The sequence below is a fragment of the Methylobacterium sp. 275MFSha3.1 genome (assembly GCF_900108435.1).
GTDB lineage: Bacteria > Pseudomonadota > Alphaproteobacteria > Rhizobiales > Beijerinckiaceae > Methylobacterium.
The window spans coordinates 169,300-225,976 of record NZ_FNWP01000011.1 but is presented as its reverse complement, the minus strand read 5'-3'; the positions used below and the strand labels follow the sequence as shown (position 1 = coordinate 225,976).

At 72.1% G+C, this 56,677-nt stretch carries 49 protein-coding genes (2 of these 49 running past the window's edge); 26 read left to right on the top strand and 23 right to left on the bottom strand.

Going from position 1 to position 56,677, the window contains the following annotated elements:
- The 8 genes from BLW78_RS15570 to BLW78_RS15535 form a co-directional block, all read right to left on the bottom strand.
- A protein-coding gene (locus tag BLW78_RS15570; protein ID WP_091680632.1) for an MFS transporter crosses the window boundary here: on the bottom strand, positions 1–386 show its beginning. The gene continues 991 nt to the left of window position 1, outside the view; 386 of the gene's 1,377 nt are visible here — the first part of the coding sequence; it begins with the start codon at positions 384–386; its stop codon lies off the left edge, out of view.
- 90 nt (positions 387–476) lie between these two features.
- Positions 477–878: a carboxymuconolactone decarboxylase family protein gene (locus BLW78_RS15565; RefSeq protein WP_042672632.1), complete on the bottom strand. Its 402-nt coding sequence runs from the start codon at positions 876–878 to the stop codon at positions 477–479.
- Positions 879–936: 58 nt separating this feature from the next.
- Positions 937–2,373, bottom strand: a complete 1,437-nt coding sequence (locus tag BLW78_RS15560; protein ID WP_091680631.1) for an aldehyde dehydrogenase family protein — start codon at positions 2,371–2,373, stop codon at positions 937–939.
- Positions 2,374–2,377: 4 nt separating this feature from the next.
- Positions 2,378–3,250 carry an NAD(P)-dependent oxidoreductase gene (locus tag BLW78_RS15555; RefSeq protein WP_091680629.1) on the bottom strand — a complete coding sequence of 291 codons (873 nt, stop codon included), beginning with the start codon at positions 3,248–3,250 and terminating at the stop codon, positions 2,378–2,380.
- A gap of 55 nt (positions 3,251–3,305) precedes the next feature.
- Entirely contained in the window at positions 3,306–3,632 is a 327-nt protein-coding gene (locus tag BLW78_RS15550) for an NIPSNAP family protein (protein WP_020093160.1), read from the bottom strand.
- A gap of 12 nt (positions 3,633–3,644) precedes the next feature.
- Entirely contained in the window at positions 3,645–4,454 is an 810-nt protein-coding gene (locus tag BLW78_RS15545; RefSeq protein ID WP_091680628.1) for an N-acyl homoserine lactonase family protein, read from the bottom strand.
- Positions 4,455–4,581: 127 nt separating this feature from the next.
- Complete coding sequence (locus BLW78_RS15540; protein WP_091680657.1) at positions 4,582–5,820, bottom strand: MFS transporter; 1,239 nt, start codon at positions 5,818–5,820, stop codon at positions 4,582–4,584.
- A 146-nt stretch (positions 5,821–5,966) separates the two neighbouring features.
- On the bottom strand, positions 5,967–6,719 hold the full coding sequence (locus BLW78_RS15535) for an IclR family transcriptional regulator (RefSeq protein WP_244526952.1): 753 nt from the start codon (positions 6,717–6,719) through the stop codon (positions 5,967–5,969).
- 408 nt (positions 6,720–7,127) lie between these two features.
- Here BLW78_RS15535 and BLW78_RS15530 point away from each other — a divergent pair, with 408 nt between their 5' ends.
- From BLW78_RS15530 to BLW78_RS15495, 8 genes are all read left to right on the top strand, one after another.
- On the top strand, positions 7,128–8,138 hold the full coding sequence (locus BLW78_RS15530; protein ID WP_244526951.1) for an ABC transporter substrate-binding protein: 1,011 nt from the start codon (positions 7,128–7,130) through the stop codon (positions 8,136–8,138).
- 50 nt (positions 8,139–8,188) lie between these two features.
- Positions 8,189–9,340, top strand: coding sequence for an acyl-CoA dehydrogenase family protein (locus BLW78_RS15525; protein ID WP_091680625.1), 1,152 nt, complete (start codon positions 8,189–8,191; stop codon positions 9,338–9,340).
- Positions 9,341–9,345: 5 nt separating this feature from the next.
- Positions 9,346–10,476, top strand: coding sequence for an acyl-CoA dehydrogenase family protein (locus tag BLW78_RS15520; RefSeq protein ID WP_244526950.1), 1,131 nt, complete (start codon positions 9,346–9,348; stop codon positions 10,474–10,476).
- A gap of 16 nt (positions 10,477–10,492) precedes the next feature.
- Positions 10,493–11,734: a CaiB/BaiF CoA transferase family protein gene (locus tag BLW78_RS15515; RefSeq protein WP_244526949.1), complete on the top strand. Its 1,242-nt coding sequence runs from the start codon at positions 10,493–10,495 to the stop codon at positions 11,732–11,734.
- A complete protein-coding gene (locus BLW78_RS15510; RefSeq protein ID WP_091680621.1) occupies positions 11,731–12,534 on the top strand; it encodes an enoyl-CoA hydratase/isomerase family protein in 804 nt (267 codons plus the stop codon). Before BLW78_RS15515 ends, BLW78_RS15510 begins: the two co-directional genes overlap by 4 nt.
- Positions 12,535–12,703: 169 nt before the next feature.
- Complete coding sequence (locus BLW78_RS15505) at positions 12,704–13,705, top strand: TRAP transporter substrate-binding protein (protein WP_091680620.1); 1,002 nt, start codon at positions 12,704–12,706, stop codon at positions 13,703–13,705.
- A gap of 25 nt (positions 13,706–13,730) precedes the next feature.
- Entirely contained in the window at positions 13,731–14,318 is a 588-nt protein-coding gene (locus tag BLW78_RS15500; protein ID WP_020093150.1) for a TRAP transporter small permease, read from the top strand.
- Positions 14,315–15,598 carry a TRAP transporter large permease gene (locus BLW78_RS15495; protein ID WP_056533341.1) on the top strand — a complete coding sequence of 428 codons (1,284 nt, stop codon included), beginning with the start codon at positions 14,315–14,317 and terminating at the stop codon, positions 15,596–15,598. The genes BLW78_RS15500 and BLW78_RS15495 overlap by 4 nt, the downstream gene beginning before the upstream one ends.
- A 134-nt stretch (positions 15,599–15,732) precedes the next feature.
- Here BLW78_RS15495 and glpT read toward each other — a convergent pair whose 3' ends face one another.
- From glpT to BLW78_RS15480, 3 genes are all read right to left on the bottom strand, one after another.
- The gene (glpT, locus tag BLW78_RS15490) at positions 15,733–17,073 is read right to left on the bottom strand and encodes a glycerol-3-phosphate transporter (RefSeq protein ID WP_020093148.1); all 1,341 of its coding nucleotides are present in this window, start codon (positions 17,071–17,073) and stop codon (positions 15,733–15,735) included.
- A gap of 256 nt (positions 17,074–17,329) precedes the next feature.
- On the bottom strand, positions 17,330–18,835 hold the full coding sequence (gene glpD, locus BLW78_RS15485; protein WP_020093147.1) for a glycerol-3-phosphate dehydrogenase: 1,506 nt from the start codon (positions 18,833–18,835) through the stop codon (positions 17,330–17,332).
- Positions 18,836–18,932: 97 nt separating this feature from the next.
- Complete coding sequence (locus BLW78_RS15480; RefSeq protein WP_020093146.1) at positions 18,933–19,694, bottom strand: DeoR/GlpR family DNA-binding transcription regulator; 762 nt, start codon at positions 19,692–19,694, stop codon at positions 18,933–18,935.
- A gap of 217 nt (positions 19,695–19,911) precedes the next feature.
- Between BLW78_RS15480 and BLW78_RS15475 the strand changes: the two genes are divergently transcribed.
- From BLW78_RS15475 to fixJ, 3 genes are all read left to right on the top strand, one after another.
- Complete coding sequence (locus BLW78_RS15475; protein WP_091680618.1) at positions 19,912–23,250, top strand: PAS domain S-box protein; 3,339 nt, start codon at positions 19,912–19,914, stop codon at positions 23,248–23,250.
- Positions 23,251–23,364: 114 nt separating this feature from the next.
- Positions 23,365–24,918, top strand: coding sequence for a PAS domain S-box protein (locus tag BLW78_RS15470; protein WP_042669577.1), 1,554 nt, complete (start codon positions 23,365–23,367; stop codon positions 24,916–24,918).
- Positions 24,908–25,525, top strand: coding sequence for a response regulator FixJ (fixJ, locus tag BLW78_RS15465; RefSeq protein WP_020093143.1), 618 nt, complete (start codon positions 24,908–24,910; stop codon positions 25,523–25,525). Before BLW78_RS15470 ends, fixJ begins: the two co-directional genes overlap by 11 nt.
- A gap of 94 nt (positions 25,526–25,619) precedes the next feature.
- Here fixJ and efeB read toward each other — a convergent pair whose 3' ends face one another.
- The 3 genes from efeB to BLW78_RS15450 form a co-directional block, all read right to left on the bottom strand.
- Positions 25,620–26,861, bottom strand: coding sequence for an iron uptake transporter deferrochelatase/peroxidase subunit (gene efeB, locus BLW78_RS15460; RefSeq protein ID WP_091680652.1), 1,242 nt, complete (start codon positions 26,859–26,861; stop codon positions 25,620–25,622).
- A 78-nt stretch (positions 26,862–26,939) separates the two neighbouring features.
- Positions 26,940–27,827 carry an iron uptake system protein EfeO gene (gene efeO / locus BLW78_RS15455; RefSeq protein WP_020093141.1) on the bottom strand — a complete coding sequence of 296 codons (888 nt, stop codon included), beginning with the start codon at positions 27,825–27,827 and terminating at the stop codon, positions 26,940–26,942.
- Positions 27,828–28,065: 238 nt separating this feature from the next.
- Entirely contained in the window at positions 28,066–28,251 is a 186-nt protein-coding gene (locus tag BLW78_RS15450; RefSeq protein ID WP_056533322.1) for a hypothetical protein, read from the bottom strand.
- A gap of 209 nt (positions 28,252–28,460) precedes the next feature.
- Here BLW78_RS15450 and BLW78_RS15445 point away from each other — a divergent pair, with 209 nt between their 5' ends.
- Complete coding sequence (locus tag BLW78_RS15445; RefSeq protein WP_091680650.1) at positions 28,461–30,806, top strand: sensor histidine kinase; 2,346 nt, start codon at positions 28,461–28,463, stop codon at positions 30,804–30,806.
- Entirely contained in the window at positions 30,803–32,188 is a 1,386-nt protein-coding gene (gene ugpB / locus BLW78_RS15440) for a sn-glycerol-3-phosphate ABC transporter substrate-binding protein UgpB (protein WP_091680616.1), read from the top strand. Before BLW78_RS15445 ends, ugpB begins: the two co-directional genes overlap by 4 nt.
- 130 nt (positions 32,189–32,318) lie before the next feature.
- Here ugpB and BLW78_RS15435 read toward each other — a convergent pair whose 3' ends face one another.
- From BLW78_RS15435 to BLW78_RS15415, 5 genes are all read right to left on the bottom strand, one after another.
- Positions 32,319–33,956, bottom strand: coding sequence for an ABC transporter substrate-binding protein (locus tag BLW78_RS15435; RefSeq protein WP_091680615.1), 1,638 nt, complete (start codon positions 33,954–33,956; stop codon positions 32,319–32,321).
- A complete protein-coding gene (locus tag BLW78_RS15430) occupies positions 33,953–36,280 on the bottom strand; it encodes a sensor histidine kinase (protein ID WP_091680613.1) in 2,328 nt (775 codons plus the stop codon). The genes BLW78_RS15435 and BLW78_RS15430 overlap by 4 nt, the downstream gene beginning before the upstream one ends.
- 244 nt (positions 36,281–36,524) lie before the next feature.
- Complete coding sequence (locus BLW78_RS15425) at positions 36,525–36,740, bottom strand: hypothetical protein (RefSeq protein ID WP_091680612.1); 216 nt, start codon at positions 36,738–36,740, stop codon at positions 36,525–36,527.
- A gap of 15 nt (positions 36,741–36,755) precedes the next feature.
- Positions 36,756–37,025, bottom strand: coding sequence for a hypothetical protein (locus BLW78_RS15420; protein ID WP_091680610.1), 270 nt, complete (start codon positions 37,023–37,025; stop codon positions 36,756–36,758).
- Positions 37,026–37,166: 141 nt separating this feature from the next.
- Positions 37,167–37,928, bottom strand: a complete 762-nt coding sequence (locus BLW78_RS15415) for a response regulator (protein ID WP_091680609.1) — start codon at positions 37,926–37,928, stop codon at positions 37,167–37,169.
- Positions 37,929–38,062: 134 nt separating this feature from the next.
- On the opposite strand from BLW78_RS15415, the gene BLW78_RS15410 reads away from it, so the two are divergent.
- A complete protein-coding gene (locus tag BLW78_RS15410; RefSeq protein WP_091680607.1) occupies positions 38,063–39,817 on the top strand; it encodes an ATP-binding response regulator in 1,755 nt (584 codons plus the stop codon).
- A 19-nt stretch (positions 39,818–39,836) separates the two neighbouring features.
- Positions 39,837–40,070: a hypothetical protein gene (locus BLW78_RS31390; protein ID WP_091680605.1), complete on the top strand. Its 234-nt coding sequence runs from the start codon at positions 39,837–39,839 to the stop codon at positions 40,068–40,070.
- Positions 40,071–40,130: 60 nt separating this feature from the next.
- Here BLW78_RS31390 and BLW78_RS15400 read toward each other — a convergent pair whose 3' ends face one another.
- The gene (locus BLW78_RS15400; protein WP_091680604.1) at positions 40,131–40,640 is read right to left on the bottom strand and encodes a c-type cytochrome; all 510 of its coding nucleotides are present in this window, start codon (positions 40,638–40,640) and stop codon (positions 40,131–40,133) included.
- A 158-nt stretch (positions 40,641–40,798) separates the two neighbouring features.
- Positions 40,799–42,190, bottom strand: a complete 1,392-nt coding sequence (locus tag BLW78_RS15395) for an aminotransferase-like domain-containing protein (RefSeq protein WP_091680602.1) — start codon at positions 42,188–42,190, stop codon at positions 40,799–40,801.
- Between the two features lie 205 nt (positions 42,191–42,395).
- Between BLW78_RS15395 and BLW78_RS15390 the strand changes: the two genes are divergently transcribed.
- From BLW78_RS15390 to BLW78_RS15355, 8 genes are all read left to right on the top strand, one after another.
- Positions 42,396–42,800 carry a DUF983 domain-containing protein gene (locus BLW78_RS15390; RefSeq protein WP_085986796.1) on the top strand — a complete coding sequence of 135 codons (405 nt, stop codon included), beginning with the start codon at positions 42,396–42,398 and terminating at the stop codon, positions 42,798–42,800.
- Between the two features lie 378 nt (positions 42,801–43,178).
- Entirely contained in the window at positions 43,179–44,336 is a 1,158-nt protein-coding gene (locus BLW78_RS15385; protein ID WP_348272450.1) for an AAA family ATPase, read from the top strand.
- Positions 44,333–44,785, top strand: a complete 453-nt coding sequence (locus BLW78_RS15380) for a hypothetical protein (RefSeq protein ID WP_139307694.1) — start codon at positions 44,333–44,335, stop codon at positions 44,783–44,785. Before BLW78_RS15385 ends, BLW78_RS15380 begins: the two co-directional genes overlap by 4 nt.
- A complete protein-coding gene (locus BLW78_RS15375; RefSeq protein ID WP_091680600.1) occupies positions 44,782–46,695 on the top strand; it encodes a hypothetical protein in 1,914 nt (637 codons plus the stop codon). Before BLW78_RS15380 ends, BLW78_RS15375 begins: the two co-directional genes overlap by 4 nt.
- The gene (locus BLW78_RS15370; RefSeq protein WP_091680599.1) at positions 46,680–49,655 is read left to right on the top strand and encodes a hypothetical protein; all 2,976 of its coding nucleotides are present in this window, start codon (positions 46,680–46,682) and stop codon (positions 49,653–49,655) included. The genes BLW78_RS15375 and BLW78_RS15370 overlap by 16 nt, the downstream gene beginning before the upstream one ends.
- A 110-nt stretch (positions 49,656–49,765) precedes the next feature.
- Positions 49,766–50,692 carry a LysR substrate-binding domain-containing protein gene (locus BLW78_RS15365; RefSeq protein ID WP_091680597.1) on the top strand — a complete coding sequence of 309 codons (927 nt, stop codon included), beginning with the start codon at positions 49,766–49,768 and terminating at the stop codon, positions 50,690–50,692.
- Positions 50,693–50,821: 129 nt separating this feature from the next.
- Positions 50,822–52,066 carry an MFS transporter gene (locus BLW78_RS15360; protein ID WP_091680596.1) on the top strand — a complete coding sequence of 415 codons (1,245 nt, stop codon included), beginning with the start codon at positions 50,822–50,824 and terminating at the stop codon, positions 52,064–52,066.
- Complete coding sequence (locus BLW78_RS15355; protein WP_091680594.1) at positions 52,063–53,016, top strand: alpha/beta hydrolase family protein; 954 nt, start codon at positions 52,063–52,065, stop codon at positions 53,014–53,016. Before BLW78_RS15360 ends, BLW78_RS15355 begins: the two co-directional genes overlap by 4 nt.
- A gap of 44 nt (positions 53,017–53,060) precedes the next feature.
- On the opposite strand, the gene BLW78_RS15350 is transcribed toward BLW78_RS15355, so the two are convergent.
- Positions 53,061–53,486 (bottom strand): Ros/MucR family transcriptional regulator, encoded by a 426-nt coding sequence (locus BLW78_RS15350; RefSeq protein ID WP_091680592.1) that lies wholly within the window; start codon positions 53,484–53,486, stop codon positions 53,061–53,063.
- Positions 53,487–53,959: 473 nt separating this feature from the next.
- Here BLW78_RS15350 and BLW78_RS15345 point away from each other — a divergent pair, with 473 nt between their 5' ends.
- Positions 53,960–54,661, top strand: coding sequence for a GntR family transcriptional regulator (locus tag BLW78_RS15345; protein WP_091680591.1), 702 nt, complete (start codon positions 53,960–53,962; stop codon positions 54,659–54,661).
- Positions 54,662–54,671: 10 nt separating this feature from the next.
- Here the strand turns inward: BLW78_RS15345 and BLW78_RS15340 are convergent, their stop codons facing one another.
- Positions 54,672–55,088: a nuclear transport factor 2 family protein gene (locus BLW78_RS15340; protein ID WP_020093118.1), complete on the bottom strand. Its 417-nt coding sequence runs from the start codon at positions 55,086–55,088 to the stop codon at positions 54,672–54,674.
- 197 nt (positions 55,089–55,285) lie between these two features.
- Between BLW78_RS15340 and BLW78_RS15335 the strand changes: the two genes are divergently transcribed.
- Entirely contained in the window at positions 55,286–56,467 is a 1,182-nt protein-coding gene (locus BLW78_RS15335; RefSeq protein ID WP_091680589.1) for an ABC transporter substrate-binding protein, read from the top strand.
- An 8-nt stretch (positions 56,468–56,475) separates the two neighbouring features.
- Positions 56,476–56,677 carry the beginning of a branched-chain amino acid ABC transporter permease gene (locus BLW78_RS15330; protein ID WP_091680587.1) on the top strand. It continues 668 nt past the right edge of the window, so the window shows 202 of its 870 coding nt (coding positions 1–202); the start codon lies at positions 56,476–56,478; its stop codon lies beyond the right edge, outside the window.

Genomic DNA, 56,677 nt, shown 5'->3' with positions numbered 1-56,677 from the left:
AGGCCGAGCGTCTCGTAGCCGGGCAGCAGGCCAATCAGCAGCGTGATCACCCCGAAGCCCGCCACCGAGTAGATCGAGGCGGCCCGGCGGCCGACCTTGTCGGCGATCAGGCCGAAGATGAGCGCGCCGATCGGGCGGCCGAGCAGGGTTGTGATGAACACCAGCGAGGCCAGCACCGTCTCCATCTGGGGAGACAGGTTCTTCGGCTGGAACATGAACATCACTGGCGCCAGCGCGACCACCGGCAGGTAGATGTCGAACATGTCGATGTATTCGGAGAAGAACGCGCCGCGAATGGCGCTCTTCCGCTTCTCCTCGATCGACTGGGACGCGGACGAGCGCGCGCCCGCCGCGTCCGTTGCCAAGGTTGCCGACGTGACCGTCATGGCGTTTCCCTCCCTGTGATCGTGCCGCGCATGTTTTTGACTGCGTCGGTTCTTGAGGCGCGGGCTCGCGCCCGCGCATCGGTTCGCGGGTCAGCGCCCGCCGGCGTGTTCCTCGTCCCACGCGGCGATCGCCGCGGAGGCGGTCCGGAAGGCGGCCAGGGCCGCCGGGGCGCCGCAATAGACCAGCGCCTGCATCAGCACGGCCTGGATCTCGTCCTTCGTCACGCCGTTGTTGAGCGCGCCTTTGACGTGGACGCCGAGCTCGTGGTGCTGGTTCATCGCGGTCAGCATCGCGATGTTGAGCATGCTGCGGGTCTTGAACGGCAGCGTCTCGTCGCCCCAGACCGCGCCCCAGCAATACTCCGTCACGAGCCGCTGGACCGGACGGTTGAACGCGTCGGCATTGGCCCAGGACTTCTCGACATGGGCGGCGCCGAGGACGGTCTTGCGGTTCTCGAAACCCTGGCCGAACAGCTCGCTCTCGTCGGACATCTGGTTCTCCTGGTCGGGGCCGAGGCGCGCGGGCGCCGGCCGCATCGCGCGGGACGGTTCAGTCGAGGCCGAAGCCGATCATCGCCTTGGTCTCGAGGTATTCCTGGAGACCGGCCTCGCCCCATTCCCGGCCGTTGCCGGACTGGCGGTAGCCGCCGAACGGCGCGTGGACGTCCGGGGGCGGGTAGTTGATGTGGACCTGCCCGCCGATGAGCCGCCGCGCCACGGCGCGCGCCCGGTCGCGGTCCCGTCCCTGCACGTAGGCGGCGAGCCCGTAGCGCGAGCCGTTGGCGATCGCGACCGCCTCGTCCTCGCTGTCGTAGGCGAGGATCGACAGGACCGGGCCGAAGATCTCCTCCCGCGCGACGGTCATGTCGGGGGTCACGTCGGCGAAGATTGTCGGGCGGACGTAGAAGCCGCGGTCGAGGTGGTCCGGCCGCTCCGGGCCGCCGGCGACGAGCCGCGCGCCCTCCGCGATGCCGGTGCGGATCAGCCCGACGACGCGCTCGTACTGGGTGCGGTTGACCACCGGGCCGAGATCCGTCTCGGGGTCCGCGGTCGGGCCGAGCCGGAAGCCCGCCGCCGCCTCGGCCGCGATGGCGGCCGCCTCGTCCATCCGGGCCCGGGGCACGAGCATCCGCGTCGGGATCGAGCAGGACTGGCCCGAGTTCGTGCAGCAGGCCGCGACACCGCGCCGGACCGCCTGATCGAAGTCGACGTCCTCCAGCAGGATGTTGGCGGACTTGCCGCCGAGTTCCTGCGCGACGCGCTTGATGGTCGGGGCCGCCGCCCGGGCGATCTCGATCCCGGCGCGGGTCGACCCGGTGAACGAGACCATGTCGATCCCCGGATGCGCGGCGATCGCGGCGCCGACACCGGAGCCGTCCCCGTTCACGAGGTTGAACACGCCCGGCGGCACGCCCGCGTCGTGCAGGACCTGCGCGAACAGCATCGCGCTGACGGCCGAGTACTCGCTGGGCTTGAGCACCATCGTGCAGCCGGCCGCGAGCGCCGGGGCGATCTTCACGACGATCTGGTTGATCGGCCAGTTCCAGGGGGTGATCAGGCCGCAGACGCCGATCGGCTCGCGCCGGATCCGGGTGGTGCCGCGATCCTCCTCGAACGCGAAGCGCTCCATCACCGCGATGAGCGCGTTGAGGTGCGCCGGGCCCCGCGCCGCCTGCCCCTTGCGCGCGAAGCCGATGGGCGAGCCCATCTCCTGCCGGATCGTCTCCGCGAAGATCTCGAACCGCTCCTCGAAGAGCGCGAGGATCCGGCGGAGGAGCGCGACGCGTTCGGCGGGCGCCGTCTCCGAGAAGGCCGGGAAGGCGGCGCGGGCCGCGCGCACGGCCCGGTCGACATCCGCGGCATCGCCGAGCGCGAGGGTGCCGAACGCCGTCTCTGTGGCGGGGTCGATCAGCGGGAACGGCCGGGCCGAAACCGGCTCGACCCAGGCGCCGTCGATGTAGAAGCGGCTGAGATCCGGGAGCGCCATCGTCTCAGGCTCCTTCGGCCAGCAGGCGGTACATCTCGGTGTGGTCGGCCGCGGGCCCGACCTCGGCGGCGATGGCGTGCCAGGTCTCGATGCAGTGCCGGCCGAACCCGAGCGGGTAATCGACCGATCGGGCCAAGTCCCCGGCGATACCGAGATCCTTGTCCATCAGCTTCAGCGAGAAGCCAGAGGCGAAGCTGCCGCTGAGCATGAACTGCTTGACCTTGTTCTCGGAGGTGTTGCTGCGCCCGGACGAGGCGTTGAGCACGTCGGTCATGGCCTCCGGCGCGATGCCGAAGCGCTGCGCCACGTGGAGCGCCTCGACGGTGGCGAGCAGGCCCGCGGCGGAGACGAAGTTGTTCAGCGCCTTGGCGGCGTGGCCCGATCCCGCTTGGCCGATATGCAGGACGGATGAGCCCATCGCCTCCAGCACCGGCCGCCAGCGGACGAGGAGATCCGCCTCGCCGCCGACGAGGATCGCGAGCGTGCCGTCCACGGCCCGCCGCACGCCGCCCGAGACCGGCGCGTCGAGATAGCCGAGCCCCTTCCCGGCGAGCGTCTCGCCGAGCGCGCGGGAGCGCACCGGCTCCGACGAGCTCATGTCGATCACGGTGGCGCCGGCCGGGAGCGCGTCGGCCCAGCCCTCGTCAAGCAGCACCGCCTCGACGATGGCCGAGTTCGGCAGCATCGTGATCAGCAGGTCGAGTTCGGACGCGTTCTCCCGCGTGAGCGTCGCCGCGCCGAGATCCCGGGCGAGCGCGTCGGTCCGGCCTGCATCCGCGTCCAGCAGGCGGAGCGCGTGCCCCGCTCGGGCCAGGCACCGGCTCATGGGATCGCCCATCATGCCGAGGCCGATGACGCCGATGGTTCTCTGTTCCATGCCGTGAATATCCCTCTGAGCGACGGCCGGACTGGCCCGGCGCCGCGTGTCCCCGTCAGCGCAGGGCGGAGAAGTCCGTGGGGGCGAGGAAGGTGTTCTCGATCCGGGCGACGATCGGCCGGTCCTTCTCGGTCTCGGCGCGGGCGGCGATCCAGTCCGGATCGGCCTGGAAGGCGTTCCAGCGCGCCTCGCGCTGGGCCATGTCCTCCCACTTGAGCAGGTAGGTGAGCGCGTGGTTGTCGGGACCGACGAGCGTGGTCCAGAAGCCGACCTGCTCGATGCCGTATTTCTGGAAGAAGCCGAGCGTGGTGGAGCGGAACCGCTCCAGCAGGGCCGGCAATCGGGTCGGGGCGCAGTAGTAAACGCGCATCTCGACGATCATGGAATCCTCCGGTCAGTAGGTCGGTGAAGCGGTCGGAGGCAGGTCGACGCGCGCGATCCAGCCGGCGACATCCGCGGACGCCGGCGGGTAGATCGCGAGAACCTGCGGATCGTGGCCCGGGACGATGTGATCCTCGGACTCGGCCAGATGCCGGACCGTCCGGTAGCCCTCGAACATGTCGCCGACATTGTAGACGATGGGATAGGCGAGCCGGCGACCGATATTGGCGTAGAAGTGCGCGGCGTCGGAGGCCAGTACGACCCAGCCGCGCGCGGTCCGGACTCGGACGATCTGCAGGCCGTCCGAATGGCCGCCGACCCGGTGGAGGGTGATCCCCGGATACAGCGTGTCGGTCGTCTCGCGGAAGCGGACGCGGTCCTCGAACAGGCGGTCCACCATCGCTTTCACGTCCTCGGCGGCGAAGGGGTGGCGGACCTCCGGATGGCACATACACCGGCCGGTGCAGAACGCCATCTCGCGTTCCTGGACGTGGAAGCGGGCCGTCGGGAACAGGTCGTGGTTGCCGGCGTGGTCGTAATGCAGGTGGGTCAGGACGACGTCCTCAACCCGCAGCGGGTCGACGCCGATCCCTGCCAGGCCCTCCTCGACCGGCCGCACGATGCTGCGGCCCCGCTTCGTCGCCATCGCGCGGTCGAAGCCGGTATCGACGACGATCGTCCTGCCACCGCCGACGACGACCCAGACGAAGTAGTCGATCGGCATCGGGCCGTCGTGGATGTCCCCGCCAATGAAGTTCTCGCGGGCCATACGGTGATGATGCGCGTACTTGATCGCGTAGATCTCGTAGATCTCTGCGTCCATGCGGGCGTTTCCTTCGGGCGGCCGGTTGACCCGGCTCATCCTCGCGGATGCCTCTCATCCGCGGGCCGAATGGAGCACATCGTCCGACAATCTGTCAATCTGGCAAAATCTGGTCCGCAACCGCCGGTCAGGCCGGCGCCCTCGGGCGACGCATCGCGAAGCCGAACACCCACAGGGACAGGCCGAGATTGATCGCCGCCACGGCCAGCATCACCTCCAGCAAGGGCAGCAGGCCGAGCCGTTCGGCGACGTAGCCGCAGGCCAGGGGCGTGATCGCCTGGCCGAGGAGCGGGAGGCGGGCGAGCCGGCCCATCGCCGCCGCGTACTGGCCCTGTCCGTAGAGCGCCAGCGGCAGCGTGCCCCGCACGACGGTGCGCATGCCGTTGCCGGCGCCGTAGAGCACCATCGCGAGCCACGCCAGGGACGGGATCGTCGCCAGCAGCAGGAGCCCCAGCCCGACGCTGGCGCTCGACAGGAGCAGGGACCAGGCCGGGTGGGCGCGGCGGCCGAGGGCCAGTTCGACGACGCGCACGCCGACCTGGGCGGGACCGATCAGGCCGGTCAGGGCCACCGCGGCGGTCGCGCCGACGCCCAGCGTCTGCAGCAGGTTGAGCAGTTGCACCGAAGTGGCGGTCATGATCATCGCCGCCATCGTGAAGGTCACGGCGAGCAGGCGCTCCGCCGGCAGGCGCGCCGCTTCGGTCGAGCCGGTCGGCTCGTAGGGCCGGGGCGCCGCGGCGGGCTCGACCGCGCCCCGGCTCCGGGCCGGCAGCGCCCAGGCGAAGAGTGGGACCACGAGGGCGACGGACAGGATCGCGTAGGTGAGGCAGGCCCCGCGCCAGCCGACATGATCGACCAGGAACCGCGTGGCGGGCCAGCAGAGCGAGACCGCGAAGCCCGATGAGATCGCGACCTGGGTCATCGCCCCGCGCGCGGCGGCGCCGTAGGCTTGGCCGATCGCCGCGAAGAGCGGGTCGTAGAGCGCGGCCGACATGCCGAGGCCGGCGACCATCCAGGCGAGCAGGAAGACCGGGAGGGACTGCGCGACCGCCATCAGCACGAGGCCCGCCGCGATGATCGTGGCGCCGGCTACGAGGACCGGCCGCCCGCCGTGACGCCGGATCATGCGGCCGACGAACGGCGCGGGCAGGCCCGACACGAAGATCGCGAGCGAGAGCGCGCCCACCACCATCGCCTGCGGCCAGCCGGTCTCGGCGACGATCGGGTCCGAGACGACGGCGGTGAGGAAGAACGTGCCGCCCCACAGGACGATCTGCGTGACGCCGAGGGCGACGTTGCCGGCGATGGTCGGACGCGGCAGCGTATCGGGCGGCTCTGAGCCGCGCGCGGTTGGGGCGCCGGGCACGATGATGCTGTCTCCATTCGGTCGCGGTCGGGGCTGCAGGGCCTCGACCTTCACTAGCCCGCTGCCGCGCCCCGCAGCCCCGCAATCCTCGATCTGCAGCCGTGCACGGGGTTCGGAGGTGACGGCGGGGTCGACGGCGACCGGCCTCAGGGCCGCGACGGATCCTCCGGCAGGAACCGCGTCACCGCGTCGTGGATCGTCGCGGCGATCTCCGCTTCCCGACGCTCGAACTCGTCGAGCAGGCCGGACACGGCGACCGCCAGCGGGCGGCCCTTGCTGTCGATGCGCCGGGGCAGCGGGACCGCGATCGAGCCGGCGCCCGGCGTGACGAGCCCGCGGGAGAGGAAGTGCCCGTCCCGCCGCAGCCGCGCCAGGTTGGCCAGGACGGCCGCGACCGCGATCGGCGGCTGCTCGGCCGGCGCCTCCGCGTTCGTGCGGCGGACCAGCGGACCGATCTCGGCCTCCGGGCTGTCGGCGAGGAGCGCGGTGCCGGTCGCCGACCAGACGACGAGGCGGCGCGTCCCGGGCGGAACGTGGAAGCGCATGGCGGTGCGCGCCTGCAGGACGTGGACGTACTGCGAGAAGATCGCGTTGCGCGCGGCGAGGATCACCGTCCCGCCCGTGCGCTCCGACAGGTGCTCGAGCATGCGCACGAGGCTGCCGTCGCGCACCGGTCCCTTGTCGAGCCACGCGCCGAGGAGCGCCACCCGGGGCGACGGCAGGAAGCTGCGGCTCGCCGGGTCGTAGTCGAGATAGCCGAGCCGGACGAGGCTCTTCAGGAGCACCGACGTCGAGGATTGCGGGACGCTCAGCCGCTCGGCGATCTCGGAGACCCTGGCTTCCCGCTGGATCTCGTCGAACAGCTCCAGGATCTGAAGCACCCGTCCGGCGGACTTCACCAGGGCCACATCCGAACCGGCGGGATCGGCCCCCACCGTCAGGTCGGTAGACGCGGTGCCCCGCGGAGCGATGCGCTCAACCATGACGCGACGCGCGAAACGACAGTCCCGGAGGCCGCACAGCTCGAAACGGCCCTGGTCGCCCACGCGCGGATCCGTGGTGATCGCGGCGCATCGCAGGCACGTTCCCTCCTCCGCCGCGCCAACAGCCCGCGCCGCTCGCCGGCACTATAGATCCGGCATGCCCAGCGGCCCCCATCATATATGTGATATTCCTCAGCATATGGGCGATGGCGGTTGATGCCGGGTGCGGGCTCTGGCCCTACTCGTGCGCGGTGTCGGACTCGTCTGAATGACCGGCACCGGGAGACCGCGCGGCAAGCGCGGCCCTGCTCGGGAGGAATGCCGATGTCGCTCCGCCACGCGGCCGTCGCCGCGCGCCTCCTCGCCGCCGCGCTGATGCTCCCGGCCCTCGGCGGGGCGGCGCGGGCCGAGACGGCCTCCGTCCGCATCGGCCTGCAATACGGCCTCGTCTACCTGCCGGTGATGATCGCGCAGAGCGAGGGGCTGTTCGACAAACGCGCCAAGGCCGCGGGGCTCGACGGATTGTCGGTCACGCTGACGCGTTTCAGCGGCTCGACGGCGATGAACGACGCGCTGCTCTCCGACAGCGTCGAACTCGGCACCCTCGGCTCAGCCGGTGCCCTGATCGCCTGGGACAAGACCCGCGGGAGCCAGCAGATCAAGAGCCTCACCGCCCTGAGCTCGGTCGTCTACACGCTGTTCACCGGCAAGCCCGGCGTGACCGCACTGAAGGACTTCACCTTTGGCGACAAGATCGCGGTCCCGGCCTTCAACTCGCCTCAGGCGATCCTGCTGCGGGTCGCGGCGGCCCAGCAGCTCGGCGGATCGGCCAAGGCCGACGCGCTGATGGTAAGCCTGCCCCATCCGGACGCCACCGCGGCGATGCGCGCCGGACAGGGCATCGCCGGCTACTTCGCGACGCCGCCCTTCACCCAGGTGCTGCAGGCGGATCCGAAGATCCGGACGGTCATGACCTCGACCGGCCTGATCGGCAGCGGCGACATCACCGCCGCGACCCTGAACGCGAAGCAGGGGTTCGTCGACGCGAACCCGAAGGTCGCGCAGGCGATCCGCGCCGGGATGGAGGATGCGGTGGCGCTGATCCGCAGCGACCCCAAGCGCGCGGCGTCGATCTATCTCGCCTCGGAGCAGGTTCAGATCGACCGCGCGCAAGTTGAGGCGATCCTGACCGACGGTTCCATCGTCTACGACGTGGCCCCGAAGGGCATGGTCGCCCTCGCCAAGGCCATGGCGACGCAGGGCTTCCTGCGGAAGGTGCCGGGCGACTGGCAGGAGATCTTCTTCCCCGGCCTTGAGGGCCGCGACGGCAGCTGAGCGCTGCGGATTCGGCACCGCCAGCCCGTTCCGCCGCTCAGGGAGCCCCGATGCACAGTTTCCGCTTCAGCGCCGAGCCGCTCCCGCCCGAGGCCGAGGCCGCCCGCGCGTCCGTCCGCGCCTTCCTCGACGCGGAACGGGCGGCCGGGCATTTCGTCCCGCACCGGACCTCGTGGACGACCTTCGACGCCGCCTTCAGCCGGCGCGCGGGGGCCGCGGGCCTCATCGGCCTGACCCTGCCGGAGGCCTATGGCGGCCACGGCCGCTCCGGCCTCGTCCGCTTCGTCGTCACCGAGGAGATGCTGGCGGCCGGCGCGCCCTGCGGCGCGCACTGGATCGCCGACCGCCAGTCGGGGCCGCAGATCCACCGGCACGGCACCGAGGCGGCCAAGCGAGCGATCCTGCCGCGGATCTGCCGGGGCGAATGCGCCTTCGGCATCGGCATGAGCGAGCCGAATTCCGGCTCGGACCTCGCCGCCGTCCGGACCCGCGCGGTCCGCGACGGCGACGATTGGGTGATCAACGGCTCCAAGATCTGGACGACGAACGCCCATCAGGTCGACTACCTGCTGGCCCTGGTCCGGACCGGCGAGCCGGGGCCGGACCGGCACGGCGGGCTGACCCAGTTCATCGTCGACATGGCGGCCCCCGGGGTGACGGTGCGGCCGATCCTCGACCTATCGGGCCATCACGAGTTCAACGAGGTGTTCTTCACCGATTACCGCGTCCCCGACGCGATGCGGGTCGGCGCCGAGGGCGCGGGCTGGGGTCTCGTCACCGAAGAGCTCGCCTTCGAGCGCTCGGGGCCCGACCGGTTCCTGTCGGATTTCCGGCTGCTCGTCGAACTCGTCGACCGGATCGGGCCGGAACCGGACCGGTTCCAGGCGGTCGAGACCGGGCGGATGGTGGCGCAGCTCACCGCGCTCCTCGGGATGTCGGCCTCGGTGGCGCGCCTCCTCGACCAGGGCGTCGTGCCGGGCGTCGAGGCGGCGCTCGTCAAGGATGTCGGCAACAGCTTCGAGCGCGCGGTGCCGGAGATCGCCCGGCGGCTGGTGCCGGTCGAGCCGAGCCTCACCGCGCAGGGCGACGCCTTCCGCGAGGCTCTGGGCGGCGTGACCCTGCGGGCACCGTCCTTCACGCTGCGCGGCGGCACCCGCGAGGTCCTGCGCGGCGTCATCGCCCGGGGGCTGGGGCTGCGATGAGCCGGATGGAGCACGCCGAGGCAGGCGACGCGGTCGACGGGATCGTCCTCGATCAGGTCGAGCGGCTGCTCGCCCAGCACCTCACGCCGGCGCTGCAGGCCGCCTGCGACGGGGCCGCGGGCGCGGCCGCAAGGGCGGCGGATCTCTGGCCGGCGGATCTCTGGACGGCGCTCGCCGAGAACGGCCTGCCGCTGGCGCTGGTGCCCGAGGCGGTGGGCGGGATCGGCCTCGCCGCCACCACCGCCGCCCGGCTGATCCGGCGCTGCGGCCGGGCCGCCCTCCCCCTGCCCCTGCCGGAGACCGTCGCGGGCGCGGCGCTCTGGGTCGCCGCGGGGGGACAGGCGGGCGACGGCGCCCTGTCGCTCGCCCCGGGTGGTCGCCCCGTGCGGATCGCGCCGCACGCGGAGGGCTTCGTCCTGGACGGACGGGTCGCGCAGGTGCCCTGGGGCGGTTCGGTCGCGGCCCTGCTCCTCGACGCCGTCGACGCGGCCGGCGTCCCGCACCTCGTGCGGATCGTCGCCCCCGAGACGATCCGTGACACGCACCACAATCTCGCGGGCGAGCCGCGCGACACGCTCGATCTGACCGGCCACACCGTCCCGGCCGAGGATGTCCGCGCCGCGCCGGGCTGGGCGACCGGCGCGGGCGTGCCCTCCGTCGAGGCCGTCGGCGCCTGGGTCCGGGCGCAGCAGATGGTGGGCGCCCTGGAGACCTGCCTCGGCTCGGCCCTCGCTCACGCCCAGGAGCGGCAGCAGTTCGGCCGGCCGCTCGCCAAGTTCCAGGCGATCCAGCACATGCTGGCCGAGGCCGCGGGCCACGTCGCGGCCGCGAGCGCGGCCGCCGATCTCGCGGCCGCCTGCTGGGGCGACCCGCACTTCGTCCTCGCCACCGCCATCGCCAAGGCGCGCTGCGGCGAGGCGGCGGGCCACGTCGCGGCGATCGGCCACCAGATTCACGGGGCCATGGGCTTCACCCAGGAGCACCCGCTCCACCGCGCGACGCGGCGGCTGTGGTCCTGGCGCGACGAGTTCGGATCCGACGCCCTCTGGCAGGAGCGGATCGGGCGCGCGGTCTGCGCGGGCGGCGGCGCGGCCCTCTGGCCGATGCTGGTCCGGCTCCGTGGCGGCGCCGGCTGAGATGGGAGAGCTGTGCGTGCCGGATCACTCCACCGAGACGAACACGGCCGGCCCGCTCGCGGGCGTGCGGGTGGTCGACCTGACCAGCGTGATCATGGGCCCGTCGGCGACGCATATCCTGGCCGATCTCGGCGCCGACGTGATCAAGATCGAGACGCCGGAGGGCGATTCCTTCCGGCATTACCGGCCGGCCCGGGGCGCCGGGATGGGCGGCAACTTCCTGCACCTCAACCGCAACAAGCGCAGCGTTCGCCTCGACCTGAAGCGGCCGGCGGCGCGGGCCGCCCTCGACCGGCTGATCGCCACGGCCGACGTCTTCGTCCACTCCATGCGGCCCGACGCGATCCTGCGACTGGGCTACGGCTACGAGCGGGTGCGCGCGCTCAAGGCCGACATCGTCTTCTGCGGAGCCTACGGGTTCGGGGCCGACGGCCCCTACGCCCACAAGGCGGCCTACGACGACCTGATCCAGGCGGGCTCGGGCCTCGCGGCGCTCCAGACCGCCGCCTATGGCCAGCCCGGGTACCTGCCCACGGTGCTGTGCGACAAGATCGCCGGGCAGGCCATCGCCTGCGCGATCCTCGCCGCCCTCTACGAGCGCCGGGCCGGCGGCGGCGGGCAGGCGGTCGAGGTGCCGATGTTCGAGACCATGGTGGAGTTCAACTTCGTCGAGCACATGGTCGGCTACGCCTTCGAGCCGCCACTCGGTCCGCCGGGCTTCAACCGGGTCTTGAGCCCGCGGCGCAAGCCCTACCGGACCCGGGACGGCCACGCCTGCATCCTGCCCTACTCGGACCGGAACTGGCGCGACTTCTTCATCCACACCGGCCGGCTCGAGTTCGTGGACGACCCGCGCTTCGCGCCGCTCGCCGTGCGGGTCGAGAACATCGAGATCCTCTACGCGCTGGTCGAGGAGGAGGCGCCGCGCCGGACCACCGCCGAGTGGGTGGCGTTCTGCGACTCGGTGAGCATCCCGTGCATGCCGGTCCTCGGCCTGGAGGACCTGCCGGAGGACGCGCACCTGAAGGCGGTCGGCTTCTTCGGCAGCGCCGAGCACCCGAGCGAGGGGCGCTACCGCACCATGCGCCGGCCGGTCTCGTTCAGCGGCAGCCGCTTCGCGATCCGCCGCCACGCCCCGCGGCTCGGCGAGCACACCGCCGAGGTCCTGGCCGAGGCCGGGCTCGACCCGGCGGAGATCGCCGCCCTGATCGACGCGCCGGACAGTTCCGATGCTGCGCCCCTGGAGGCCGCCCGATGAGTGCTGAATCCGAGACACAGGACGCCGGCGAGGACCTGCTGTTCTCCGTCGCCGACGGGGTGGCGACCATCACGCTGAACCGGCCCGAGCGGAAGAACGCCTTCACCTTCCCGATGATCGAGGCCTGGACGGAGGCCCTGCAGCGCTGCCGCACCGACGCGGCGATCCGCGTCGTGGTGGTGACCGGCGCGGGCTCGGCCTTCTGCAGCGGCGGCGACATCGTCGAGATGGGCGAGCGCCTCGACCAGCCGCCGGCACGACGCAAGGAGGAGCTTTACGGGCGGATCCAGCGCATCCCGCTGACTATGGAGGATCTCGACAAGCCGGTGATCGCCGCCCTGAACGGCGTGGCCACCGGCGCCGGCCTCGACCTCGCCCTGATGTGCGACCTGCGCTTCGCCGCCAGGAGCGCCCGCTTCGCCGAGACCTACGTGAGGGTCGGCCTCGTCCCCGGCGCGGGCGGCGCCCATTTCCTGCCCCGCCTTGTCGGGACCGCGAAGGCGCTGGAGCTGTTCTTCACCGGCGATTTCGTCGATGCCGACGAGGCCCTGCGGATCGGCCTCGTCAATGGCGTCCACGCCGACGCGGACCTGATGCCGGCCGTGGCAGCGCTGGCGCGGAAAATCGCCAAGGCGCCGCCGCTGACGCTGAGCCTGATCAAGCGCGCGGTCTACCAGGGCATGCGCAACGACCTGCGCACCAACCTCGACCTGATCTCCTCGCACTACGCCGTCGTCACCGCGACGCCCGAGCATCGAGAGGCCGTGCAGGCTTTCATCGGGGGGCGCGACAGGACATGACGCGGCGGGCCCCGGTCCCATTGCCGCCCGCATCAAGACTGAAACGTTTGTGCGGGCGACATCTTCCCCCCGGCGTCGCACTTTCGCGCTTGTCGCCACCGCGCTCACCTGCAAGTCTATACAAAATTCAATCCGCGCAACGACGCGGGCTCAGGTCTGGGAGGACGCGATGACGGCTCGGATACTCGGTGCGCTCGTGTGTGCGCTCGCCTTCGTCACGCCGGCCGCGGCGCAGAGCCCCATCGTCATCAAGTTCAGCCACGTCACCACCACCGACACGCCCAAGGGCCAGGGCGCCGAGCGGTTCAAGCAGCTCGCCGAGGAGCGCACCAAGGGCGCGGTCAAGGTCGAGATCTACCCCAACAGCACGCTCTACAAGGACAAGGAGGAGGTGGAGATGCTCCAGCTCGGCGCCGTGCAGATGCTGGCGCCGTCCACGAGCAAGTTCGGGCCCCTCGGCGTGAAGGAGTTCGAGGCCTTCGACCTGCCCTACATCTTCCCCAACGAGCAGGTGCTGCGGCGCGTCCAGGACGGACCGATCGGCCAGGGCCTGTTCAAGAAGCTCGAGACCAAGGGGATCAAGGGGCTCGGCTACTGGGACAACGGCTTCAAGATCCTCACCGCCAACAAGCCGATGCACGCCCCCGAGGACGTGAAGGGCCTGAAGTTCCGGATCCAGTCCTCGAAGGTTCTGGAGGCGCAGTTCAAGCAGCTCGGGGCGCTGCCGCAGGTGCTCGCCTTCTCCGAACTCTACCAGGCGCTGCAGACCGGCGTGGTCGACGGCCAGGAAAACCCGCCGTCGAACGTGACGACCCAGAAGCTCAACGAGGTGCAGAAGCACGCCACGCTGACCTATCACGGCTACATCGGCTACGCGGTCATCGTGAACAAGGGCTTCTGGGACGGGCTGCCGGCCGACATCCGCACCACGCTCGAGGGCGCCATCAAGGATGCGACCGCCTACGAGCACGAGATCGCCGACAAGCAGAACGAGAAGGCGCTCGCCGATATCCGCGCCACCGGCAAGACCGAGGTCTACACGCCGACAGAGGCCGAGAACGCGGCGTGGCGCAAGGCCCTGGCGCCGGTCCAGCGCGAGATGGCTTCCCGCGTCGGCAAGGATCTGGTCACGGCGCTCAACAAGGAAGCCGAGGCTGCGCCGAACAACTGATCCCGCCGCCGCGTCCGGACCGACCATGTTGCTGAAACTGCTCGATCGGCTCGAAGAGGTGCTGATCGGAACCCTGATGGCGGCCGCGACCGTCATCACCTTCGCCACGGTGGTGCACCGGTTCCTCTCCGGCATCCCGGCGCTGCAGGACTACACCGACCGGATCGACTTCGGCTGGTCACAGGAACTGTGCATCTACATGTTCATCTGGGTCGCGAAGTTCGGCGCGGCCTACGGCGTGCGCACCGGCATCCACGTCGGCGTCGACGTGCTGGTCAACCGCCTGCCGCCGGGCGCGCGCCGGGTGATGGTCCTGGTCAGCCTCGCGGCGGGCGCGCTGTTCACCGGAATCGTCGGCACGCTCGGCACGAACTTCGTCTGGCGCATCGGCCACACCGACCAGACGACGCCCGACATGGAGATCCCGGTCTGGATCGTCTACCTCGCGATCCCGCTCGGCTCCTACCTGATGTGCTTCCGCTTCCTGCAGGTCGCGTGGAGCTACTGGAAGACCGGGCACCTGCCCGCCCGCGACCACGCCCATGTCGACGGCGTCCCGACCGTCGAGGGTGTCGACCCGATCCAGCTCGGCCGCGAGGGAGGCCCCGCATGAGCGGCCTGATCATCTTCGGGCTGCTCATCGCCCTCATGCTCACCGGCATGCCGATCTCGATCGCGCTCGGCCTGACGGTGCTGACCTTCCTGTTCACCCTCACGCAGGTGCCGATCGAGAGCGTCGCGCTCAAGCTGTTCACCGGGATCGAGAACTTCTCGATCATGGCGATCCCGTTCTTCATCCTCGCCGGCAACTTCCTGGCCCATGGCGGCGTGGCGCGGCGGATGATCGCCTTCACGACCTCCCTCGTCGGGCACTGGCCGGGCGGCCTCGGCCTCGCCGGCGTGGTCGCCTGCGCGCTGTTCGCCGCCGTGTCGGGGTCAAGCGTGGCGACCGTGGTGGCGATCGGCTCGATCATCCTGCCCGCCATGGTGGCGGAGGGCTACCCACGGCGCTTCGGCGCCGGGGTTATCACCACCTCGGGGGCGCTCGGCATCCTCGTGCCGCCCTCGATCATCCTCGTGCTCTACGGGGTGTCGACGAATTCCTCGATCGGCAACCTGTTCCTCGCCGGTGTGATGCCCGGAATCGTCCTGTCGGCGATGCTGGCGAGCGTCACCTTCGTCATCGCCAAGCGCCGCGGCTATCCGCGCATGCCGAAGGCGTCCTGGGCCGAGCGCCTGCGCGCCTTCCGCGAGAGCGCCTGGGGCCTGTTCCTCGTGGTGATGGTGATCGGCGGCATCTACGCCGGCATCTTCACCCCGACCGAGGCGGCCGCGACGGCGGCCGTCTACGCCTTCGTCATCGCGGTGTTCGTCTACCGGGACCTGAAGCTGTCGGACGTGCCCCGCGTGCTCCTCGCGTCCGCCAACATGAGCGCGATGCTGCTCTACATCATCACCAACGCGGTGCTGTTCTCGTTCCTGATGACGTCGGAGAACATCCCGCAGACGATGGCGGCGTGGCTGATCGCCATGAACTTCAGCCCGCTGGTCTTCCTGCTCGTCGTCAACATCATCTTGCTGATCGCCGGCAACGTGATGGAGCCGTCCTCGATCCTGCTGATCATGGCGCCGATCCTGTTCCCGATCGCGGTCAAGCTCGGGATCGACCCGATCCATTTCGGGATCATCATGGCGGTCAACATGGAGGTCGGCCTGTGCCACCCGCCGGTCGGGCTCAACCTCTACGTGGCGAGCGGGATCGCCCATATGGGCATCTCCGAGCTGACCGTCGCGGTGCTGCCCTGGCTGCTGACGATGCTGGCCTTCCTGGTCCTGGTGACCTACTGGCCCGCCCTGTCCCTGTGGCTCCCGCGGGCGCTCGGGGCGATGTGACGGCCTGACGACCGGCGGAAGGATCCGATCGTCACGCTCGGCGCCGGGACGGCCGCTCCGGGCGCCCGTCCCGATCGCACCGGCACGGGCCGGCAGGAAGCCTGAGCATCCCTGCCGTGTCCGGAAACCGCCGCTCAGGCAGGCTGCGCGACCGCGGTGCTGCTGTGCCGCAGGGTCAGCGACAGGCAGACGATGGCGAGGACGCAGGCCGCCAGCAGGAGAATGAAGCAGCCGTTCCAGCCGTAATGGTCGGTCGTGTAGCCGACCAGCGCGCTCGCCGCGACGGAGCCGCCGAGATACCCGAACAGGCCCGTGAAGCCCGCCGCCGTCCCGGCCGCCTTCTTCGGCACGAGCTCGAGGGCCTGAAGGCCGATCAGCATCACCGGCCCGTAGATCAGGAAGCCGATGCAGATCAGGGCCGCGAGGTCGACGCCCGGATTGCCCTCGGGATTGAGCCAGTAGACCAGCGTCGCCGCCATGACGCCGAACATGAACACCACGCCCGTCGCGCCCCGGTTGCCGCGGAACAGCTTGTCGGACAGCCAGCCGCAGAGAAGGGTACCGGGAATGCCGGCCCACTCGTAGAGGAAGTAGGCCCAGGAGGTCTTGTCGACCGAGAAGTGCTTGGCCTCCTTCAGGTAGGTCGGCGCCCAGTCCAGCACGCCGTAGCGGAGCAGGTAGACGAAGACGTTGGCGAAGGCGATGTACCAGAGCATCCGGTTCTTCAACACGTGCTCGACGAAGATCTCGCGCGTGGAGAACTCGCGCTCGTGGTTCGCGTCGTAGCCGTCCGGATAATCGTCCTTCCAGGCCTCCACGGAGGGCAGCCCGCAGGATTGCGGCGTGTCGCGCATGGTGATGAAGGCGAAGACCGCGACGCCGAGCGCCACGGCGGCGGGCACGTAGAACGCCGCGTGCCAGTCGTTGAACCAGGCCAAGCCGAGCAGGAAGAGCGGGCCGATCAGGCCACCGCCGACGTTGTGCGCCACGTTCCAGACCGAGACGACGCCGCCGCGCTCCTTCTGGGACCACCAGTGCACCATCGTGCGGCCGCTCGGCGGCCAACCCATGCCCTGGAACCAGCCGTTGAGGAACAGCAGCACGAACATGATGCCGACGCTGGAGGTCGCCCAGGGCACGAAGCCGAACAGGAACATCACCAGCGCCGAGAGCACGAGGCCGATCGGCAGGAAGTAGCGCGGGTTGGAGCGGTCCGAGACCATGCCCATCAGGAACTTGGACAGGCCGTACGCGATCGCGACGGCGGAGAGCGCGGTGCCGAGCTCACCGCGGCTGTAGCCCTGCTCGACGAGGTAGGGCATCGCCAGCGAGAAGTTCTTGCGCAGAAGGTAATAGCCCGCATAGCCGAGAAAGATGCCCGCGAAGATCTGCCAGCGCAGCTTGCGGTAGGTCGGATCGACGCGATCCGTCTGAATGGGTGGCCTGTGGGCCGCGGGAGCGAGAAAGCCGATCATGGCGCGCCTTGGTGCTTGAGACCGCGGATGGACCCGGGCTCATCCCGGGCGCATCTCGGATTGGACGGGGTGCTGAGGTGCCGCACTCAGCGTCGTGCCGTATCGGCGCGCCGACGCGCGATCCGCGCGTCCGGTCTCGACCTGTGGCGATGGTGGACGGCATGGTCCGGTCGCGGCATCGTTTCCTCCTGTGATGCGGCGCCTCTCCGGCTCGGCCGGGTCGCCGTCTCTCGGTCTCGGTGCGTCCTTGCCGGTCTCAGACGGCGGCGGCCATCGCGCCGTCGGTGCGGCCGGTCATGGCCGCGATCCGCGCTCGGAGCGCCGCGACCTCGTCGGGCGAGAAGGCGAGACCGAGCTTCGACCGGCGCCAGAGAACATCCTCGGCGGTGCGGGCCCATTCCCGGTCCATCATCCAGCGCAGCTCGCCCTCGTGGAGGCCGTGTCCCAGATCGGGTCCCAGATTCGAGGCGATGCGCAGCGCGTCCGTCCCGTAGGCGGCCACCATGCGCTGGACCGTGGCGGCGCCGAGCCGGGGCGCGGTGCGGGCGAGGCGCGCCTCGAGCTCGGCCACCCCGTCCACCGGGAAGTCGCCGCCCGGCAGCGCGGCGGCTCCGGTCCACGAGCGGCCGCGCGCCCCGAGGCGCTGGCCGATCTCCTTCAGGGCATCCTCGGCCAGCTTGCGGTAGGTGGTGATCTTGCCGCCGAAGATGTTCAGCACCGCCGCCTCGCCGGCCGCGCCGTCCGTCTTCAGCACGTAGTCGCGCGTCGCCTCCTGCGCCGCGGAGGCGTGATCGTCGTAGAGGGGGCGCACCCCCGAGAAGGTCCAGACGATGTCCTCCCGGCGAAGCGGCGTCGCGAAGTACTCGCTGGCGGCGCTCAGGAGATACGCGGTCTCCTCCTCGGTGATCGCCGCGTCGGCGGGATCGCCGGAGAAGTCACGGTCCGTCGTGCCGACGAGCGTCGTGTCGTTCGCGTAGGGGATCGCGAAGATGATGCGCCCGTCCGCGTTCTGGAAGATGAAGGCCCGGTCGTGGTCGTAGAGCTTGCGCATCACGATGTGCGAGCCCTGCACGAGGCGCACGTGCTTGGCCTCGCTCCGGCCGAGCGGCCCCTGGATCACCCGGTCGACCCAGGGGCCGGCCGCGTTGACGAGGAAGCGCGCGGCGATCTCCTCCTCGCGGCCGGTCCGAAGCTCGCGCCGGACGATGCGCCAGAGATCGCCCTCGCGCCGGACCGAGACGACGCGGGTCCCCACCGCGATCTCGGCGCCCCGCGCCTCGGCGTCGCGCGCGTTGAGCACCACCAGGCGCGTGTCGTCGACGCGCGCGTCCGAGTACTCGAAGCCGCGCCGGAACTCGGATTTGAGCGGGGCGCCGATGGGGCCGGAGAGGTCCACGGGGCGCGTGCCGGGCAGGCGCTTGCGGCCGCCGAGATGGTCGTAGAGGAATAGGCCGATCCGCAGCAGCCAGGCCGGACGCAGGCCCGCGTGGAGCGGCAGGACGAAGCGCAGCGGGCGCACGATGTGGGGCGCGATCCCCCAGAGCACCTCGCGCTCGGCCAGCGCCTCCCGCACGAGGCGGAACTCGTAGTGCTCCAGGTAGCGCAGACCGCCGTGGATCAGCTTGGTCGACCATGACGAGGTGCCGCTGCCCAGGTCATTCTGCTCGGTCAGCGACACCGAGTATCCCCGGCCGGCCGCGTCCCGCGCGATGCCGCAACCGTTGATCCCCCCGCCGATGACGGCAACGTCGAACGTCCGCATGATCCTCCCCCTCTCGTGCCGCGGCGTCGGACGCGCGGCTGCGAAAGCAGAGGAATTGAATACGAAACCAAAGGAAAGTCAATCGAAACCGATACGCTCAGCGACCGGTTTCGACGAGCCGCACTCCGGACGCGCGGCACAGGTCGCGCAGCGTATCGCTGGGGCAGCGATCGGTCACGAAGGTGCCGACTTGGCTGAGCTGGGCGAGCCGGACCGGCGCGCTGCGCTCGAACTTGGTGGAATCGGCGACCAGCACGACGTGGCGGGCGTTGGCGATGATCGCCTGCGCGACCCGGACCTCGCGATAGTCGAAGTCGAGGAGGGCCCCGTCCTCGTCGATCGCCGAGGCCCCGATCACCGCGAAATCGACCTTGAACTGGCGGATGAAATCCACCGCCGCCTCCCCGACGATCCCCCCGTCCGAGCGGCGGATCAGGCCACCCGCCACGATGCACTCGATCTCCGGGCTGGGCCGCAGGGCGAGCGCGACGTTGAGGTTGTTGGTGATCACCATGAGGCCGGAATGGCTCAGCAGCGCCCGGGCGACGGCCTCGGTGGTGGTGCCGATATTGATGAACAGCGAGGAGCGGTCCGGGATCAGGTCGGCGGCCGCGCGCGCGATCGCCGCCTTCTCGGGCGCCGCGATCGCGTTGCGTGCCTCGTAGTCGAGGTTCTCGGCGCCCGCGCCGAGCACCGCCCCGCCGTGGATGCGCGAGAGGAGGCGCGCGTCGCACAGGTCGTTCAGGTCCTTCCGGATGGTCTGCACGCTGACCGCGAACCGGCCGGACAGGGCATCGACCGAGACGCGCCCCTCGGTCCGGGCGACGTCCATGATCGCGTTCTGACGCTCCGAGAGCATGCCTTCAGACCTCCGCGCGGCGAAAACGAAACCGGTTTCGGTGCGAACGCGCGAACGATGCCGAAAAGCGAAGGCGCGCTCTGAACCGGCTTCACGCCTAGCGGATTCACCTCCGGGAGGAAACGTCCGGACCCCGCGGCCCGGCCCGGCGGATGTTGACGATGCGCGCCCGCGCGTCGACAAGCGCCGCGATGGAACGGTTTCGGTATTCGCATCGATGACGCGCGCGGCCGTCCCGCAGAACTGGTCTCCGGTCGGAGGCGGGGATCTCGGCGACCTGATCCGCGGTCATGACTGGGCGGCGACGCCGCTCGGGGCCATCGCCTCTTGGCCCGCGCCCGTCCGGACCATCGTCCAGACCCTGCTGCTCTCGCCGGTCCCGACGGTGGCGATCTGGGGAAGCGACGGGATCTTGGTCTACAACCGGGGCTACGCGGAGGTCTGCGGCCCGCGCCATCCGGAGGCCCTCGGCGGGCGTCTCCTGGAACTCTGGCCGGAAGCCCGCGCCTTCAACGCGCACGTGATCGCCAGCGGCCTGGCCGGTCGCCCGCTCAGCTTCCGCGCCCAGGAACTGGAGCTCTGGCGACACGGGCGTCCGGAGGCGGTCTGGATGGACCTCGACTACACGCCCATCCTGGACGACGACGGGACGCCGATCGGCACGCTCGCCACGGTGATCGACATCACCGAGCGCGTCCTCAGCGAGCGTCGGATCGCCGAGAACGAGAGCCGCCTCGGCTTCCTCGACCAGCTGGGCCAGGCAACCGCGAACGCCCGCGACGCCGGCACGATCCTGGAGATCACCACGCGCTGCGTCGGCGCACACCTGAACCTGTCGAATTGCGCCTACGCCGACATGGATCCGGACGGCGACGGCTTCACCATCCGCGGCAACTGGCACGTGCCGACGGCGCCCTCGATCCTCGGGCATTACAGCCTCGCCGATTTCGGCGCCCTGGCCGTCCAGGAACTCAATGCCGGCCGGCCGCTCATCATCAACGACAACGCCGCCGAGCTCGCCCCGCACGAGGCCGAGGCCTTCCGGGCGATCGGGATCGCGGCCACCATTTGCATGCCGCTGGTGAAGGACGGACGGCTCGCCGCCCTGATGGCCGTCCACCACGCGCGGCCTCACCGCTGGTCGCGCGCCGAGCTCGCGCTCATCCGCGAAGCGACCGAGCGCTGCTGGGCGCATATCGAGCGTGTCGGCGCGGAGGCGAGCCTGCGGCTCAGCGAGGCGCGGCTCCGCGCCCTGGTCCACGCGACCTCCGACGTGGTCTACCGCATGAGCCCGGACTGGCAGGAGATGCGCCAGCTCGATGGCCGCGGCTTCCTGTCCGACATGGCGGAGCCGAGCGTGCGCTGGCTCGACCGCTACGTCGATCCGGCCGACAGGTCCGAGGTCACGGCCGCCGTCAACGACGCGGTCAGCCGCAAGGGCCTGTTCGAACTCGAGCACCGGGTCCGGCGCGCCGACGGCGGCGTCGGCTGGACGCTGTCGCGCGCGGTGCCGCTGATCGATCGGCACGGGACCGTCACCGAGTGGTTCGGGATGGCCAGCGACGTCACGTTCCGCCACGAGGCCGACGCGCGGCTCAGGGAGAGCGAGGCCCGCTTCCGCGCCATGGCGGACGACGCGCCGGTGATGACCTGGATCACCGACGAGACCGGGGCGTGCATCTACCTCAACCGGCGCTGGTACGAGTTCACCGGGCAGGCCGAGGCCGAGGCGCTCGGCCTCGGTTGGCTGGACGCGATCCATCCCGATGACCGCGCCCACTCCGAGCAGGTGTTCCTGGCGGCGAACGCCGACCGGGCGTCGTTCCGCCTCGAATACCGCCTCGGGGACGGGGACGGCCGGTACCGCTGGGCGCTCGACGCCGCGTCGCCGCGGTTCGCCTCCGACGGCGCGTTCCTCGGCTATTTCGGCTCGGTCATCGACATCGACGAGCGCCGCGAGGCCGAGGCGCGGCTGCGCACGCTGACCGACGTCGTGCCGGCCTTCGTCTGGTTCGCCTCGCCGGACGGCCGCCTGCATTACCTGAACGACCGCTGGTGCGCGTATACCGGCCTCGACACGCAGGCGTCGCTGCCCGATGGCTGGATCGAGGCTGTGCATCCGGACGATCGCGCGCGGACGGCGGCGGTCTGGGCGGACGCGCGCGAGCGGGGCGTCACCTACGAGATCGAGGTGCGCTATCGGCGGCACGACGGCGCGTATCGCTGGTACATGGCCCGGGCCGAACCGCTGCGCGATCCCGGGGGGACCATCACCGCCTGGTTCGGGACATCGACCGACATCCACGACCGCAAGCTGGCGGAAGACGGCCTGCGCGAGCTGAACGAGACCCTGGAGAGCCGTGTCGCCGAGCGCACCGGAGAGCTGCTCAAGACCGAGGAGGCGCTGCGCCAGTCGCAGAAGATGGAGGCCGTGGGCCAGCTCACCGGCGGCGTGGCGCACGACTTCAACAACCTGCTCACCATCATCCGCTCGTCTGTCGACTTCCTGCGCCGGCCCGAGCTGCCCGAGGCGCGCAAGGCCCGCTACCTCGACGCGGTGTCCGACACGGTCGATCGCGCCGCCAAGCTGACCGGCCAGCTTCTCGCCTTCGCCCGCCGCCAGACCCTGGACCCGCAGGTCTTCGACCTCGGCGACCGGTTGCGGGCCGTGGCCGAGCTGCTCGACACGGTGACGGGCGCGCGGATCCGGGTCGTCACCGCGATCCCGGAAGTCTCCTGCGCCGTGCGCGCCGACCTGAGCCAGTTCGAGACGGCGCTGGTGAACATCGCCGTCAACGCGCGCGACGCGATGGACGGCGAGGGCACCCTCACGCTGCGATTGACCTGCACCTGCCCTCTGCCGGCGATCCGCGGGCACGCGGCGAGTGCGCGGCCGTTCGCGGCGATCGCGCTCACCGATACCGGCTCCGGCATCGCCCCGAACGTGCTGGACCGGATCTTCGAGCCGTTCTTCACCACCAAGGAGGTCGGCAAGGGGACGGGCCTGGGCCTGAGCCAAGTATTCGGCTTCGTGAAGCAGTCCGGCGGCGATGTCGCGGTCGAGAGCGTGCTCGGCGCGGGGACGACCTTCACGCTCTACCTGCCCGAAGTCGCGGCCGAGTCCGCGCCGTACGCCGCCGTCGCCCCCGCGGAGCCGACCTCCCCCATCGGTTCCGGCCAGCGCGTTCTGGTGGTGGAGGACAACGTCGAGGTCGGCACCTTCGCCACGCAGATTCTGGAAGATCTCGGTTACGAGACCACCTGGGCCGCGAATGCCGAGGAAGCCTTGGACCGGCTCGGACCCGAGGGAACGGAGTTCGACGTCGTGTTCTCGGACGTAGTGATGCCGGGGATGGGCGGGCTGGCCCTCGCGCAGGAACTCAGGCGCCGGATGCCGCGGCTTCCGGTGCTCCTGGCCTCAGGCTACAGCCACGTCCTCGCGCAGGACGGCGCGCACGGATTCTCGGTCCTGCACAAACCCTACTCGGCCGAGCAGCTCGGACGCCTGCTTCGGCAAGTCACCGCGCGGAAGCGGGGCGCGACGGCGACGCCGTGAGCCGCTGCGGCGCGCACGCGCGCCCCCCGGCTGTTTGCTGATGCAACCGGCGGTGTAAGACGGGCGCCGACGACCCGGACGGATGACGGTGCCGTCCCCCCGCGCGCGACTGACATGACGACGCCTGAACACCCATACGCGCCCGCCACCGGCGACGGCGGCCCCTTCGACGCCGACGGCCTGCGGCTGACGCTCGACGAGGCCGGCATCTGCGGCTGGGCCCTCGACATCCCGACCGGGCGCGTCACGATCCTCCCGTCCTGCATCCGCCTGTTCGGCGTGCCGCCGGACCGTCTCACCACTTTGGACGAGATCCAAGCGCGCGTTCACCCGGACGACCGCGCCGCCCGGGCGGCGGCGATCGGGCGCGCGCTGACGGACGGCGGAAGCTACGAGATCGACTTCCGAGCCGTGCATCCCGATGGACGCGTTCACTGGTTGCGCTCGCGCGGGCGCGTGCAGGTCGATGCCGGCGGCCGGCCGTGCCGGCACCGGGGCGTGGTCTTCAGCATCCACGCGCAGAAGCAGGCCGACGAGGAGTTGCGGGCGCGCGAGGCGCACCTGCGCTCGATCCTCGACACGGTCCCCGATGCGATGATCGTCATCGACGAGCAGGCGCAGATCAAGTCGTTCAGCGCGGCCGCCGTGCGCCAGTTCGGCTACGGCTCGGACGAGATGGTCGGGCGGAACGTCAGCGTGCTGATGCCGGAGCCGTACCGCAGCCAGCACGACGCCTACATGGCCCGCTACCTCCGGACGGGCGAGCGCCGGATCATCGGCATCGGCCGCGTCGTGGTCGGCCAGCGCAAGGACGGCTCGACCTTCCCCATGGAGCTGTCGGTCGGGGAGATGCGCTCGGGCGGCGAGCGCTACTTCACGGGCTTCATCCGGGACCTCACCGAGCGGAACGAGACCGAGACGCGCCTGCAGGAGCTGCAGTCCGAGCTGGTGCACATGTCGCGCTTCACCGCCCTCGGCGAGATGGCCTCGACCCTGGCCCACGAGATCAACCAGCCCCTGACGGCGATCGCGAGCTACCTGAAGGGCTGCCGCCGCCTCCTCGGGCGCATGGAGGGTCCCGAGGTGCCCCTGCTCGCCGACGCGGTGAATCAAGCGGCCGACCAGGCCCTGAGAGCCGGGCAGGTGATCCGGCACCTGCGGGATTTCGTGTCGCGCGGCGAGAGCGAGCGCCACATCGAGGGATTGCCGAAGCTGATTGAGGAAGCGAGCGCCCTGGCCCTCGTCGGCGCCAAGGAGAAGGGCGTGCGCGTCCGCTTCGATCTCGACCCGGACGCGCCCCTCGTGATGGCGGTCCGGATCCAGGTGCAGCAGGTCCTGCTCAACCTCATCCGCAACGCGATCGAGGCCATGCAGGACGTCGCCCGGCGCGACCTGACCGTCGCCACGCGGGCGCTGCCCGCCGAGGGCCTGGTCGAGGTGCGCGTGTCGGATACCGGGACCGGCATCGCGCCCGAGATCGCCGAGCAGCTCTTCCAGCCCTTCGTGACGACGAAGGCGAACGGCATGGGCGTCGGCCTGTCGATCTGCCGGACGATCGTCGAGGCCCACGGCGGCAAGATCCAGGCCGGACCCGGTCCGGACGGCGGGACGACCTTCCGCTTCACCCTGCGCACCTTCGACCGCGAGGAGATGGCTCATGTCGAGTGACGCGCCCGTGCACATCGTGGACGACGATCTCGCGGTGCGTCAGGCGCTGGCCTTCCTGCTGGCGACCGACGGGCTGACCGTCCGCGTCCACGATTCCGCGACCGCCTTCTTGGCGGCAGAATCCGAGCGCGTCGGCTGCGTCGTCACCGACGTGCGCATGCCCGGCATCGACGGCGTTGAGCTCCTGCACCGCCTCCGTCAGCGGGGTAGCCTGCCGCCGGTCATCGTCATGACGGGCCACGCGGACGTCGCCCTCGCGGTCGCGGCCATGAAGGCCGGCGCGGTCGACTTCATCGAGAAGCCGTTCGACGACGAGGTGCTCCTCGCCAGCATCCGCTCGGCCCTGGCGCGCTCGGACCGGACGGCCAAGCGCGCGTCCGAGCGCGACGCGGTGCGGGCGCGCCTGGCCGAACTGACCGAGCGCGAGCGGCAGGTGCTGGAGGGACTGATCGCCGGCAAGGCCAACAAGGTGATCGGCCTCGATCTCGGCATCAGCCCGCGGACGGTGGAGATCTACCGGGCGAACGTCATGTCCAAGCTCCAGGCCGGCAGCCTTTCCGAACTCGTCCGCATGGCCCTGATCGCGGGGCAGACGGACGGCGACTGAGCGCGGGAGCGGTCCCGCGGGCGGCCGGTCTCTCGGGCGCCCCGGGGCAGCATCCGGGGGCGGTGGTCCGAGCCGGAATCCGCGTCGACGCCGTCTAGGTCGTGGCCAGCATTCCTTCCCCGAGGAAGGAGCCGGGCCCCGGCACGCCGGGCAGAGCGAAGAAATAGCCGCCGCCGATCGGGCGGATGTACTCTTCGAGCCCCTCGCCGGACAGACGGTTCTGCACGGTGACAAATCCGGCGGCGAGGTCGGCCTGGTAGCAGACGAACAGCAGGCCCATGTCGAGCTGGCCGGCGGCGGTCAGCCCGCGGGAATAGTTGTAGCTGCGGCGCAGGATCAAACTGCCCTCGGTGCCCGGCAGGCGCGGATTGGCGAGACGGATATGGGCCGCCAGCGAGATCGCCTCGCCGTCCGGGTCGGCGGCGTAGTCGGGGACGTCGCGCTCGTGTCCCTGCCGGAGCGGCGCGCCGCTGCCCTTGTGCCGCCCGATGATGGCCTCCTGCTCGCCGAGCGGCGTGCGGTCCCAGCGCTCGACGAGGGTGCGGATGATCCGCACGACCTGGTAGCTTCCGCCCGTCGTCCAGGCCGGCTCGTCCTGCCCCGCTCCGACCCAGACGTAACGGTCCATCATCCGGAGGTCCCGCACGTCGAGGTTGGCGGTGCCGTCCTTGAAGCCGAGCATGTTGCGCACGGTGTCGGCCCCCATGGTCTTCACCACGTGGGGCGGGAGGAAGCCCTCCATCTTCCAGCGCGGCGTGAGGAGGCCGGGCGTCGCCTTGATGACGTCGCGCAGGGCGTGGATGTTGGTCTCGGCGGTGTTCGAGCAGAACTGGATCAGCAGGTCGCCGTGGCACTGCGCCGGGTCGAGGGCGTCGTTGGGGAAGCGCTCCATCGGCCCGAGATGGCGCGGGCGAGCGCGACCTAGGCCGAACCGGTAATCGAACAGGCTCGCGCCGACCGAGACGGTGGCGGTGAGATTGTCAGGGAGGATGGTCGGCCCGAGGATGCCGGAATTGCGTGGCGGGAGCTGCGGGTGAAGATCGGGCACGGCACCGCCGCGCGTCAGGAAGGCGAGGCGCTCGGTGAGCGTCCGGAACAGGTAGGGCAGCTCGCCGCGCCGCTCGGCCAGCACGTCGAAGGCGACGTACAGGGCGGCGGCCGGCTGCGGGGTGACGATCCCGGCCTGGTGGGGGCCGTAGAAGGGCTGGGCGACGAGCGTCCCTTCCGTGGCGATGGTCGGCGTGGCGTCCTCGGCCCGGGCCGGGCCGACGAGCGCGGCGGCTCCGAGTCCGCCGAGAAGCTGGCGGCGGGTGGTGACCGGGGACGGGAAACGCATCATCGCTCGGCAAGGTCTGTGTGTTTTGCCCCCTGTAGCCTCGAACAAAGGCCACAGGGCGGCACCTCGACAATGATATCAGTCTAAACCCAACCGGCCACGCAGCGTCGACAGATCTTCGGCCAGAAGGGTGATGGGCCCCTTCAGGGCGTTGCGGTCCCGGGCGGTAAGGTTGTCGTAGCTCTGGAAGCCGCCGTCCGGACTGCGGTAGCGCGCGAGCAGGTCCTCGACTCGCTTGTAGCTGCGCTCGACCCGGGCCACGAAGTCCCGGTCCGTCAGCAGCGGCCGCAGGAGCGTGAACACCACCTTCGAGCCCTCGATATTGGCCTGGAAGTCCCACAGGTCGGTGCGGCTGTAGCGCTCCTCCTCGCCGCTGATCTTGGTGGCGGCGATCCCCTCGATCAGGGCCGAGGCCGCCCCGACCGCCCGGGCGGGCGGGATGGCGAGCGCCGCGAGTCGGTCGCGCAGGGTCACGGTCTCGGCGGTGAGCCGCTCCGCGACCTCGCCGAGCCCCTCCGTGGTGCCGAGGGTGAACAGCGCCATCTCCAGCCGATGGAAGCCGACGAAGGCGGGATCGCGCTCGCGCAGCTCGAACTCGTCGCTGCGCACGTCGAGACGCTTGATCAGCTCGGGAAACAGGGCCGCCACCGGCTCGATGCGCTCGTAGGGCGCGCGCGCCGGGGCGTAGAGCCGGCGCGCCTCCGCGAGCTGCCCGGCCTGGATCGCCGCGACGAAGCGCGCGGTCTCGCGCACGAAGGCGTCGGCCTGGGCCACGACGTAGGTCCTGTACGCCGCGAGGGCCGCAGCCAGCTCCGGCGGCACCGGCCGGGACGGCCGGGCGGGACGCGGGCTGTCCGGCATGTCGAGGGACCAGCCCGGGCGGGGATCGCCGACGCCGATCAGCGTCGCCAGAGCGAGGGCCGCGATGCGGGATCGGTCCCGGGCGAGGCTTGGAGACGCGGGCATGGGCGGCGCATCGTGACACGGGGCGCGGCCCGAGCCGGCCGCATCGACCGGCTAATCGAGGCCTCACCGGCGGGCAACTGCCGACCGCGGCGGCGGTTCGCGGCGGGCCCTGGTCGACCGGCCTTCCGGCGGCCTCGCGGAGCATGATCGCGGCGCGCTCAGACGAGGAGCGGGATCACGATCGCGAGCAGGACATTCCCGCCGACGAGCAGGATCAGAGGAAGCGTCTCCACGCCGGTCAGCCCAGGCAGGACCGGGCGCGGATCCCGGCCATCGCGGGCTTCGCCGGGCAGGCGGGCGCGTCCGCGGCGTAGCTCCGGGTGCCGGCCGGCTGCCCGGTGACGGCCTGCGAGAGCGCCGGCAGGTAGGTTGTGCCGACCATGATGCCGGCCGAGAGCAGGAGGCGGGCGATGACGTCGAGCATGGTGTTTCCCCTCATTCGGCCTTCGAGGACCGTTGTGCGGGGCGGTATCTACGCAAGCGGTGCTGCGGGAATATTGCGTCCCGTGTTGCTTCAGCGCTCTCGGGAAGTCATCGCGCCGATGGCACAATAACGGAGTGTGTCGTCGCGGAATCAGCGACGGATTGGGGAGCGGGACGGGTGACGGGGCGCGGGACACGGTGCGCGGCGCGATGATCCGCGGGTTGGGGAGGTCCGGGATCGCGCGCCGCGTCCTCGTGGTCGGCGCGATCCCGATTCTCGTCGCGGCCGCCATCGCGCTGGGCGCCTGGATCCTGCTCTACGAGGCCGAGCGGGCCCGGACCGGCGCCGTGGTGGCGACGGAGACCGCACAGACGCTGACGTCGATGAACCGGGCGCGGGCGGATGCCGTCAGCGGCGGCACCGCGCGGCGGGACGAGGCCGAGCGTCGCTTCGACGAGCGGGCCGCCACGGCGGCCGGGCAGCTCGAACGCCTGGAGGGTCTCGCGCGCACGCGCGGCCAGTCGGCTCTCGTGGCGACCGTCACGGGCGATCTGAACTCGCAGGTGACGCGCATGCGGTCGCTCCTGCTCTCCGAGCGGACCGCGAACGCGACGATCGCCGATATGGCCCGGCGGGCGGACGCCCTGGTGGCCCTGACCGACGTCGCGCGCCGGCGCCAGCAGCAGGACAACGCTCAGCTGATCGCCGTCCTGGCCGTCAAGGATGCCGAGCTGGAGCGGAACCAGGGCGTCGTCACGGCCCTCCGGGAGCTCCGGGAGGCGATCAGCACCGCGGAGCTGAACCGGGCGCGCATCGGTCGCCCGGTCTTCCCGATCGAGTTCGATGAGCTCGCCGCCGACCTGCGGCAGCTCGATGCGGTGGGCGACCGGCTGCGCCGCGTCCTGCGGGTCGACGGCGAGGCGGGGGCGGCGGACCGGGCGACGGAGCTTTTGAAGGCGTACCGCGACCGGAGCCGGACCGAGGACGGCCTCAACAGGGTGCTCTCCGAGGGCTTCGAGCTGACCCGCGCGACCCAGGCCGGCCGCGTCCTGGTCGAGTGGTGCGACGAGCTCGTCCAAGTGAACGTCACCCGGCAGAACCGGCTGTACGAGGAGGTCGCGCTCCTGATCCGTCACTCGGTCCTCTCGAACGAGGCCGAACTCTCCGCCCAGGACATCGCCCTCACGGCCCTGCGCCTGGCCCGGCGGACGGATGCGGCCCTGGCGCGCCGGGATACTGCGGAAGCGTCGCGGGTGCTGGAGGCGGGCGCGGAGCTGTCGGGCACGTCCCGGACGCTGCTCATCCCGGTGAGCATCCGGGACGAGATGGCTGAGGCGATCGATGGGTGGCGCACGCAGCTCGCCGCGACGATCGGGAAGATCGGCGAGCAGAACGAGACCATCGCCGACATGGACAGCCGCGCCGCCACGATGAGCGCCAACGCGCAGACCCTGAGCCGGGCCTTCATCGACGATGCCGACCAGTTCGGCAGCGTGATCCGGCAGTTGCTGGTCGTGGGGGCGGTCGGCGCCCTGTGCCTGGGGATCGGCGCCGCCGCCGCGGTGGCGCGCTCGATCACCCGGCCGCTGCACGCGCTCCAGCACAGCATCGTCACCGCCGCCGCCGCGCCCGCCCCCGAGGATATCGGCCGCGACAGCCACCTGCTCACCCGACGCGACGAACTCGGCGACATCGCCAGGGCGACCAACGCGTTCCTGGAGCAGATCCGCCGCCGCGAGGCGGACCGGCGCAACGCCTCCCAGCGCGCCGACGACGCGCTCACGACCCTGCGGCAGGCCCAGGAGGACCTGATCCGCGCCGAGCGGCTCGCCTCGCTCGGGCAGCTCGTGGCGGGCGTCTCGCACGAGATCAGCACCCCGCTCGGCATCGCCCTGACCACGGCGACGCAGGTCCAGTCCGACTCGGCCGCGTTCGCGCGCATGGTCGGGGACAACCAGCTCTCCCGGTCACGGCTGACCCAGTATGCCGGGCGGATGCGGGAGGGTGCGCAGCTCCTGACCAGCAACCTGATGCGCGCGGCCGATCTCCTCTACAGCTTCAAGCAGGTGGCGGCCGATCAGGCCATCGAGGACCGCCGCCCGCTGAACCTCGCGGACTGGATCGACGAGCTCCTGAAGAGCCTGCGCGCCCTGGCGCGGCCGGGCCGCCACGTCTTCGAGGTCGACTGCCCGCCCGATCTCATCGTCGACACCCTGCCGGGGATCCTGGCGCAGGTCGTCTCGAACGCCGTCAAGAACGCGATCGAGCACGGCTTCCAGGATCGGGAGGGCGGCCGCATCAGCATCACGGGGATCCGGTCCGGGGACGGCATCGGCCTCTCCATCGCCGATGACGGGCGCGGCATCGACGGGGCCGACCTCGGCCGCGTGTTCGACCCGTTCTTCACGACGGCCCGCGCCCGCGGCGGCACGGGCCTGGGCCTGCACATCGTCCACAACCTCGTGGTGAACCGCCTTCAGGGGCGGGTCGAACTGCAGAGCAGCGCGGGTGCCGGCACGGTGCTGCGGCTTTGGCTCCCGGAGCGGCTGGCATGAGCGGCGCGACGCAACCCATCCGGCGCGGCGTCGGCCGCTCGAGGCTGCCGAGCACCGGCCTGCTCATGCCGCTGCTCGTCGGGCTACTCGTCGGGCTGCCCGCCGCGCTGCGCCCGCTGCCCGCCGCGGCCCTCACCGAGATCCAGTTCTGGCACGCCCTGGACGGGCCGAACGGCGAGCTGGTGACCCGCCTCGCCGACACCTTCAACGCCTCGCAGCCGGACTACCGGGTCGTGCCGGTCTACAAGGGCTCCTACGCCGAGACGATCAGCAGCGGCATCACGGCCTACCGCACCGGCGCGGCGCCGCACCTGCTGCAGGTCTTCGAGGTCGGCAACGGCACCATGGCGGCCGCCGTCGGCGCCGTCAGATCCGTCGCCACCGTGATGCGGGAGGCCGGGCTCTCGGTGACGCCCGAGGATTTCCTGCCGGTCGTCGCCACCAATTATCGGGATGCCGAGGGCGGGATGCTGTCGCTCCCCTTCAACGTCTCCTCGACGGTGATGTGGATCAACCGCGACCGGTTCCGTCTGGCGGGACTCGACGTCAAGCAGCCCCCGGCGACCTGGCCCGAGGTCTTCGAGGCCGCGCGGCGGCTCAAGGCGGCGGACGGCAAGCGGTGCGCCCTGTCCTCCGCCTGGCCGACCTGGGTGCATCTCGAGCAGCTGTCCGTCTGGCACGACCGGCCGCTCGCGACCCGCTCCAACGGCCTGGACGGCTACGACGCCGAACTCGTCTTTAACGGCCCGCTCCAGGTCCGCCACCTGCAGAACCTCGTCGACCTGAAGCGCGCGGGCGTGTTCGAGTACAACGACCGCGTCAATCGCGGCGAGAGCCGGTTCGTCTCGGGCGACTGCGCGATCTTCCTCACCTCGTCCAGCCTGTACGGCAAGGTCGCCACCGCCGCCCGATTCGACTGGACGGTCGTGCCCATGCCCTTCTATCCCGACGTCGTGCCGGAGCCGCAGAACGCGATCCTGGGCGGCGGCTCGCTCTACGTGATGCAGGGCAAGACGGCGGACGAGTACCGCGGCGTCGCCCGGTTCCTGGCCTTCCTGATGGACGGGCGGCAGCAGGCCGCGATGTACCGGAACACCGGCTACATCCCCACCACGCGCGCCGCCTACGACGACGCGGTGGCGGAGGGCTTCTTCGAGCGGCACCCGCAGCTCCACGTCGCCGTGCAGGAACTCACCCGGCGACCGCCGACGCGCAACACCGCCGGTCTGCGCCTGGGCAACATGCTGCAGATCCGGGACATCTGGGCCGAGGAACTGGAGGCGGCGCTCGACGGCGCGAAGGCGCCGCAGCGGGCCCTCGACGACGCCGTGGCGCGGGGCAATCAGGTGCTGCGGGTCTTCCAGCAGCGGACCAAGAAGTGAGCGTGGCCGGTCGGTCGGCCCACGCCGTCATCGCGAGCGCCGCGAAGCGACCCAGGGATGCGCGCCGTTAGTAGACGTGGCGCTGCTGGATTGCTTCGCTCCGCTCGCACGGACGGCGCTGTCGTTGCCGTCAGCGCGGGTCGCGGAACCGTACCGTCTCGAACAGGTGGCGGCCGAGGGGATCCATCGTCAGGCCGAGCACGTCGTCGCGGAGCGCCAGATGCACTTTGGTGTGGGCCAAGGGCACCCAGGGCATCGCGCGCCGGGCGATGGCCTGAGCCTGCCGGTACAGAGCCTGGCGCGCCTCCCGGTCGCCGGTGCGGCGGGCGGCCTCGACCAGCCGGTCGTAGGCCGGGTCGCACCAGCGGGCGAGGTTGGCGCCGCCGGTCTGGGCGGCCTTGCAGCCGAGCAGGACGTTCAGGAAGTTGTCCGGGTCGCCGTTGTCGCTCGTCCAGCCGTAGAGCATCAGCGTGGGCTCTCCGCCGTATAGGGCGGCGCGGTACGCGTTCCAGGGACGCGTGACCGGGCGCGCGCGGATGCCAACTTGCGCGAGGTCGGCCTGGATCATGTCGGCGACGCGCCGGCCGTTCGGGTTGTAGGGTCGGCTGACTGGCGGATACCACAGGTCAACGTCGAAGCCGTCGGCGAGCCCGGCCTCGGCGAGCAGGCGCAGCGCCTCGCCGCGGTCGAAGGGGGTGTCCGGCAGGTCCGCGTCGTGGGCCCAGATCCCGGGCGGCAGCGGCCCCTGCGCCAGGATCCCCGCGTCGCCGTAGACGCCCGCCACGATCGCCCGCCGGTCGATGGCGAGGTTGACCGCGCGCCGCACCCGGACGTCGCCGAAGGGCGCACGGGTCGTGTTGAGGGCGAGATAGGCGACGTTCAGCTCGGCCAGCGCGAGCAGCGTCAGGCCCGGCTCCGCCCGGATCGCGTCGAGGTCGCCGGTCGCCGGGAACGCCATGGCGTGGCACTCGCCGGCCCGCAGCTTGTTCAGCCGGACCGCCGCGTTCGGCGTGATCGCGAAGACGAGACCGTCGGGTCGCTCGCCCGGCTCGTTCCCGTCCGCGGCGCGGCGCCAGTAATCCGGGAAGGCGCGGTAGCGGAGGACCTGATCCGGCCGGTACCCCTCGAAGACGAACGGGCCCGTCCCGATGGGCGCCCGGGCGAGGTCGTCCGACGCGTTGCCGGCCGCGAGGGCGGCCGCGTACTCGGCGGACAGGATGGCGCCGAAGGCCTGCGCGATGTTGGCGAGGAAGGTGGTGTCGGCCTCGCGCAGCCGGAAGCGGACGTGGCGCGGATCCGGAGCGTCGACGGTCTCGATCAGGTCGGCGAGGCCGAGATCGTGGAAGTAGGTGAAGCCCTGCGCGGCGCCGTCGGGCCCGGAGCGCCGCTGCCGGGTGAACGAGAACACCACGTCGTCGGCGTTCAGGGCGCGCGTGGGGGTGAAGCGCGCGTTGGCGTGGAAGCGGACGCCGTCCCGCAGAGCGAAGACGTAGGTCCGGCCGTCTTCCGAGACCGTCCAGGATTCGGCGAGGGCCGGGCGGATCGTCGTGGTGCCGGGCACGAACTCCACGAGCGTATTGTAGACCTGCCACGCGGCGTTCATCGTGGTGGTGGTCGTGGCGCGGGCGGGATCGAAGGTTTCCGGGCTGCCTTCCGAGCAGAACACGAAGGTGCGCGCCGATGCCGGGCCGTGACCCAGGATCAGCGCCGAGATGAAGGCGACCGCCAGGGCGCGCTGGCCGGCGCGGTATGCCGCGGCCGGCCTCACGGCGTCCGGATCGCGCCGGTCCGCGGCCGGGCGGCCGCTCCGGCACCCTGGGCGGGAAAGTCGACCTGCACGACGGTCCCCTGGCCGGGCTCGCTGCTGACCGCGATCCGGCCGCCGAGCTTGGCGGTCACGAGATTGTGGACGATGTGCATGCCGAGCCCCGTGCTGCCGGCGCTGCGGGCCGTCGTGAAGAACGGGTCGAAGATCCGGTCGAGGTGCTCCGGCGGGATGCCCTGACCGGTGTCGCGGACTTCCATCCGCACGAGGCCGCCCTCCCGTTCCGACACGTCCACGGCGATCCGTCCCGGCTCGCCCGCGCGGAACCCGTGCACGACCGCGTTCGCGATGAGGTTGGTCACGATCTGCGCGAGCACGCCGGGATTGGTGTCGATGACGAGGTCCGCGGGGCAGGCGCGCTCCACCGTATGGCCGCCCTTGCGCAGCATCGGCCTGAGGCTCGCCAGCAGGTCGTCGAGCCAGGTCGCCAGCACGACGCTGCGGCTCTCGTCGCTGACGCGGTCCACGGCGACCTGCTTGAAGCCCTGGACGAGGTCGGCGGCCCGGGTGAGATTCGTGCAGAGCAGGGTGGCGCCCTCCTCGACCCGGTCGACGAAGTGGTTCAGCCGGGACCGCGACAGCGTGCCGGCGGACAGGCCGGTGCGGAAGGCCCGCGCCTCGTCGCTCATGAGCGTCCCGGTGGTGAGCGCGATGCCCAGCGGCGTGTTGATCTCGTGGGCGACCCCGGCCACGAGCTGCCCGAGGGAGGCGAGCTTCTCGGCGCGGACGAGGTTGTCCTGGGTCCGGCGCAGCTCGACCAGGGCGACGTCCGCCTGATCCTTGGCCCGGCGCAGCGCGCCTTCCCGGCGGGTGATCTCGGAGACGAAGACCGCGGTGGCGCGGGCGATGTCGCCGAGCTCGTCGCGGCGTGCCGTGCCCCGCACGGCCGCCCCCGCCGGGTTACCGGTCAGCATGACCATGTCGCCCTGGAGGGCGCGCAACGGCACCAGGATCGAGCGGGCGACGAGGATCACGACCAGCGCGCCGAACAGCAGGAGCCCGGCCGCGCCGGCGAGCAGGATCCGCTGGATGACGATGCCGGACCGGTCGGCGTCCTCCACGAAGGCGTCGTTGAGCGCCTTGGCGCTGTCGATCATCGTCGCGGCGAGCCCGTCCATCGCGACGATCATGGCGTTCTGCTGCCGCAGGCCCCCGATGGTGGTGGTGAGGCGCCCGCGCCACCCGTCGAGGGCCTGGACCATCTCGGCCTGGATCAGCGGCGAGATCGGCAGCGAGGCGGCGCTCCGGGCGAGGCGCTCGCCCTCGTCGCGCATCCGCTCGGCGAGGGCCGCGTCCCGGTGCAGGAGGGCGCCCGCGGTGCGCGGCCCCAGCTTGAGGGTGCCGATCGCGACGTTCTGGGTGGCGCGCTCGATCTCGTTGGCCTCCACGGAATAGGCCAGCAGCTGCGCCACCTCGTCGTGCAGGCTCTCCTGGCCGGACGTCTCGATCTTCAAGGTGCGCTCGATCCAGGCGTCGAGCCTCGCGCGGAGGTCCGGCTTCGACCCCGCCGTCTCGGCGGTGAGCGCGTCGAGGGCCTCCGCGTCGGCGTCCCGGCCGTCGGCCCGCAGCGCCGCCGCGAGGTCGCGGCTGGCGGCGCGGAAGAGGCCCTGCGCGCGCGGGCCGTCGCCCTCCGAGACCGCCGCTCCGGCGGGGCCGGCCGCGGGGGCCTCGCTCCGGGCCGCGGCCTGGGCAGCGAGCACGGCGCTCTCCGCGCTGCGGGCTCTCAGGGCGTTGAGGCGGGCCACGAGGCCCCGGGCGACCCGCAGCGCCTCGACCTTCTCGGCCGTCGAGCGCGCGAGGTCGGCGTTCGAGGCCTGCTGCCGCAGGCGCGCCCGGTCGGTGAGGTCGATCAGGGTGTCGGCCCGCTGCGTCATCTCGCGGATCAGGCCGTCATTCTCCCGGGTCCGGCGGACGAAGGCGTCCATCTCGCCCCGGTAGCCGGCCAGCGCCCGCTCCACCGAGGCGGTCCGCGCGCGCTGCTCGTCGATGCGGGCGAAGCCGGCGAGCCGGCTGAGACCGGCCTCGGCCCGTGCCGTCAGGCTGGCGAAGCGCTCGGCGTAGGCGGGCCGGTCCTGCGCGTCCGCGGCGGCGTACTGGTCGCGGACCAGGCGGGCAGTGGCGATGTCGTGGTACACGTCGGCGGCCAGGACCGCGCCGCGCCGGGCGCGCTCCTCCTGCGCCAGGAGGAGCCAGCCGGCCATGGCGATCGCGCCGGCGGCGAGGATCGGCACGCCACCGACCAGGGCGATCTTGGGTCCAACCCGCATCCGCGTCCCGACATAGGGGTCCGGCAGCAACTTAAGGCCGTGCCGGAGAGCGGTGCAATCGGGCGGCGCTCCGGTTACCGGATCACCCGGTGTCCGCGCGCAGTCTTCGGTCGATGCCGCCCGCCCCGTCATCGCGTGCGCAGCGGAGCGACCCAGAACTGCGCGCGCCCGGCCGATGTGGCGCCGCCGGATCGCTTCGCTGCGCGCGCAGAGACGGCGTCGAAGCCATCCGCCACGGGTGGTCTCAGCGATGTCGGGATCGGGGCGGCCGCGGGTCCGGGCCGGCCAGCACGGCATCCTGCGCGTCACGCGCGCGATCGCGCGGCGCCGGCACGCCGAACCGCTCGGCGCAGGTCGGCAGGCGATGCGGAGCGCGTTCTCCGGCGCGCAGCATGCGGCGCAGCGCACCGAGCAGGTCGGGATCTTCGTCGGCACCGGGGTCGTCGCTGAAGTGCGGCATGGCGGTTCGCGCCCCTCACCGACGGCCGGGCGCGGCGTCGACCGCGATGAGCCGGACGCGACGGCCCGCCGGGTCGCCGACCAGGCCGGCACCCGCGCAGGCGCCGGGCGGGTACGGCCAGGCCGCCCCGCCACAGGCGGCGCCGTCACGGGCCGCCGCGGAGGCTTTTGCGCCCCCGCTGGCCTGCATCGGCACCGTGCTGGCCGCTTGGGTCCAGCCGACGAGCGCCAGGACGCAGAGCGTGCCGAAAGCCGCGGCCGACGAGGTACCGATCACGTGTCGCATGGCCCGTCCTCCGGGCACCTCCGGCCCTCGGTCCTGCCACGCTGATAGGGACGCTCCGTACCGCGGATATTGCTTCCAGCCAGATCTGGAGCGTTAATTGTTGCGTCCCCCCATCACGACGCAACATTGATCCGGGTCGCATCAGTCGCCCTCGGGGCGGAATATGTATCCGAGGCCTCGCACGGTGCGGATGTAGCGCGGATTGCCGGGGTCTGGCTCGACCTTCTTGCGGATGCGGTTGATCCGTACGTCGATGGCGCGGTCGAACGCGTCCGGGTCGCGGGCGTCCGCGAGGTCGAGCAGGCGCTCGCGCGAGAGCGCCCGCCGCGGATTGTCGGCGAACGCCTTCAGCAGGTCGAATTCTGAGCGGGTGAGCGCCTGCTCCAGACCGGCATCGTCGCTGAGGCGCAGGGCGTCGAGCTCCAGCCATTTCGTGCCGAACCGGATGCGGCGCCCGCTCATGGGAACCGGGGCCGGCGCGGCGGTCGGCGTCTGCACGCGGCGCAGGACCGAGCGTACGCGGGCGACCAGCTCGCGCAACTCGCAGGGCTTGGGCAAGTAATCGTCGGCCCCGAGCTCCAGCCCGACCACGCGGTCGATCGCGCTCGCCGTGGCGGTGAGCATGATGATCGGGATCGCGGTCCGGGCCTTGAGGTCGCGCACGATGGAGAGCCCGTCCTCCTCGGGCATGTTCAGGTCGAGCACGATCAGGTCCGGGCTGTGGCCGGCGAGGTGCTCCCGCAAGGAGCGCCCGCCGTCGCACAGGACCACCGAGAACCCGTGGAGCTTCAGGTAATCCCCGACCATCTCGCGGGTCGCCGCCTCGTCGTCCACCACGGCGATCGACGGGATCGCCGCACCGCCGCGGGCGGTGCCGGGGGCGGGGCTGTCTGGTATGGTCATCGCAGCGGTGCGCACTTTCCGGGTTCGCTCTGGAACGAATGCAGGAATCGTATCGGCTCACGGTAGCGTGACAAGTTTTCAACACGATTTCTAGCGTAGTCGTCCGATTGCGAGCAGCATTTCAGGTCATAGCCATGGACGATGACACCCTCACGCTGATCCCTGACGACCTCGACGAGGCGCAGCCGACCGCGGGAGCCTGGGTGATCGCCGTGATCGACGACGATCCGGCCGTGCATGACGGCACGCGCTACGCGCTGGCGAGCTACACCCTCGACGGGCGCGGCCTGGAGATTCTCACCGCCCGTTCGGCCGCGGAGGCGCGGGTGCTGCTCGCCGAGCGCCGCGACGTGGCGGTGGTGCTGCTCGACGTGGTGATGGAGACCGACAATGCCGGGCTGGAGCTGGTGGACTACATCCGGCGCGAGCTCCGGCAGGAGACCGTGCGCATCATCCTGAGGACCGGCCAGCCCGGGCAGGCGCCGGAGCGGCGGATCATCGTCGACTACGACATCAACGACTACAAGGCGAAGACCGAGCTGACCGCCGACAAGCTGTTCACCAGCCTCACCGCGGCCCTGCGCGCCCATCAGCAGCTCAAGCGCCTCGACGAGACCCGGCGCGGGCTCGAGATCATCATCGACGCCGCGCCGATGCTCCTCGATCACAAGTCGATGCAGCGCCTGGCGGAGGGTGTCCTCACCCAGGTCGCCTCGCTCCTGAACGTCGCCTGCGCCGGCATCTTGGTCCTGCGCGAGACCGCCGCCCCGCAGGAGCGCTTCTGCGTTCTGGCCGGCTCCGGCTGTTACGGCCACTACGCCGGCCGCGAGCCGTGCTGGCCGCTGGAGGAGCGGGTGCAACCCCTCGTCGAACGCGCCTTCGCCGAGCGCCGGCACAGCTTCGGCGAGCACTGGTCGACCCTGTATCTGCACACGGCGAGCGGCAGCGAGATCGTCGCGCTGATCGAGGCCGACCGCCAGTTGTCCGAGACCGACCGGTCGCTCATCGCCCTGTTCACGAGCCGGCTGTCGATCGCCTTCGACAACGTCATCCTCTACGAGCGGCTGCAGCTGACCAACGCCGACCTCGAGCGGCGGGTCGTCGAGCGGACCGCCGAGCTGATCCGGGCGAATCGTCGGCTGGACCTGCAGCGCTCGGATCTGCGGCGCGCCAACAGCCTGAAGACCGAGATCCTCGGCACGATCGCGCACGATCTGAAGAACCCGCTGGCGGTCATTCTCGGCCGCGCCGAGATGCTGTCCGACCTGATCGACATGCAGGGCGACCGGGAGCAGATGCGGGCGCAGGTGCAGCACGTGCGCACCAGCGCCAAGGGGCTGACGACCATGATCGACAGCCTCATGGCCGACGCGATGAACGACGCCCTCGACATCAGCCTGCGCCGGGAACCGGTCGACCTCGCGGGCCTCGCCCGGGAGGTCTGCGAGGCCGACCGGCCGCTCGCCGACGCGAAGGACCAGACCCTGGTCTGCGAAGGCCCGGACGAGCTGTTCCTCTGCGGCGACGCCGAGCGCCTGCGCGAGGCCCTCGACAACCTCGTCTCGAACGCCATCAAGTACAGCCCGGTGGGCGGGGCGATCACGGTCCGGGTCAGCCGCGAGCCGGGCCCGCGCGGCGCGGAACTGATCTGCGCCGTCGCCGACCACGGGCCCGGCCTCTCGCCGGAGGATTCGGCCCGGGTGTTCGGGCGGTTCCAGCGCCTGTCGGCCAAGCCCACCGGCGGCGAGAACTCGACCGGTCTCGGGCTCTCGATCGTCCGTCGGATCGCCGAGCTTCACGGCGGCCGCGCCACGGCGGAGAGCGCCGGTCCCGGGCTGGGGGCGGTCTTCGCGATCCGCTTCCCGGAAGAATCCGTCGGGCTGATCTGAGGGATCGCCGGGTCAGTCCGTGCCGCCACGCGAGACGTCGCGCAATCCGGCGGCAGAGGAGCTTGACCAGAACGCCGCTCCGAGGCGGCCGATCACCGGCCGCGACCGCGAGGGGACGGCCGATGGCGACGCGCAGGATGACGAAACCGCGTCCGGATCCGACCGGCTCGTCGCTTGGTCGATGATCGCGGGTCTCGCACCGGCTCTGATCCAGTACGCGCACGGCGTCGCCCTGCCCGCGCGCTTCGTCTGACCGGCAGGACGATCCCGGCTCCGATCGCGTCGCGAAGGACGCGCGATGCCGCAAAGCCGCTCAAGGCCGCGACGGGCGCGCCTCTGCGTCACCGTCCCCCGGTGACCGGGTCCGGAGATAGGCGATGAGATCCCCCCGATCGAGGGGATCGGGAAGGCCGCGGAAGGTCATGCTCGTGCCGGGCGCCAGCTTCGCCGGGGCGGCGAGCCAGAGGTCCATCCGCTCCGGTGTCCAGACGCCGCCCAGCGCCCGGAGCGCCCCGGTATAGCCGTAGCGCCGGCTGTTGCTGGCGACCGGCTTGCCGAGCACGCCGTAGAGTTCGGGTCCGTTCCGATCGCCCGCCCCCGGGCTGATCGTGTGGCAGGCGGCGCACTGACCGAACAGCCGCCCGCCGCGCTCGGCGTCGGCCACCCGCATGACGTCGTCGAACGTCGGGGTCTCGCCCAGCGCGCGGCGGCGCTCCCGTCCGTCGTCCGAGCAGGCTGACGCGAGCAGTACCAGCGCCAGTGCCGAGACGCGCGAGGGACGACGCGGGATCCGCGGGCGCGTCCGCCTGAGACACCGGAGCATCGCGTTCCCTTCGCGGTCAGAGGGGTCGGACCGGCATGGGTCGGTCGGCCGTTGGGGAGCGCGGCGCGCCGAGCACGATCCAGCCGACGACCGGGGCGGCGCGCGATCGGGCGGCGCAGCTTGGCCGAGCGCACGAGGCTCGCGCCACCTCTGCCGGCTCAGACAACGGTGGAGATCGCGCCGGGCGGGTGCGCCAGCAGCGTCGCGAGCAGGCTGAGGCCGTACCGGAGCGTCTCGGCATCCGGCGCCGCGCCCAGGGAGACGCGGATCGCTTCCGGGGCGGCCCCGACCGCGAAGGCGTCGCTCGGGACGACCGACACGCCGAGCTGGCGCGCGTGGGCGCCGAACTCGCCGCGACGCCAGGGATCGGGCAGCCGGAGCCACAGATGGTGCCCGCACGGATGCGCCCAGACGTCCAGGTCCCGGAGCGTCTCGCGCGCGACCGCCTGCCTGAGCTCGTTCTCCTGCCGGATCGCCGCGACGATGCCGTCGAGTTCGCCCTCGGCGATCCAGTGCGAGGCGAGCGCGGCCGTGAGGGGCGAGGCCATCATGTTGATGGCGCGCAGTTCGGCCGCCAGCCGCACCGCCTCGTTCGTTCCCGGGACCGCGACGTAGGCGATGCGCAGGCCGGGACTCGCGCATTTGGACAGCGTCGCGATGTGCCACGTGATGTCGCTCGCCTGGGACGCGATGGGAGCCGGGGCGTCGTGGGGCAAGGCGCCGTACGCGTCGTCCTCGATGATGGCGACGCCGTGCGTGCGGGCGATCTCGGCGATCCGCCGACGCCGGATTGCCGGCAGGGTCGCGGTGGTCGGGTTGTCGAGGGTCGGCACGAGGTACAGGGCCCGCGGCCGATCGGATCGGCACCGCTCGAGCAGGGCGTCCGGGTCGAGCCCCTCCGCGTCGCCGGCCACAGGCAGGAGGCGGACGCCGCGGCGCTCCGCGGCCATGCGCAGCCCGGGATAGGTGAGCGCCGGGACGCAGAGGGCGTCGCCCGGCTTCAGGACGGCAGCGAGCACGGCGGCGAGCACGACCTGGGCACCACCGGCCACGAGGACGCGCTGCATCGGGAGCGCCCCGAGCCGTTGACCGAGCCAGTGGGCCGCCGCCGCCCGGTCGGCGAGGTTCCCGGCACTGTCCTGGTACTGCATCCGGGCCAGGAAGGTGGACGAACCGGCCAACCGCGACAGACCCGCCTCCAGGCGCTCCGCCAGCCGCGCCGCCTCCGGCTGGGGCGGCATGTTCATGCTGAAATCGACGCTGCCGGACGGATCGGGCCTGCGCATCTCCGCGGCCGGCGAACGGGACGCCCGGACGAAGCTGCCCCGGCCCGCGGTCGCGTCGATCAGGCCCGTTCGGCGCGCCTCGTTGAAGGCGCGCGTGACCGTCGTGAGATCGACGTTGAGGTGCTTCGCCAGGGCGCGCTGCGGCGGAAGGCGCGCTCCCGGCGAGAGCCGGCCGGCCCGGATGTCCTCGGCCAACGCCCGGACGATGGCGAGGTACTTGGGCCCCGTGTCGCCGGCGATTGTCGGGCTCCAGGATTCCATCATTGACCCCTGTAATCCCACCACTGTATGCATACATTGAGCGTGCGGCCAGAGCGCTCAGTGTTCCAAACCGGCCGCGATCCGCCAGAAACCTGTCGGATGGCTCAGTCTCAACCGCGATTGTATGGCTTGATATGCCATACAATCGGCAGGCGCAAGGTCGGTCGATCAGGGATCGGCGCCGGCCTGTTGCTCAGGACCGTCGATGATGCAGAGGACCACCGACCAATCGCTCATGTCCGTCGGCCTGCGCTGCCGCTGCCCGCGCTGCGGGACAGGACGCCTGTTCGACGGCTTCATCACCCTGCGGCCGCGCTGCGAGGCGTGCGGGCTGGACTACGGCTTCGCCGATCCGGCGGACGGGCCCGCCTTCTTCATCATGATGACGATGGCGTTCCCCGTCACCGCTTTCGGGATCTGGCTGGAACTCACCTACGATCCGCCGCTCTGGGTCCACGCCGTGGTGACGCTGCCGCTGCTGCTCCTGGCCTGCGTGCCGATCATCCGGCCGCTGAAGGGGCTCTTCATCGCCAGCCAGTACATCAACAAGGCCGAGGAGGGACGCCTCGCGGTCCCGAAGGCGCCGGTCTCCGGTCCGACGTCGCGGGACTGACCGCGTCGCCGGTGCGTGTGCGCCGCCGCGATGGTCAGGCGGCGGTCGCGGCACGTTGACCGGAAGTCGACCGCCGGGCTAGCCTCGCGGAATCAGAGTATTCCGGGATATCTCGTGGGCAGAATGTTTCGCCTGATCGTCCCGGCGCCGGGGCTGCGCGACGATAGTGGGAAGCGTGCACGGGCAGATTTGGCATCTCGGCGGATGCCGGTGATCGGGACGCGCGGCCGCGCAGGAAAGTCTTCGGTCCGGCCGCGCCTCACGTCACGGGACGGGCTCCGTGAGGCGCCCGCCGCCGGCTCGACGGCGCGGCGCGGGACGGCACCGCGATCGATCGCCCTGTCGCGGCGAGCGGGCCGAACCTGACGGGAGGGGGGTATCGATACCGCGATCGCACGCCTGGAGCGCGCCATCGGCCGCGCGGCCCGCGGTCTGGTCGGGCGTCGACACGTGGTGGAGCTGGTGCACCTCGCGCTGGTGGCGCGCGAGCATCTCCTGCTGATCGGACCGCCCGGCACCGGCAAGTCGGCCGCGGTGCGGGCCTGCGCCGCCGGGACCGGGGCGCGCTGCTTCGAGTACCTGATCGGGCGATTCACGGAACCGGCCGAACTGTTCGGCCCGCTGGACCTCGAAGCCCTGCGCGCGGGCAAGCTGCGGCCGGACATCTCCGGCATGCTGCCGGAGGCCGAGTTCGCCTTCCTCGATGAGGTCTTCCTCGGCTCCACCGCGATCCTGAACGCGCTTCTCGGCGTGCTGAACGAGCGCCGCTACCGCCGGGGGCATTTCGACACCGTCGTCCCGCTGCGCTGCTGCGTCGGCGCCAGCAACGCCCTGCCGGAGGATCCCGGTCTCGCGGCCTTCGCCGACCGCTTCCTCGTCACGGCCTTCGTCGATCCCCTGGCCGACACCGACCTGGAGGCCCTGCTCGCCGGCGATCCGGTCGCGTCCCTCGAACCCGGCGACGGGGAGGCGCCGCTGACGCTTGCGGAGATCGACGCCCTCGCCGAGGCCGCCGCGCGGATCGACCTCGCGCCGGTCCGGCCCGCCTACGCGCAGGTGGTGCGCAAGCTGCGCGCCCGCGGCGTGCGGCTGAGCGACCGGCGCGTGGTGCGGGGCCAGTCGCTCGTCGCGGCGGCGGCGCTCATCGCGGGCCGGACGGCCGCGGAGGAGGCCGACCTGTGGCCGGTGATCCACCTCGTCCAGGACCGGATCGCGCAGGACGAGGCCCGCGACCTGCTGCGCGTCGAGCTCGGCGCCGCGGCGAGCCCCGTCCTGCCCGCGGCCGCCAAGGCGGCGGGCTACGGTCCGGCCGCCCGGGCCGCGGACCTCGCCAGGGAGGGGGACGCTCTGGCCGCCTCCGCCCCGGACGACCGCACCGCCCCCGCCTTCGAGGCCTGGCTGGTCCGCGCCGAATCCTTCCTCGTGCAGATCGACGCCGCCTTCGGGGCGGAGGAGCGCCCGCCGGCCCTCGCCGCGGCGCGGGACGCGCTGCTGACGCGCTGCCGGGCACCGGTCGCGGGCGCGACTCCGGCGTGATCCCGGATCTGGCGCGTCTTCCCCTGCGGTTGATGCCGGCGGCCGGCGGCTCGCCGGTGGGTCTGCGCCTCACCCGCAGCGACGCGGCCGGTCTCTTGGCGCGGATCGCCCCGCGGATCGGCCGCTACGCCACCCTGCGCCTGGCGCTGGCGGGCGGCGAGGCCGTCCTGTTCGCCCCCGACACGGGCTCGGGCCGGCCGGCGCTGCCCTGGTGCGCGACGCCACTCGGGTGGCTGGCGGCCGACGGGCCGCTGCTCCTGCCCTTCGGGTGCCGCCTCGCCGTGCCGGCGCCCTGGCGCGCCGAGGTCGCGCGCCGCCTGCTCGACCGGCACGGTCTGGGCGGTCCGGCCCTGCTCGTTCCCGAGGGCGAAACCCTGCGCCTGCTCGACCTCGCCGGTTCGCGCGCCGTGCCGGACATCGATACCGGCCGCCTGGGAGAGGCGGCGTGAGCGCCGCGTCGACCGGTCCGCGGACGACCCTTCCGCCGGCGCTCGCACCGTGGACGGCGCTCTTCTCCGACATGGCGGAACCGGATCTGCGGATCCTCGCGGCGCTGGTCGAGGCGCTGCGGCCCCTCGTCGAGCGGGCCGACGGCACAGGCGGGCAACCGCAGGGCGAGATCGACGGGCTGGGGTGCCTCGGAACCCGCGGCGGGATCGAACGCCTCGTCGCCTCGGAGTGGCTCTGGCGCGACCTCGATCCGGACGCCTTCCTGCAGCGCGCGGCCGAGCGCGACCTGCTGACCCTGGAGCCGGTCTACCGTCAGGCGGCGGATGCGGGCGCCGTGCTGGTCGTGGTCGATGCCGGGCCGGAACTCCTCGGCGCCCCCCGCCTCGTGGCCTTCGCGGCGCTGCTCTGCCTGGCCGGCCTCGCCCGGCGGCGCGGCGCGCGCCTGCTCTGGGCCTCGACCGCCACGCCGGAGCGGCGCTGGCTCAGCGCGTTGAAGCGGTCCGACGCCGCGATCCTTCTCCGCGAGAGTGCCGCCACATCCCTCGACGCGGTCGAACTCGAACGGGTCGTGGCCGAGCCGGTCGCGACCCGCGCGGCCGGGCGGCCCGGCGCCAGCCTCTGGCTCATCGGCGGGTCCGACCTGCCCGAAGCGGCGCGACCGTGCCGGCGGATCACCATCGAGGAGCGGCCGCGTCTCGGGCCGGACGGCCTCGCCGTGGCCGCCGACGTCACCGTGCTGGACGCCACCGGCCCTGTCGCCGCCGCGCGCCTCGACCTCCCGCCGGAGCGCGAGGCGGTGGCGCTGTTGCGCGACCCGTTCCGGCCCCGTCCGGCTCCCGGACGCCCGCCGCCCCGGCGGTCCGCGCCCGACCGGAGCGCGGCGCCTCCGGACTGGGCGCCCCGCGGGCTGGCCTTCGCGCCCTGCGGCGAGCACCTCCTGGTGGCGCGGCCCGACGGCATCCTCATCGTCCCCGTCACCGGCACCTCCGGCGCGCTGCGCCTGCCGGTCGCACCCCACGAGCGCCTCGTGGGGCTCGCCGTCGGCCGGTCGCGGATCCGGGCCGCGTGCCTCAACATCTACGCCGACGACGCGCGCCTGACGCTCCGCAGCTGGACCTTCGACCGCTCGGGCGCCGCTGCGACGCTCGACCGGCGGATCCCGCGGGACCATCCCCTGGTGTGCCGGCGCCTGCCGAAGGCGGTTCTGCCGCCCCTCGGGATGCTGAAACGCCGCAACCGGTCCTGGCTCCTGGCGGCCGACGGCACGGCCTTCCTGGTCTCTGAGACGCGGCTGATCGACTACGCGCCGCTCGCGGGCGAGCTTCCCCTCGCGGTCACGCCCGCCGGTCTGCTGATGCGCGATCGCGCGGACGGGGTGATCGCGCGGCGGCCGTCCGACGGGAAGGTCGTGGCGCGGTTCCCCGGCCGGGCCGGATCGCTGCGGCCGGGCGGCGGCCTCGCCCTCTGCGCGGTGCGCGGGCAGCCCACCCTGGGGATCGAGCAGGCGGGCGGGTACTGGCACGTGGTGAACGCCGCGGACGGAGCGGTCGCGCACCTCGGGCCGCAGGGCCGGATCATCGGCATCGTGCCCCCGTACGACGGCGTGCGCGCCCAGGCCGTCGAGGGACCCCTCGCCCTCCATCTCGACCGCGACGAGGCGGGATCGGCGCGCCTGACGTTCCGGACCCCGGACGGCGCGGCGGCGTGCGATCCCCTGACGCTTCCGGACGCGACCCTCGAGGCGGTGCGCGTCGCCGTCGATGCCGATGCCGTCCCGTGCATCGCGGCCGCGCGGTGCGACGCCGCGGGCTTCGTCGACGCGCTCGCCTTCGGCCAGCTCGACCGCGGATGGTCCCACCTGAGAGATCTCGGCGCGTTCGCGGAAACCGTCCCGTGCCTGGGCGCCTGAGGCCGCCGCCGGTCCCCGATGCCCGGGAGCCGCTCGCGGCCCTGCGCCCGCGCGGCTGGATGCATGCCGGCACGATCCCCCTCGACGGGATCCTGATGGCGCGCGGCTCCGCGGGGCCGGACTGGCGCGCCCGGCTCCTTCCCTGGCTCGAGCACGCCGCGGAGGTGCGGGCACGCGGCGATCGCGTGCTCGTGCTGTTCGCCGCGCCCGTCACGCGGGACTGCGCGGCCCTCGGACCGGTCCTGCCGGTCGTGCGCAGTGCCGGGATCCTGACCGCCGTACCCCTCGCCGAGCCGGAGCCGCCCGTCGCCGCGGCCCTGCGGGACCATGTCGTCCACATGACGGGGGGACGCCTCGCCGCCGAGCCGCTGGCGGCCTTCGCCAGTCTCGACATCGCCGGTTGGTGGGATCTCGACGCGATCGCGGTGCATCCGGCCGAACGCCTGCCGGTCCTGCGACCGGCGCCGCCGGCACGCCGCCTCGTCAGCGCCCCCGCCCTCGTCGCCGACGCGGACCCCCTCGCGCCGGTCCGCGACGCCGCGACCCGGCGGCCGCGGCGTCGGACGAAGCACGTCCTCGGCGATCTCGTCACCCGCGGCCGGCGCCTGGTCGGCGGCGCGTTGGGGCTCCTCTGGACCGCCTACGTCGTCCTGCTGGCCTCCATCATGGTCGGCGCCATGGTGCTCGGCTTCGCCGAGAACGTCCGGACGACGGCGGAGCAAGGGGCCGCCGCGGCCCACTGGGGCAGCCTCGCGCTGCCGGTGCTGGTCCTTCTCGTCCTCGCGTGGTTCGCGTTCCGGCGCCGCGGAGCGCGGGCCGCGCGTGAGGGCGCCGCGCCCTCGGCCAGCCCGCCCGCCGGAACCGGCAGCGGGCGCACCCCCATCTGGCGCCGGGCGGCGGCGTGGCTCGCGTGGCGCTCGCCCTACGCGGCCCATCTTCGCCACCTCTATGCCCGGCGGCTCACCGAGGTCGAGCGGCTGTTCGCGGCGGGGCGCGTCGACGAGGCCCTGTACCGGGCGATCGGTCTCGGCGGCGCGGCGCGGCGCGGGAGCGCCTTCGCCGACCTGCCCCTGACCGGGCCCGGGCTGCGCAGGAGCCTCGACCTCGATCTCGGGCCGCAGCGGGCGAGCGGACTGAGCCTCGCGCCCGCGGACGAGATCCGGCTCGCGGCGCTTTACCGCGCGCAGGCCGTGGCGATGGCCGGACGCGGCGACACGGATCGCGCGGCCTTCGTGCTCGACAGCCTGGTCGGGAACCCGCACGAGGCGGTGCGCCTCCTCGCGGAATCCGGGCGCCTGGAGACCGCCGCCCGTCTGGCCGAGGCGCGCCGCCTCCCGCCCTCGACGACCGTCCCGCTCTGGTTCCGGGCGGGGCAGACCGAGCGGGCCCTGGCACTCGCCGCCCGCCACGAGGCCCACGCGGAGCTCTGGAAGGAACTCGGGGCCGACGATCCGTTCCGACCGGTCCTGGCCGAGGCCTGGGCCGCGCGCCTCGTCGGGTTCGGCGCCCTGGATCGCGCCGCCGCGGTCACCTTCGGCCTGCCGGCTCTGGCCGAGCGGCGACTGGACTGGATCCGGCAAGCCCTCGACGCCGAGACGCCGGTGCCGGCCGCGCCGCTCGCCCGGGCCCTGCGCGCCCTGCCCTGGGAGGGACGGGACGGCGACCGGCTGCACGCCGCCTTCGCGGACCTGTTGAGCGCGACCGGGGCCGAGGCGGCGGCGCGCCGGAGCGCGGTGGCCGCGCTCCTGCTCGACGCGCAGTTCGAGGGCGGTCCGGAGCGGCCGCCGACGCCCGCCTTCGCGCTCCTCTGCCGCGGCCTCGCGCGCCGCCTCGCCGCGGATGACGGCATCCTCGGCCACGATGCGGAGCGCGCCCGGCTCGCCGGGCGCCTCGCGGAAGCCGGTGGACAGGTCGCCCTGCGCCAGCATCTCCGGCAGCTCAGGACGCGCTCCGCACCGGCTGCCTCCCGCGTGACCAGCCCGCTCGTCGTCCCGGACGGCCCGGCGCTCTCCGAGATCGCCGATGCCGCGCTCCTGTCGGGCGGGCGGCTGCTCCTGGGCTACCGTTCCGGTCTCGTGCGCCTCCTCGGCCGCGCCGGCCGCGAGCGCTGGCGGGGACAGGTGGATGGCCTGACGGGCTTCGCGCGTCTCGGCGCGGGCGACCGGGCCCTCGTTCTGCGCGAGACGCTCGACGGCCCCGACGTCCAGCTCTTCGACGCCGGCACCGGACGGCTCCTGCCGCTCGGTCCCCTGCCGATCACGCACTGGCATGGTCAGGCGGACGAGACCGGCTGGCTCGTCTTCGATGGGGAGGCGCTCGTCCGGCTGGACACCGCCTCGCTCCTCGGTCGCGCGGGCGGCGCGCCCGGCTCCGACGGCGCCCTGGCGCACCATTGGCGCCTGCCCATGACCGAACCGGGCCGGCCGCTGCTGCTCGCTGCCTTCGCGGACGCGAGCGCCCTGATCTACGCCCGGCACGACGGCCTGATCGAGTGGTGGAGCCTGTCCTCCCGCACCCTTGCGGTGACGTGCCGGTTCTGGACGCCGCCCGATCGCGGCGTCGGCGTGCTCGGCCTGACCGAGGCCGTCGCGTGGTCCCTCGAGGGGACCGGCGTGCATCCGCACCTGCGGGCGCATCCCCACGCTTTCACGACGGCCTCCCGGGAGCAGGAGCGCGCGTTGATCGAGGCCGCCGCGCGCGCGGAGCCCGCGGATCCGCCGCGCCTCGTCGCGGCGGAGAACGGCCGCCTCTGGGCCGCGACCGCCACCGAGGAGGGGACGCTCTGGGCCAGCGTGCCCGGCGCGAACCGGATCCGCGGACCGGCCGTCCTGTGGCAGGGCAGCGGGAGCCTGCGCGCGCGCTTCGCTCCCGAGGGCGACGCCGCGGCCGTCTTCGACGAGCGCGGTCGCCTGATCGTGTTCGAGACCGTCACCGGACAGGTGACCCTGCGCCTGATCTGACCGGCCGGGCGCGCGCACAGCCTTGGGCACGCGACACCATCCGGGCTAGCTTCCCCGTCGGACGACGACGTCGCTGCCCCGGCGACCGGCAGGCTCACCCCGACGATCCCATGCGGCCCCGCACGCCTCCCCTCTCCACGCTCAGGCTCTTCGAAGCGGCCGGCCGCCATCTCAGCTTCGCCCGTGCGGCGTCCGAACTGAACCTGACGCCGAGCGCCGTGAGCCACGGGATCGTCGGCCTCGAGAAGGCGCTGGGCGTCAAGCTGTTCGTCCGGGAGCCGGGCCGGCTGGCGCTGACGCGCGAGGGGGCCGAGTACCTGACCTACGTGTCCGAGGCGCTGTCCCTCATCCTGATCGGCACGCGCCGCCTGCCCACGCCGCGGTCCGGCAGGACCCTGGCCATCAGTTGCGCACCGACCCTGGCGACGCGGTGGCTGCTGCCCCGGCTCCCGGCCTTTCGCAGCCGCCACCCGCAGATCGCGATCCGGATCGACACCTCCCACCGGCAGGTCGGCTTCCCGATCGACGGCTTCGACTTCGCCCTCCGTCTCGGCCGGGTTCCGACTCCGCGCCACCGCAGCGTCCGCCTGTTCGAGGATTGGCTGCTCCCCGTCTGCAGCCCGGCCCAGCGCGGGGCCGTCACCGGTCCGGACGGCGCCCTCGACCTCCGGCGCGCGACGACGATCCACGTCACCTCCGCGACCGAGGACTGGCAGGCCTGGAGCGACGCGTCGGGGGCGGTGGAGCTGGCCTCGGCCGACACCCTGCACGTCGACACGTTCGCGATGGCGCTCCAGGCCGCGGCCGCGGGCCTCGGCATCGCCCTCGGCCGGGGGGCGCTCATGGACCGCGAGCTGCGCGAGGGTACGCTCGTCGGGGTCGGCGCCGCCATCCCGGCGGCGACCTCCCACTGGCTCGTGAGCGCCGAGGGCGACGACGACCGGCAGGAGCCCGACCTGTTCCGGACCTGGCTGCTGGCAGAGGCGCGCCGGTTCGCGGCCGAGCAGAAGCGGCGCTTCCCGGCCGGCGCCGCCTGAGGGCCCGACGGGACCGGGACGGCGCGCCCCGCCCGTGAGCGGCGTTCACTGCCCGTGGAAATCTTCTCGTTTGTCGCGCCGGCCACCGGCTGCGACCGTCTCCGAAGGCGACAGCCAACGGAGGCCGCGATGGCAACGATCGGGCGCGCGCGCGCAGGGCGACGGGGCGGGTTGCCGGTGGTGCCGGTGGCGGTCGCGGCCGGCCTGGTTCTGAGCGGCGCGATGGGCATCCGGCAGACCTTCGGGCTGTTCCTCGGGCCCTTCTCCCTCGAGACCGGCATCCCGGTGGCGACGACCGCCCTCGCCATCGCCCTGCACAACCTCGTCTGGGGCTTCGCGCAGCCCTTCGCGGGCGCGGCGGCGGACCGCTACGGGGCCGCGCCGGTCGTCGCCCTCGGCGCACTGATCTACGCGGGCGGCCTCGTCCTGACGGCGCTCGCGGCGACGGCGCCGACGCTGCTGCTCGGCCTGGGGCTGCTGGTCGGGATCGGGATCAGCTGTACCAGCTTCGGCGTCGTCCTGACGGCGGTCGGTCGCGCCTCCGCACCGGAGCGTCGCAGCGCGGCTCTGGGCCTCGCGAGCGCCGGCGGCTCGTTCGGCCAGGTGCTGCTCGTCCCGTTCGCGCAGTCCGTCACCGCGGTCGCGGGCGTGAGCGCGGGGCTCCTCGCGCTCGCGGCGATCATCGTCGCGCTCGCGCCGCTCGGTGTCGCGCTCGACCGCGCGCCCCGCGCCGGCGTGCCCGACGGCTCTTCGGCGGCCGGCAGCCTGTCCGAGGCGCTCCTGCGGGCGTGGCGGCACCCGGGCTACCGGCTGCTGACGCTCGGCTTCTTCACCTGCGGCTTCCAGCTCGCCTTCATCGCGACCCACCTTCCGGGGTACCTCGCCCTCTGCCACATGCCGGCGGGCCTGGGCGCGACCGCGCTGGCGCTGATCGGCCTGTTCAACATGGCCGGGAGCTGGGGGTGCGGCTGGCTCGGAGGCCGGTACCGGCCGCAGCACGTCCTGGTCTGGCTCTACCTCATCCGCGCCGCCGCGATCGGCACCTTCCTCATCGCGCCGAAATCCGAGGCTGTCGTCCTCGCATTCGCGGCCGTGATGGGCCTGACCTGGCTGGGCACGGTCCCGCTGACGAGCGGCCTGGTGGCGCGGGTCTTCGGGATCCGTCACCTCGGGACGCTGTTCGGGATCGTCTTCCTCAGCCACCAGATCGGCTCGTTCCTCGGGGCGTGGCTGGGGGGCGTGGTTCTGGAGGTCTCCGGATCCTACGATGGGGTCTGGCTCGCCACGGCCCTCGCGGGCCTGATCGCCGCGCTCCTCCACCTCCCGATCGACGATCGTCCGGTCCCGGCGGCCACCGCCGAGGAGGTCCGATGACGCCCGTCCGCCACGCGCCCGCCGCGACCGCGGGTCTCGACGCGCGACCCGTGACGATCGCCTGCCGCGACGGCTACCGGCTCCGCGGTCATCTCTGGCGGCCCGAGGCGAACCGGCCACCGGGCCGGGGCACGATCGTCGTCAATCCCGCGACCGGCGTCCGCGCGCGCTACTACCACGCCTACGCGCGGTTCCTGGCCGAGCGGGGCTTCGTCGTGCTCACCTACGATTACCGCGGCATCGGCGACTCGCGGCCCGCGCGCCTGAGGGGATCCGGCATCCGCTGGCGGGACTGGGGCGAGCTCGACTTCGACGCCGCCGTCCGGTGGATTCGGCAGCGCGAGGCGGGGCCGCTCACGGTCGTCGGCCACAGCATCGGCGGCTTCCTCCCCGGCTTCGCCGAGGCCGCGGGCGCGGTGGACCGCATCCTCACCGTCGGCGCGCAATTCGCCTATCGCCGCGATTATCGCGCCCGCGAGAGGCTCAGCATGATCGCGAAGTGGCACCTGCTGATGCCGTGCGTGACCGCCGCCGTCGGCTACTTTCCCGGCCGTCGGCTCGGATGGCTCGAGGATCTGCCGGCCGGCGTGGCCTACGAGTGGGCATTCCGCGGGCGGCGCATGGAGGCGAGCTACCCGGCCGCCGAGCGCCCGGCCCTCCTCGCCCGCTTCGCCGCCGTCCGCGCCCCGATCCTGGCGGTCGGTACGCCGGACGACCCGTTCGGCACGCCGGCGGCGATCCGCCGGGGCCTCGGCTACTACGTGTCGAGCCCGCGCATCCAGGTACAGCTGACCCCGTCCGCGATCGGCGCGGAGGCGCCCGGCCATGTCGGCCTGTTCCACGCGCGCAGGAGCGGCGGATTCTGGGCCGACACGCTGCGCTGGCTGAGCGACGGGCAGAATCCCTGGCCGGACTCCGTGATCGATCCGGGTCGCCCGAACCCTGCCTGACCGCGCGTATCGCGGCGAACCGCTTCGGACGCGATTGAGAGGGCCTAGCCCGCCCTGTGTCGCAGCTGCAGCGAACGCGCGATCTCCGAGCGCTTGGCGGCGTAACCCGGAGCCACCATCGGATAGTCGCGCGGCAGCCCGTACTTGGCGCGATATTCCTCCGGTGTCAGCCCGTAAGCCGTCAGGTGACGCTTGAGCGTCTTGTAGGACCTGCCGTCGATGAAGCTGATCAGGCCCTCGGCCTGGATGGACGCGCGGATCTCCCGCGCGGTGGCGGCCTCGGGCGTCGCGACCGCGCGCGCCGGTCCCGCGCTGATCTGGCTAAGCATTTCGTACGTACTGGCTAAAATCTCACAGAGTTGGACAGGGGATACCGGATTCCGGATCACGTAGGCGCAGACGATCTTGATTGAATTTCTCAAGGACGAGTCAGAAAATTCTCCCGCATCGACACCAACCTCAGGTAGCATACCTGCCATTCTCCCTCTAAACGCACCTCATGAGAGTTGTATATCAATTTTCGCATGTCAATCCTTCATCTTGATTGAGCTTCAAAAAAGAACATCGTGACCACTATTCTACTTATAGAAACAGTGGCTACAAAATTTCTCAACCAGAAAGTGGCTCCATCCTCCCTGCTGATCTGGGTACCGAACAGGTTGCTGGACTGGATCTGCGACACGTCCGTGGCGGCGACTTTGTCGGAAGCGGTCGCGCCGGTCCCGCACGGGACGCCCACGGACGCGGATGGAAGCGCGATCGGCGGAATTCGCGCACGGCGGACGGTCGCCGACGTCGCTGGCGCGACCGTTGCACCTCGGGTCCCAGGTCTGCGAAGAGCCCAGCCGGCACGGGACCGGATGCGGGGCGCCGGATCGCGTCGAGAGAGGATCATGACGGATCAATCCGCACGGACACGGGCGACAGAGTCCGGACGCCGTCCATGAAGGCGGGCGACGAGGGCGATCGCGTCGGGGCGATCTGCCAGGCCCTGAGGCGGGCCATCGTGGAACGGGCGCTCGCTCCCGGCGACCGGCTGCCGGAGGACGCCCTCGGCGAGCGGTTCGGCGTGAGCCGCACCATCGCCCGGCAGGCCCTGCTGCGGCTGGCCGGGGAAGGCTTGGTCGATCTGCGCCGCAACCGCATCGCCGTCGTGGCGACGCCCAGCTGGGAGGAGGCGCGCGACACCTTCGACGTGCGCCTCGGCCTGGAGCGGCTCGTGGTCCGCCGCCTCGCCGGGCGGCTCAGCGCGGAGCAGCGCCAGGGCCTGCTGGACCAGATCGCCCGCGAGGAGGCCGCCCGGGGCGGGCCAGAGGCGCTGTCGATCCGGCTCGCCACCGAATTCCACCTGATGCTCGCCGAGATGACGGGGAGCGCCGTGCTGACCCGCTACGTCGCGGAACTCGGCTATCGCTGCGCCCTGATCCTGTCCCTCTACAGCCGGCCGCATTCCTCGGACTGCGCGGTGAGCGAGCACCGCGACATCGTCGCCGCCCTGGTCTCGGGCGATGCCGAGCGCGCCGCCGCGCTCATGGACCACCACCTCGACGCGGTCGCCGACCGGGCGCGGATCGTGCCCCCGGCCCCGCGCGAGCGCGATCTGGCACGCCTGCTGGCGCCCTACGTCGCGGGCGGCGGGGCCTGAGCCCGCCGCGTCAGGCCGTCAGGCCGTGCTTCGTCAGCAGGCGCTCGGCGCTGTCGTTCCAGACCTCCATGCCGACGATCAGCCCGTCGCGCACGGTGAAGCGGTCGACGTAGCGGTTGCCCTCGAAGGGCGTGCCGTCCGGCCACGCGCCGTACAGGGTGCCGAGGCTGTAGACCGTGGTGACGCCGTCGCCCGGCACCACGTCCAGCCGCTCCATCCGCTTCTTCACCCAGGCGTAGCGGCCCGCGTTGAAGGCCGTGACCTCGGACGGATGATTGAAGACCCGCGCCCCGGTGAACACGATGCGGGTGCCCGGCGCCATGTAGCGCGCGGCCGTCTCGGGATCGGGCACCATCGAGGCCTCGAGATAGGCGGTGACGTTGGCGGCGTCGCGGGCGGTCGCCGCATCGTGGGTCATGTCGGTCATGGCAGGCCTCCTGTCGGCCCAACGTGCCGCAAAAGACCGGCCCGTGCATGCAGGAAGTGTATGCACTTTGACGCCAGATTGAGCACAGCTTGCCTCCGAGGATACAGGCACCGGTCTGTACAGCGGCCGAAGCGGCCAATTCCTGGTGGCATGGAGGTTGCGCAAAGCAGGCTGCGCCCCGCCCTCGGAGACACGCCATGGCCTCCTTCCTGCCCCCGACCCTGCGCCGCTTCGCGGTGACGACGAGCGCGCTGCTCGGCCTCGCCGTCTCGACGGCGCAAGGTGCCGACACCGTCAAGATCGGGCTCGTGACCGCCCTGAGCGGCCAGTCCGCGAAATCCGGCGAGGCGATCTCCCGCGGGATCGGCCTCGCCATCGACGAGATCAACGCCAAGGGCGGCGTCCTCGGGCGCCCGCTCGAGCTCGTGGCCCGGGACGACGAGGCCAACCCGTCCAAGGGCGTGCTGGCGACCCGCGAGCTGATCCAGCGGGTCGGCGTCGTCGCGGTGGTCGGCGGCCTCGACACGCCGGTCTCGATGGCGATCGTGCCGATCGCCAACCAGATGAAGGTGCCGTTCATCGGCCCCTGGGCGGCCGGCACCGGCATCACCCGCAACGCCGCCGCCGACAACTACGCCTTCCGCGTCTCCGCGGTCGACGCCCTCGTCGACGAGGCGCTGGTCGCCTACGCGGTGAAGACCTACGGGGCGAAGAAGCCCGGCATGATCCTCGTCAACAACGCCTGGGGCGAGTCGAACCAGAAGGGCCTCAAGGACGCCCTGCAGGCGGCCAACCTCCCGGCAGCGGGCATCGAGAAGTACGAGGCCAACGACGTCGACATGGTGCCCCAGCTGTCCCGGCTGAAGGAGGCCGGGGCCGACGCGCTGTTCCTCGTCGGCAATGTCGGCCCCTCGGCCCAGGTGGTGAAGTCGCTGGACCGGATGGGCTGGTCGGTGCCGGTCGTCTCGCACTGGGGCCCGGCGGGCGGCCGCTTCGACGAGCTCGCCGGCCCGAGCGCCGGCAAGGTCCATTTCATCCAGACCTTCACCTTCGCGGGCAACGCGTCGCCGAAGGCGAGCGCGGTGCTCGACGCGCTCAAGGCCAAGTACCCGGCGATCAAGTCGATGGCCGACGTCACCCCCGCCGTCGGCATCGCCAACGCCTACGACGCGACGCACCTGCTGGCGCTCGCCATCCAGGCCGCCGGCTCCACCGAGGGCCCGAAGGTCCGCGACGGCTTCTACAAGATCGGCACCTATCCGGGCCTGATCAAAACCTACGCCACGCCCTTCGCCCCCGGCCAGCACGACGCGCTCGGCCCGAACGACTACGTGTTCACCCGCTTCAAGGACGGTGAGATCGTCGCGGTGACCAACTGAGCCCGGCGATGCTGACCTCCATCCTCGTCAGCGGCCTCGGCCTCGGCAGCATGTACGGGCTCGTGGCCCTCGGCTTCCACGTGACCTACGCGGTGTCGGGGACCGTGAACTTCGCGCAGGGCAGCGTCGTCACCCTGGGCGCGGTCCTGGCCTACGCGCTCGGCGTCACCCTGGGCTGGCCGATGCCGGCGGCGATCGTCCTGGCGCTCG

What these genes read in the sequence shown, in the direction of transcription:
- BLW78_RS15415 (WP_091680609.1), bottom strand. Translation starts at nt 37,928, where the DNA reads ATGACCATACCAGACAGCCCCGCCCCCGGCACCGCCCGCGGCGGTGCG.
- BLW78_RS15425 (WP_091680612.1), bottom strand. Translation starts at nt 36,740, where the DNA reads ATGCCGCACTTCAGCGACGACCCCGGTGCCGACGAAGATCCCGACCTG.
- BLW78_RS15400 (WP_091680604.1), bottom strand. Translation starts at nt 40,640, where the DNA reads ATGCTCCGGTGTCTCAGGCGGACGCGCCCGCGGATCCCGCGTCGTCCC.
- BLW78_RS15450 (WP_056533322.1), bottom strand. Translation starts at nt 28,251, where the DNA reads ATGCTCGACGTCATCGCCCGCCTCCTGCTCTCGGCCGGCATCATGGTC.
- BLW78_RS15495 (WP_056533341.1), top strand. Translation starts at nt 14,315, where the DNA reads ATGAGCGGCCTGATCATCTTCGGGCTGCTCATCGCCCTCATGCTCACC.
- BLW78_RS15420 (WP_091680610.1), bottom strand. Translation starts at nt 37,025, where the DNA reads ATGCGACACGTGATCGGTACCTCGTCGGCCGCGGCTTTCGGCACGCTC.
- BLW78_RS15360 (WP_091680596.1), top strand. Translation starts at nt 50,822, where the DNA reads ATGGCAACGATCGGGCGCGCGCGCGCAGGGCGACGGGGCGGGTTGCCG.
- BLW78_RS15410 (WP_091680607.1), top strand. Translation starts at nt 38,063, where the DNA reads ATGGACGATGACACCCTCACGCTGATCCCTGACGACCTCGACGAGGCG.
- BLW78_RS15510 (WP_091680621.1), top strand. Translation starts at nt 11,731, where the DNA reads ATGAGTGCTGAATCCGAGACACAGGACGCCGGCGAGGACCTGCTGTTC.
- BLW78_RS15555 (WP_091680629.1), bottom strand. Translation starts at nt 3,250, where the DNA reads ATGGAACAGAGAACCATCGGCGTCATCGGCCTCGGCATGATGGGCGAT.
- glpT (WP_020093148.1), bottom strand. Translation starts at nt 17,073, where the DNA reads ATGATCGGCTTTCTCGCTCCCGCGGCCCACAGGCCACCCATTCAGACG.
- ugpB (WP_091680616.1), top strand. Translation starts at nt 30,803, where the DNA reads ATGAGCGGCGCGACGCAACCCATCCGGCGCGGCGTCGGCCGCTCGAGG.
- efeB (WP_091680652.1), bottom strand. Translation starts at nt 26,861, where the DNA reads ATGCGTTTCCCGTCCCCGGTCACCACCCGCCGCCAGCTTCTCGGCGGA.
- BLW78_RS15345 (WP_091680591.1), top strand. Translation starts at nt 53,960, where the DNA reads ATGAAGGCGGGCGACGAGGGCGATCGCGTCGGGGCGATCTGCCAGGCC.
- BLW78_RS15335 (WP_091680589.1), top strand. Translation starts at nt 55,286, where the DNA reads ATGGCCTCCTTCCTGCCCCCGACCCTGCGCCGCTTCGCGGTGACGACG.
- BLW78_RS15475 (WP_091680618.1), top strand. Translation starts at nt 19,912, where the DNA reads ATGACGCGCGCGGCCGTCCCGCAGAACTGGTCTCCGGTCGGAGGCGGG.
- BLW78_RS15530 (WP_244526951.1), top strand. Translation starts at nt 7,128, where the DNA reads ATGTCGCTCCGCCACGCGGCCGTCGCCGCGCGCCTCCTCGCCGCCGCG.
- BLW78_RS15445 (WP_091680650.1), top strand. Translation starts at nt 28,461, where the DNA reads ATGATCCGCGGGTTGGGGAGGTCCGGGATCGCGCGCCGCGTCCTCGTG.
- glpD (WP_020093147.1), bottom strand. Translation starts at nt 18,835, where the DNA reads ATGCGGACGTTCGACGTTGCCGTCATCGGCGGGGGGATCAACGGTTGC.
- BLW78_RS15550 (WP_020093160.1), bottom strand. Translation starts at nt 3,632, where the DNA reads ATGATCGTCGAGATGCGCGTTTACTACTGCGCCCCGACCCGATTGCCG.
- BLW78_RS15480 (WP_020093146.1), bottom strand. Translation starts at nt 19,694, where the DNA reads ATGCTCTCGGAGCGTCAGAACGCGATCATGGACGTCGCCCGGACCGAG.
- BLW78_RS15355 (WP_091680594.1), top strand. Translation starts at nt 52,063, where the DNA reads ATGACGCCCGTCCGCCACGCGCCCGCCGCGACCGCGGGTCTCGACGCG.
- BLW78_RS15505 (WP_091680620.1), top strand. Translation starts at nt 12,704, where the DNA reads ATGACGGCTCGGATACTCGGTGCGCTCGTGTGTGCGCTCGCCTTCGTC.
- fixJ (WP_020093143.1), top strand. Translation starts at nt 24,908, where the DNA reads ATGTCGAGTGACGCGCCCGTGCACATCGTGGACGACGATCTCGCGGTG.
- BLW78_RS15500 (WP_020093150.1), top strand. Translation starts at nt 13,731, where the DNA reads ATGTTGCTGAAACTGCTCGATCGGCTCGAAGAGGTGCTGATCGGAACC.
- BLW78_RS15560 (WP_091680631.1), bottom strand. Translation starts at nt 2,373, where the DNA reads ATGGCGCTCCCGGATCTCAGCCGCTTCTACATCGACGGCGCCTGGGTC.
- BLW78_RS15565 (WP_042672632.1), bottom strand. Translation starts at nt 878, where the DNA reads ATGTCCGACGAGAGCGAGCTGTTCGGCCAGGGTTTCGAGAACCGCAAG.
- BLW78_RS15350 (WP_091680592.1), bottom strand. Translation starts at nt 53,486, where the DNA reads ATGCTACCTGAGGTTGGTGTCGATGCGGGAGAATTTTCTGACTCGTCC.
- BLW78_RS15545 (WP_091680628.1), bottom strand. Translation starts at nt 4,454, where the DNA reads ATGGACGCAGAGATCTACGAGATCTACGCGATCAAGTACGCGCATCAT.
- BLW78_RS15525 (WP_091680625.1), top strand. Translation starts at nt 8,189, where the DNA reads ATGCACAGTTTCCGCTTCAGCGCCGAGCCGCTCCCGCCCGAGGCCGAG.
- BLW78_RS15365 (WP_091680597.1), top strand. Translation starts at nt 49,766, where the DNA reads ATGCGGCCCCGCACGCCTCCCCTCTCCACGCTCAGGCTCTTCGAAGCG.
- BLW78_RS15470 (WP_042669577.1), top strand. Translation starts at nt 23,365, where the DNA reads ATGACGACGCCTGAACACCCATACGCGCCCGCCACCGGCGACGGCGGC.
- BLW78_RS15390 (WP_085986796.1), top strand. Translation starts at nt 42,396, where the DNA reads ATGCAGAGGACCACCGACCAATCGCTCATGTCCGTCGGCCTGCGCTGC.
- BLW78_RS15395 (WP_091680602.1), bottom strand. Translation starts at nt 42,190, where the DNA reads ATGATGGAATCCTGGAGCCCGACAATCGCCGGCGACACGGGGCCCAAG.
- BLW78_RS15430 (WP_091680613.1), bottom strand. Translation starts at nt 36,280, where the DNA reads ATGCGGGTTGGACCCAAGATCGCCCTGGTCGGTGGCGTGCCGATCCTC.
- BLW78_RS15340 (WP_020093118.1), bottom strand. Translation starts at nt 55,088, where the DNA reads ATGACCGACATGACCCACGATGCGGCGACCGCCCGCGACGCCGCCAAC.
- efeO (WP_020093141.1), bottom strand. Translation starts at nt 27,827, where the DNA reads ATGCCCGCGTCTCCAAGCCTCGCCCGGGACCGATCCCGCATCGCGGCC.
- BLW78_RS15520 (WP_244526950.1), top strand. Translation starts at nt 9,346, where the DNA reads ATGGAGCACGCCGAGGCAGGCGACGCGGTCGACGGGATCGTCCTCGAT.